The sequence below is a fragment of the Kytococcus sp. Marseille-QA3725 genome (assembly GCF_054950055.1).
Window position 1 is genome coordinate 565639 of record NZ_JBUCLA010000001.1, and the last position, 57671, is coordinate 623309.

A 57671-nucleotide genomic window follows, 5' to 3' on the forward strand; every position below is an offset into this window, starting at 1 on the left:
GCGGTGGGGTCGATGGCGGGACGTGCCGCGTCGAGGGCGGCCAGCGCGTCGTCGCGGTCGGCGGTGATCTGCTGCTCGACGGCTCGTGCGGCGCCGGTGGAGACGATGAGCTCCCGCATCCAGTCGGTGTCGGCCGGGGAGAGGTCGGGGGACCCGAGGAGCTCCTCGAAGCGCGCGGCGTCGGAGGGGGCTGCGGCGTCGAGCACGCCGACGACCAGGGCGGTGCGCTTGCCCTCCCGCAGGTCGTCCCCGGTGGGCTTCCCGGTGAGCGAGGGGTCGCCGAACACGCCGAGCTCGTCGTCGCGCAGCTGGAAGGCGAGGCCCAGGTGCAGCCCGTAGGTGCTCAGGTGCTCGCGGGTGGCGGGGTCCACCCCGGCGGAGTCGGCGCCGATGAGCAACGGGTGCTCGATGGAGTACTTGGCGCTCTTGTAGGTCATGACGCGGCGGACCCGGTCGGTGCGCGCCGCGGTGTCGTCGCTGTCCCAGGGGCGGGCCGCGTTGAGGATGTCCAGGAACTGGCCGCCCATCAGCTGGGTGCGCATCAGGTTCCAGGTGGGCAGGGCGCGCTGCATCCGGTCGGCCGACCAGCCGCAGCCGGTGAAGGCCGCGTCGGCCCAGACCAGGCAGAGGTCCCCGGCGAGGATCGCGCCGGCCACGCCGTGCTCGCGGGGTGAGCCCTCCCAGCCGTGCTCGCGGTGGCGCCGGGCCCAGGTGCGGTGGGCGGTCGGGACGCCGCGTCGGGTGTCGCTGTCGTCCATGACGTCGTCGTGCAGCAGGGCCGCGGCCTGGAAGAACTCCATCGCGGTGGCGGCACGGAGGGAGGCGTCGTCCGCGGAGCCGCCAGCGGCGAGGTGTCCCCAGTGGAGGAACCCGGCACGCAGGCGCTTGCCGCGCCGCATCAGCAGCTCGATGGCCTCGGCGAGCTCGTCGGCGGCGGGGTCGAGGGGGGTCAGGTGGGCGCGGTGGGTCGCGATCTGGTCGGTGATGCTCGCGGTGATCGCGGCCTGGAAGGCCTCGTCGAGGGGGTGTGGGGTCACGGGCACATCGTAGGCGTCGGGCGGTGGACGGGGGCTGCTGGGGCGGGCCCGGGGGAGGTTGTCGGTGTCGTATGGATGAATGACCTTTGACCGAAGATCTCGTACACGCATACGATGCGTGCGGGGTCGACGATACGGCATCCGGACGGCCCGTGGGGTGGCCCGGACCGACGGGAGGAGGGACGAGATGAGGCGGTGCGCCGAGTCGGTGGAGGTGCGGACCCTGCAGGACGGATGGGAGCCCGGCGGGCAGCCGGATGCCTTCGTCTGGCGGGGACGGCTCTACGTGGTGTGCGAGGTGCTGGACCGCTGGCGACGGCGCCACCCGTGGTGGCGCCACGTGACCGAGGCCGAGGGGCTGGCCCTGGAGGCCGGCACCGACCAGGAGGTGTGGCGGGTGGAGGCCCGGGCCGGGCGGCACCGTCCGGCCGGGGTGTTCGACCTCGTGGCCCCGCCGGTGGGTGTGGCCGCGGGGTGGCGGCTGGACCGGGTCCTGGACTGACCCGGTCGGGCACGCACGGCAGCAGGGGAACGCAGGCAGCGGGGAAACAGGGAGGACGGACATGACGACGATGACGGGTGCCCCGACGGCGACGATCGGGGTGGGCGCACCGGCCGGGACGGTGCTGGACCTGATGGAGCGGGCGCGGACGAGTCTGGCGGAGGCCTGTGCGAGTCCGGTGCCCGAGGAGCGGTACGAGGCAGCGCACCTGGCCGCTCTGCGGGCTGCGGCCGCCGTGGTGGCGGCCCGGTCGGTGCCGGGACGGGCCTCGCGGCCCCGCAGCGTCTGGGAGCTCCTCGGTGGGGTGGCCCCGGAGCTCCGGGAGTGGGCGGTCTTCTTCGACGGCTCGGCCCGGCGCCGGGCCGCTCTCGCCCGGGGACGGCAGTGCTCCCAGCGGGAGGCGGACGACCTGGTGCGGCAGGTGGACGAGTTCGAGCAGCGGATCCGGGGTGTGCTGGGGCTGCCCGTGCTCCCCTCTGCCACGGCACTGCTGGTGGCCGGCTGGCCGGTCGAGGGCCGGTGATGTCCGCGGGGTTCGCGCACCTGCACGTCGCCTCGAGCTTCTCGCTGCAGTACGGCACCTCCACCCCGCAGGACCTGGTGGACCGGGCGGCGGCCTGGGGGCAGTCCCACCTGGCGCTCACCGACCGGGACGGGTTGTATGGAGCGGTGCGCTTCGCCCGGGCCTGCACCGAGGCCGGGCTCGTCCCGGTGCTGGGGGTGGACCTCGCCGTGGCCCACGGGGACGGGGCCCGTCGGGAGGAGGTCCCGGCGCGCCGGTCACCGGTGCGGGGCGGGACCTGGGTCGACGAGAGCCACGACCGCGTGCGGGTGCTGGCCGCGGGCCGGGAGGCCGGCTCCGGCCACGGTGTCGGTTGGGCGGCCCTGTGCCGCCTGGTCTCGGCGACCCACGCGGCGGGGGAGCGGGGCGAGCCGCGCACCACCGGGGAGCTGGTGGCCGGTGCTGCCCCGGCGGTCCGGGTGCTCCTGGGGCCCGACTCCGACGTCGGCCGGGCGGTGCTGGGGCGTCGTCGCCAGGAGGCACGGCGGGCCCTGGAGCGGTGGGTGGACCGGGTGGCCGGGCAGGTCGGGGATCTTCGTGAGGCGCGACGGGTCGTGGTGGTGGAGTTGGTGTGCTCCGGTGCCCCGGCCGGGCAGCCGGGCTGTACCGACCAGGCGGTGGGCATGTGGCGGCTGGCCGAGGAGGCCGGCGTGCGGACGGTGCTCACCGCTGCGGTGCGGCACGCGGACCCCGCCGACGTGGTGGTGGCCGACGTGCTCGACGCAGCCCGCAGGCACGTCCTGCTGGACCCACGGCACCTGGAGCAGCGGACCTCGGCGGCGCACCTGGCCTCCTCGGCCGCCATGGAGCGGGTGGCGCGGTGGCTGGCCGACCGGGCCGGTGGGCCGGACGCGGCCGCCGACCGGCTGCTGGCCACCACCGGGCAGGTGGCGACCGAGTGCGGCCTCTCGGCCCGGGACGACCTGGGGATCGGGTCGGTGCACCTGCCGGAGCCGGAGGTGCTCGGGTACGCCGACGCCACAGACGCCCTGCGGGGGCTGACCGAGCGCTGTCGGAGCGCGGTGGACGGGCTGTACCGGCGGGCCGGTGAGCGGCGGCGGGCGGTCGACCGCCTTGGTGCGGAGCTGGCCACCATCGAGCAGCTGGGGTACGCCACCTACTTCCTGACCGTCGCGCAGGTGTGTGGCCTGGTGCGGGGGATGGGGGGACGCGTGGCGGCCCGGGGGTCCGGGGCAGGCTCGCTGGTGAACCGTCTGCTGGGCATCAGCGGGGTGGACCCGCTGCGGCACGACCTGCTCATGGAGCGCTTCTGCTCCCCGCTGCGGGCGGAGCTGCCCGACATCGACATCGACGTGGAGTCCGACCGGCGCACCGAGGTCTACGAGCGCGTCCTGGAGCACTTCGGCGCCGACCGGGTGACCTGCGTGTCGATGATGGAGACCTATCGGGTGCGCCACGCGGTGCGGGACGTCGGCGCGGTGCTCGGCATGCCCCCGGTGGAGGTGGACGCGATCGCGAAGGCGTTCCCGCACGTCCGGGCCCGGGACGCGCGATCGGCCATCCGCGACCTGCCCGAGCTGCGGGCCGCCGGGCTGGACGCCCCACGGCTGCAGCGGATGTTCGACCTGGTCGAGCGGCTCGACGGCCTGCCCCGCCACATCGCGCTGCACCCCTGCGGGGTGGTGCTCTCCCACGCTGGTCTGCGGGACCGCACCCCGGTGGAGGCCAGCTGGCTCGGGTTCCCCATGAGCCAGTTCGACAAGGGCGACGTGGAGGACATGGGACTGCTCAAGCTGGACGTGCTGGGCATCCGCATGCAGTCGGCCATGGCGCATGCGGTGGACCTCGTGGAGTCCACCGTCGGGGTGCGCATCGACCTCGACGACGAGGAGCAGGTGCCCCACGACGACGCCGAGACCTACGGGCTCATCGGCTCCACCCGCACCCTGGGGTGCTTCCAGATCGAGTCGCCGGGGCAGCGGGAGCTGGTCGGCAGGTTCGGGCCGCGCACCTTCGAGGACGTCATCATCGACATCTCGCTGTTCCGGCCCGGTCCCGTGAAGTCGGACATGATCACCCCCTTCCTGGCCGCCCGGCAGGGGTGGGCCGAGCCGCTGCTCATGCACCCGGCCCTCGCCGAGCACCTGGCCAGCACCGAGGGGGTGGTGGTCTTCCACGAGCAGGTGCTGCAGATCCTCACCGCCACCACCGGGGTGAGCCTGGCGCACTCCGACGAGGCCCGACGGGTCATGGGGACGACCGAGGGCCGGGAGGCCGTGGAGCGGTGGTGGCGGCCGGCGGCCGCGGCCCGCGGGTTCACCGGGGAGGTGGCCGACCGCATCTGGGAGGTGCTCGCCGCCTTCGCCTCCTTCGGCTTCTGCAAGGCGCACGCGGCGGCCTTCGCGCTGCCCACCTACCAGTCCGCCTGGCTGAAGACGCACTACCCGGCCCACTTCCTGGCCGGGGTGCTCACGCACGACCCGGGCATGTACCCCAAGCGGCTGATCCTGGACGACGCCCGGGAGCTGGGGGTCGCCGTGCTGGGGCTCGATGTGAACGCCTCCGGGGAGGGCTACCGGGTGGAGCCGCTGGCCGGCGCCGTCGGTCGGGGGACGGATGGTGACGGAGAGCCGAGCGGCCCGGAGGACCTGGACGTCCCCCTCACCGAGGTCGATCCGGACCTCGCGCTGGAGCGGGTCCGGCAGCGGGCCCGCCGCTGGGGGCTGCGCATCGCCCTGTCGGAGGTGAAGGGGATGGGCCGGGACGACGCCCGCCGCATCGTGGAGGGGCAGCCGTACACCTCGTTGGCGGACTTCTGGCAGCGCGCCCGGGTGGACCGCCCGCTGGTGGAGCGCATGGTCCTGGCCGGGGCCTTCGACGGCTTCACCTCGCCCGGTCGGCGGCGCGACCTGCTCGTGGAGCTGGTGGACCTCGAGCGGTGGCGCACCCCGCGCCCCCGGACCCGTCGGGCCCGTCTGGTCACGGAGCGGGCCGAGCAGGACCGGCGCCGGCAGGCCGAGCAGGGGGCCCAGCTGACCCTGGACCTGCCGGCCCCGGGGGCGGGACGGGATACGGGACTGCCCCCGATGGAGCCGGAGGAGCAGGTGGCTCACGAGCTCGACGTGCTGGGCATGGACGTCACCGCCCACGTGCTCGAACCCCACCTGCCGACCCTGCGGGCCCTGGGGGCCACTCCCGCACGGGACCTGCTGGGGCAGAGGTCAGGTGCCGAGGTGCTGGTGGCCGGGGTGAGGGTGGCCACGCAGACGCCGCCGGTGAGGTCGGGGCGCCGCGTGGTCTTCGTGACCCTGAACGACCCCACCGGGGCCAGTGATGCGACCTTCTTCGAGGACGTCCAGGGCCCGTACGCCACGGTGCTCTTCCAGTCGTGGTTCCTGCTGGTCCGGGGCGTCGTGCGCAGGACCGGCCCGCGCGGGGTCTCGCTGCGGGCGACCGGGGCGTGGGAGCTCTCCGGGCTCACCGAGGCCCACCGGGCCGGTGGGACGGACGGGCTGTTCGCGGCCTGGGAGGAGCGTGACCGCCTGCAGCACGAACGCCACCGGGCCGGCCAGGAGGCCGCGCGGGCCGCCGGACCGGTGGGGCGTCGGGTGCTCGTGCACGCCTCCGGCTACCGCCAGTCGCCGTACGCGGACATCGGCGTCGCCGGCCCCTCCCGCAAGCTCTGGCACAGCTCGCCCGGGAGCTCGGGATGGTGACCGTGGGGACGCCGGTGGACCCGGTCACGGCCCCGGCCGCCCCGCAGTCGACCGTCCTCCACGTGGACATGGACGCCTTCTACGCCTCGGTGGCCCTGGTCGACCGCCCCGAGCTGCGGGGGACCCCGGTCATCGTCGGGGGCGGCCACCGGTCGGTGGTCCTCTCGGCCACCTACGAGGCCCGGGCCCTCGGGGTGCACTCGGCCATGCCCATGGCCCGCGCCCGCCGGCTGTGCCCGCAGGCCACCGTCATCCGTCCGGACCACGACCGGTACGCGGCGGTGTCGGCGGCGGTCATGGAGGTCTTCCGGCAGGTGACCCACGCGGTGCAGCCGATCTCCGTGGACGAGGCCTGTCTCGACCTGGCCGGGACGGCCCGCAGGTGGGGCACCCCGCTCCAGGTGGCCCGGTGGATCCGGCGCACCGTGGCCGCCGAGCAGCAGATCACCTGCTCGGTGGGGATCGGTCCCAACCCCTTCGTGGCCAAGGTGGCCTCGGGCCGGGCCAAACCGGACGGCGTCCTGGAGGTCGCCCCGGCCGAGGTCGTCTCCTTCCTGCACCCGCTGGGCGTGGGCGCGCTCCGGGGGGTGGGGGAGCGGACCGAGGAGCAGCTGGCCCGCTTCGGGCTGACCACGGTGGCCCAGGTGGCCCACACGCCCGTGGCCACGCTGCAGCGGATCGTCGGCGTCCACGCCGGGGCCGTCCTGGCCGAACGGGCCTGGGGGCGTGACCCCCAGCGGGTGCAGCCGGTGGTCGCGGAGAGGACGATCGGCAACGGCCAGACCTTCGACCACGACGTCGACGACCCCCGGCAGGTGGAGACCCGGCTGCTGCTCCTCGCCGAGCGGGTGGCGGCCCGGGCCCGTGCGGCCTCGGTGATGGGGCGCACCGTCCAGGTGACCGTGCGCTTCGCGGACTTCACCACCGTGCAGCGGTCCCGGACCATGCGCCGCCCCAGCGACGTGAGCCGGGAGATCCACGAGACCGCCCGGTCGGTGTTCGCCTCGCTCGGTCTGCAGCGTGCCCGGGTCCGGATGGTGCGGATCACCCTCTCGGGACTCACCCCCACCGAGCGCACCCCGCGACAGGCGATGCTCGACGAGCCGGAGGTCGGGTGGCGGGAGGCCGATGCGGCGATCGACCGGGCCAGTGCCCGGTTCGGCGCCGGCATCGTGCGCCCGGCCAGCCTGCTCCCCGAGGGTCGTGGGCCGTGAGGAGGAACACCTCCGGGCGTAGACTGGCCGGAACCGGGCGTGCGACCACCGCCGCCGCAGATCGGTGTGCACCTGGAGGTGACCATGGCCCTGTCGGAGGAGGAGCAGAGCCGGCTGGACGCCCTCGAGCGTTCCCTGCTGTCCACGGGCTCCGACGACCACTCGCACATGCCCGAGGTCGAGCGCGTCGCGCGCACCGACGACTCGGACGGCCCGGAGTTCCTGGCGGTCTTCGTCGGGGGGCGTGCGAAGAGCGGGTCGGACCAGACCGCCGGGGCCCACCCCGTCGGTGGCGCCGACGGACCGGGGAGCCGTCGCCCTGCCGGGGCCGCTCAGCGTGTCACCCCGAGGCGCATCGGCCTCACCCTGCTGTTGGTGCTGCTCGGCATCGGCCTGTACGCCGTCGCGCTCTGGGCTCAGCAGCCCTGGGTGGGGGCCGGTGGGTTCGTCCTGCTCCTCCTGGCCGTCGGGGCCTGGCTGCGTCCCTCCTCCGGCCACAGCCGGTCCGGTGCCGCCGGTTCGCTCCGCGGCGGTCCGGCCGCCCCCGGCGGCACAGGACGCGGCAGGGTCGGCTCCGGTCCAATGGGACGCCGTGACGCCCCGGGCGGTGGCCGGAAGGCCGGTGGCCGCGGCACCACCCGGCCCGGGCGAGGTGGGCCGGCCGCCTCCGGTGGCTCCCGCAGCTCCTTCATGGAGCGCCTCGAGGGTCGGTGGGAGATCCGCCGCAACCAGCGGGGGCAGTGATTGCGCCCACGGCGAAACGTGGAACGCGCCGCCCGCCCCTGCTGTTGAGATGGTCACGGACCCCGGTGCCGGGGTCCGTGACGACGTACCCAGCACAGACCAGGAGGTCCCCCGTGGAGACTGCTGTCGCCCCCGTCCTCACCGCCGCCGACCGTTGCGACCGCTGCGGTGCCCGCGCCTACGTGCGCGCCCTCGTGGCCGGCTCCGCGCTGCACTTCTGCGCCCACCACGGCCAGGAGCACCTGCCCGCCCTGCGTGAGCGCGGAGACGTCGAGGTGCTCGACGAGACCCACCTGCTGCAGGGCTGACGCCGGTGGACTGGACCGTCCTAGTCGGGCTGCTCGTCGCGGCCCTCATGGTCACCGGCCTGGTCGGCAGCGCCCTGCTGGTGCTGCCCGGGCTCGTCCTCGTGTGGGGTTCCACCCTCGTGTGGGCCCTCGCGGTCCAGTCCGCTGCCGGCTGGTGGGTCTTCGGCATCGCCACCCTGCTGGCCGGTACCGCCGCAGTGGTGCAGTGGCTGATCCCGGGCCGCCGCATGAAGGCCGCCGGGATCAGCACCACCACCCTGCTGGCCGGCGTGGCCGCCGGCATCGTCGGCTTCTTCGTCATCCCCGTCGTGGGGCTCTTCGTCGGCTTCGTGGCCGGCATCTTCCTCGCCCAGACGCTGCAGGGGCCCGCCGGCTCCCTGACCCCCTGGCAGGCCACCGTCATGGCGCTCAAGGCCGTCGGCACCAACATCCTCATCGAACTGCTCGCCGGCATGCTCATCGTCGGCACCTGGGTCGGCAGCCTCGTGCTCACCGCCCTGCTCTGAGGGGGCCGCACGGGCATCGAGGGAACGCACCCGGTCGTCCACACCCCGAGCGACAGCGGCCGCCCGGCGTGCCCGACCGGAGGCCGTCGGTGGCGTCGCCTAGGTTTGGGCTCGTGAATCCCCGCAGTGCCCCGGCCTCCACCACGACCTCCTCCGACTACGACGCCCGTCACCTCCAGGTGCTCGAGGGCCTCGAGGCGGTCCGCAAGCGCCCGGGCATGTACATCGGCTCCACCGACTCCCGGGGCCTCATGCACTGCCTGTGGGAGATCATCGACAACTCCGTCGACGAGGCCCTCGGTGGCTACGCCAGCGGCGTCGACATCACCCTGCACGCCGACGGCTCGGTCGAGGTGGCCGACGACGGCCGCGGTGTTCCGGTGGACATCGAGCCCCGCAGCGGCCTGACCGGCGTGGAGCTCGTCTACACCAAGCTGCACGCGGGCGGGAAGTTCGGCGGTGGCTCGTACACCGCATCCGGTGGTCTGCACGGCGTCGGCGCCTCGGTGGTCAACGCGCTCTCGGCCCGCCTCGACGTGCAGGTCGACCGCGCCGGCACCACCTGGGGCATGAGCTTCCGCCGCGGGGAGCCCGGCGTCTTCGCCGACGACGCCGACGGACCGTCCCCCTCCAGCACCTTCGAGCCGTTCACCACCGGCAGCGAGCTGCAGAAGGTGGGCAAGGTCAAGCGAGGGGTCACCGGCACCCGGGTGCGCTACTGGGCCGACCCGCAGATCTTCCTGGCCGACGCCGAGTTCTCCTATACCCAGCTCACTGACCGGGCCCGCCAGACGTCCTTCCTGGTGCCCGGCCTGCGCCTGACGATCACCGACAAGCGCCGCCTGCCCGGCACGCCGGGGGAGCACGGCACCCACACCGAGACCTTCCTCCACGAGGGCGGCATCACCGAGTTCGTCGACTACCTGGCCCCCGACGAGGCGGTCACCGACGTGTGGCGCCTGCAGGGGAGCGGGACCTTCACCGAGACCGTCCCGGTCCTCGACGACAGCGGCCAGATGGTGCCCGCGGAGGTCGAGCGCGACTGCGAGGTCGACGTGGCCCTGCGCTGGGGCACGGGCTACGACACGACGCAGCGCTCGTTCGTCAACATCATCGCCACCCCCAAGGGCGGCACCCACGTCGCGGGCTTCGAGCAGGCGCTGCTCAAGGTGGTCCGCAAGCAGGTGGACGCGAACTCCCGCAAGCTCAAGCCGGGCAAGGACCGCGTCGAGAAGGACGACGCCCTGGCCGGGCTGGCCGCGGTGGTGACCGTCCGGCTGGCCGAGCCGCAGTTCGAGGGGCAGACCAAGGAGGTGCTGGGCACCTCGGCGGTCCGCAGCATCGTCTCCAAGGTGGTCGAGACCGAGTTGACCGCCCTGCTCACGAGCACCGCCCGGGGCCAGAAGCAGCAGTCGGCGGCGGTGCTGGAGAAGATCGTCGCGGAGATGAAGTCCCGCGTCTCGGCGCGCATGCACAAGGAGACGCAGCGCCGCAAGAACGCGTTGGAGACCTCCTCGCTGCCCACCAAGCTGGTGGACTGCCGCTCCACCGAGACCGAGGGGTCCGAGCTCTTCATCGTGGAGGGCGACTCGGCCCTGGGCACGGCCAAGCTGGCGCGCCAGAGCGACTTCCAGGCGCTGCTGCCCATCCGCGGCAAGATCCTCAACACGCAGAAGGCCTCGGTGGCCGACATGCTGAACAACGAGGAGTGCGCGGCGATCATCCAGAGCATCGGGGCCGGGTCGGGGCGCAGCTTCGACCCGGAGGCCTCGCGCTACGGCAAGATCATCATCATGACCGACGCGGACGTCGACGGCGCCCACATCCGCACCCTGCTGCTGACGCTGTTCTTCCGCTACATGCGGCCGCTGGTCGACGCCGGGCGGGTGTACGCCGCGGTGCCGCCGCTGCACCGCATCGAGGTGGTGAACCGCGGCAAGGCGAACGACTACGTCTACACCTACTCCGAGGCACAACTGCACTCCGAGCTGGCCCGGCTGCGGAAGAACGGCCGGACGCTCAAGGACCCGCTGCAGCGCTACAAGGGTCTGGGCGAGATGGACGCCGACCAGCTGGCCGAGACGACGATGGACCCGGCCCAGCGCACCCTGCGGCGGGTCACCATGGCCGACGTCGAGGCCGGCGAGCGGGTGTTCACCCTGCTCATGGGCTCCGAGGTCGCGCCCCGCAAGGACTTCATCATCAACAACGCCGCCGCGCTGGACAGCGAGCGCATCGACGCCTGACGGCCGGGAGGGGACGCCCTCCAGGGGTCGGAGCGGCCCGGTTCCGGCCGCGGGGTCTCGCTCCGGCAACGAAGTGCGTGTCCATCTGGCGATTCCGCGGTGACATGGCGCACTCTGTGCCCCATGAGTACTGCCACGTCACACACGGCTCCGAACCCGGACGGATCGGTGGCTCCCTCCGGGGAGGAGACCGAGCTGAAGCGGGTGATGGGGCCCAAGCTCCTGCTGCTGTTCATCATCGGCGACATCCTGGGCACCGGGATCTACGCCATCACCGGCAAGGTGGCCGGGGAGGTCGGCGGCGCCGTCTGGGTGCCCTTCCTCATCGCCTTCGCCATCGCCATCATCACCGCCTTCGCGTACCTGGAGCTCATCACCAAGTACCCGCACGCCGGTGGTGCGGCCAACTTCATCCACCAGGCCTTCGGCATCAACTTCCTCACCTTCCTGGTGACCTTCACGGTGATGGCCTCCGGCATCACCTCGGCCTCCACCTCGGCCAAGGCCTTCGCCTCCAACCTCGCCGCCGGCGTCGGCACCGACTGGGGGGCCGAGAGCCTGCCGGTGATGCTGCTGGCCGTGGCCTTCATGGTCGTCGTGGCCCTAGTCAACTTCCGCGGTGTGGCCGAGTCGGTCATGCTCAACGTGGTGCTCACCTGCATCGAGCTCACCGGTCTGCTGCTGGTGATCTTCGTCGGTCTGTGGGCGGTAACCGGCTTCTCCGACGCCCCGGTCGACTTCTCCCGGGCCATGATGTTCGAGACCGAGGGCGACAAGAGCGTCTTCCTGGCCGCGACGGCCGGCACCTCGCTGGCCTTCTTTGCGATGGTCGGCTTCGAGGACTCGGTGAACATGGCCGAGGAGACCAAGGACCCGATCAAGACCTTCCCCAAGATCATGCTCAGCGGCCTGTTCATCACCGCCGCGATCTACGTGCTGGTGTCCATCACCGCCGTCGCCCTGGTGCCGGTCGGCCAGCTGCAGGAGGGCGACACCCCGCTGCTGCAGGTGGTCCAGGCCGGTGCGCCGAACCTGCCCATCGACACGATCTACCCGTTCATCGCGATGTTCGCCGTGGCCAACACGGCCGTGATCAACATGCTCATGGCCTCGCGCCTGCTCTACGGCATGGCCAAGCAGGACGTCCTGCCGCGCCCACTGGCGCTGGTGCACAAGGGCCGCCAGTCGCCGTGGGTGGCCATCATCGTCACCTCGCTGCTGGCCATCGGCCTGATCACCTTCGTCGGCAAGATCGCGGACCTGGGCGGCACGACCGCGCTGCTGTTGCTGGCGGTGTTCGCCCTGGTGAACGTGGCCTGCATCGTGCTGCGTCGCCGGGACCACGAGATCGGGCACGACTACTTCAAGGCCCCCGGCTGGATCCCTTGGGTCGGTGCCCTGGCCTGCGCCTACATGGTGGGTCCGTGGACCGGGCGTGACGCCGAGCAGTACGTCATCGCCGGTTGGCTGATGCTGGTGGCGCTGGTCATGTGGGCCCTCACCTGGTTCCTGAACCGTGCGCTCTACGCCAAGCCGACGCGCGTGCGCCACCCGGAGGACCTGTACTGAGGAGGTGACCCGCCGGACGCAGCGTGTGTGACGTCCGGCGGCGTCACCCGGGGGTTCAGAGCGTGATGCCCCGTTCCATCCGGGCCACCGTCTCGGCCCGGTGGGTGGCCACCACCACCGTGCCCGGGTACTCCGCGAGGATGCGGGAGACTACCTCCTCGGTGGTCGGGTCCAGGCTCGCGGTCGGCTCGTCGGCCAGCAGCAGCCGGGGGCGACGCACGAGCGCGCGGGCCAGGCACAGCCGGGCCCGCTGACCGCCGGACAGGCGCAGTCCGCCCTGGCCGACCTCCTCGTCGAGGTCCGCCCAGTCGGCGGCGCCGACGCGGTCCAGCACCTCCCGTAGCTCGGGGTCGGGGACCGCCTCCGTCCCGCGCAGCAGGTTCTCCCGCACCGTGCCGCGGAAGAGGGTGGCCCGCTGGTCCACCAGGGCGACGACGGTGCTCTTCCCCGCGCCCGAGGGCCCCACGAGTGCGACGTGCTCACCGGGCCGGACCTCCACCGACCAGTCGTCGAGGGGGCCGGTCGCCGTCGTCGTAGGCGAAGGACACCCCCTCGAGGCGCAGGCCCAGCGGTCCGTCCGGCAGCCGCCTCGTCCTGCTCGGCGGCGCGACGACGGCCGGCCGCTCGGTGTCGGCGACCACGCGGGCCGCCGAGGCGGCCAGGGGGTGGAGCCGGGCCAGGGTGTTCGAGGCGTCCGTGGCCGCGGAGAGGCCCACGAGGGCCACGGCCAGCACCACGGGCAGCAGGGCGGGGGAGAGGGCTCCCGGTGAGCCGGCCGGCAGGGTGGCGGCCGGGGCGCTCGCCGCCAGCACCGCGATGACGGCCCCCGCGACCGTCAGCTCGCGCAGCCCCGTGACGAACTGCTCGGCCAGCTCGCGCCGGCGGGCGACGGCGGTGGCCCGGTCGGTCAGCTCCGTGGAGTCCTCGACCACCCGGGGCACCAGGCCGTAGGCGAGCACCTCGCGCAGGGAGCCCAGCGCGTCCACCACCCGCACCGACAGGTCGTCGTGCAGCTGCTGCTCCTGCACCCCGAGGCGGCGGACGGCCCGTCGCCCCACCCCTCCGGTCAGGGCGATCAGCAGGATGCCGACGACCATCGCCCAGGCGGCCGGCGGCAGCAGCATGCAGGCCGCCACCAGGCAGGTCCCGGCCACGACGACGGCGGTGACCAGCTGGCCCACGGTGTGGGCGTAGAAGAACTCGAGCCGCTCGGTGTCGTCCATCGCCACGGCGGCCACCTGCCCGGAGTGCTCGCGCCGCCGCGCCGGGATGCTGCGGGCGAAGCCGTCGAACAGGGCGCCTCGGAGCCGGGTGAGCACCCGGAAGGCCAGCCCGTGCGAGAGGTCCATCTCCTGCCAGGTGAGGGCGGCGCGCAGCAGCACCAGGAGCGACGTGCCCACCCACCAGGCGGCAGGCGGCGGGGCGTGCTCGACGACGGCCCGGCCGACGGCCCAGGCGGTGAGCACCTGCAGGGCACCGAGCGCCAGGGCGCTGGCGGTGCCGACGAGCACGCCCAGCCCCATGCGGTGCCACTGGGGGCGCAGCACCGGCAGGAGGGCGCGGAAGGAGCCTCGCGGGTCGGTGCTCATGCCACCTCCCGGTGCAGGCGGCCGTCCTGCAGTCGCAGCACCTGCGGCACGCCGGCCAGCGACTCGGGCCGGTGGCTGGCCATGAGCACCACGTGGTCGCGCGCCACCCTGTGCAGGGTGTCCAGCACCGATGCCGCGGACACGGCGTCCAGGGCACTGGTCGGTTCGTCGACGAGCAGCACCGGCCGCCGGGCGAGCAGGGCACGGGCCAGGGCGAGCCGCTGGGCCTGGCCGCCGGACAGGCTGGATCCGGCCTCGGTGACGGGGGTGTCCAGGCCCGCGGGGAGGGCCCGTAGCTCGGCCAGGATGCCCGCGTCCCGGCACGCCGCCACGACCTCCTCGTCGTCTCGCCGGGCGCCGGCGAGCAGGTTCTCGCGCCAGGTGGCGGTGAACAGCACGGGGTGCTGGGAGACGACGGCGACGTCCTCGGGCCGCAGCGGGGTGCCGTCCAGGCGCAGGGTGCCTGCCGCGGGCGGCAGCAGGCCCAGCAGGAGGTCGAAGAGGGTGGACTTGCCAGCCCCCGAGGCGCCGACGACCGCGGTGAGGCCGCCGGACGAGGCGGTCAGGTGCAGGTCGGTGAGCACGGGGGCCGGTGCCCCGGGGTAGGCGAACGAGAGGCCGGCGACCTCGAGCCGGTGGCCGGGGTGCGCCCCGCGCTCGGGGGCGGCCCGGTACGGGGTCTCAGCCCCCGCGCGGGAGGCGGTCGGGGCGACGCCGTCGGGGGCGTCCGCGCCCTCCTCGACCGTGAACGCGCGCAGGGCGGTCAGCCCCGGGACGGCCGTGAGCCCCAGGAAGCCGGCGTGCCAGTGGCGGGAGAGGTCCCGCAGCGGACGAAAGGCCTCCGAGGCCAGCAGCAGCACGAGGTAGAGCTCGAGCGCCGGTGGCCGGTCGGTGGCCGCGTGGAGCACGGCGGTCATGGTGGCCGCGACCACCCCGGCCTGCACCGCGAGGTCGAGCACACCGGTCTCGGCCAGGGAGACGCGCATGAACCGCTCGGTGGCCACCCGCAGTCCCTCGGAGCGCTCCCCGAGGCGGCGCCGGGTGGCCGCCACGTCACCGAGCAGACGCAGGGTCGCCATGCCGCGCAGGGACTCCAGCAGGTCGTCCGCCAGCGCCTCGTAGGAGTCCCAGTGCTCCAGCCCCCGGCGGGCCGAGACCCGCTTCCAGGCCAGGGGGCCGAGCAGGGCCGCCAGCACGGCCAGCCCCACGCAGAGCCCGGCCGGGGGATGGAGGACCACCAGGGCCAGGACGACCAGCGGGCTCACGAGGAACACCTGGGCGGCCGCCGGGACGTAGCGGACCACGTAGGCGTCGATGCCGTCCACGCCGTCGACCAGCGTGGCCGCGAGTGAGCCGTCCCGTGCCCCGGGGTCGTGCAGCCGGTCGGCCGTCAGGGCGGCCCGCATCGCACGCTCACGCACGCGGCGCCGGATGCTGCCCCCGAGTCGCGAGGCCGCCGCGGTCTGGGCCACCGAGAGCGCCAGCCGCACCAGCGCGATGCCCACGAGCGCGAGCAGCGAGTGCGTGACGGTGCCCGCGTGCTCCTGCAGCACGGCGGCGAAGCACACCGCCACAGCGACGGCCTGCGCGAGGTGCGTCAGGCCCACCAGCACCAGCAGCCCCACCGACGCGGCGAGCGCCGCGGGTTCGGCGAGGGCCTCGCGCCACAGGGCGCGGACGATCATCACGTGGTCCTCCCCGGGGCGACGGGCCGGTGCGGGCCCGGCGTGGCGGCTGTTTGAGAATCGTTCGCGCGTACCCTAACCTCAGGCCGCCTCGGGCGCTCCGCCCATCGGCCGACCGCGTGTTCCCGGTCGCCACCCCGTCGCACCTGCCGAGAGGACCCCTCATGATCCCTGCCCGTCCACGCGCCGGTGGGCCGGCGGCCACGGTGTCGCGGGGCCGCCGGCCGGGCGTGCTGGCCGCACGACTGCTGGTGCCCGGGCTGTCGGTGCTGCTCCTGCTCCTGGTCACCGTCTCCAGCGCGGTCGGCGCCATCGAGGTGGGCCCGGTGGACGCCGGCAGGATCATCCTCGGCCACCTGCTGCCGGGCATGCCCTGGATGTCCGACGGGTCGCTGAGCCCTGCGCAGGACAGCGCCGTGTGGCAGTTCCGGGTGCCCCGGGTGGTGCTCGCGGCGCTCGCGGGGGCCGGTCTCGCGCTCGCCGGTGCGCTGCTCCAGGCCGTCGTGCACAACGCGCTGGCCGAGCCGTACCTGCTCGGCGTCTCGGCCGGGGCGGGCATGGGCGCGGTGGGCTACATCGTGCTCGGCATCGGCATCAGCACCCTGGGCATGGGGGCCTCGGCCTTCCTCGGAGCCATGGTGGCCACGGCCGCGGTCTACCTGATGGCGCGCTCCGACGGGCACGTCGCCCCGCAGCGGCTCATCCTGGCCGGTGTCGCGCTGGGGTCGCTGTTCAGCGCCGTCACCAGCTACCTCACGATCTCCACCGACGCCCAGAACGTGTACAGCATCATGTTCTTCCTGCTGGGCTCGGTCTCGGCGGCCACCCTGCCGCAGCTCGCGCTCCCGGCGGTGGCCCTGATGCTGGTCCTCGGTTTCGCGATGCTGCGGGCCCGGGCCCTGAACGCCCTGCTGGTGGGCGACGACGCCGCCGGCTCGCTCGGCATCGACGTGCACCGCCTGCGCACCCAGGTCCTGGTGGCTGCCGCCCTGCTGACCGGTTCAGTGGTGTCGGTGGCCGGGGGCATCGGCTTCGTCGGGCTGGTGGTCCCGCACGTCGCCCGCATCGTGGTGGGGGCGGACCACCGGCGCATGCTGCCGGTGGCCGTGCTCGCCGGTGCGGTCCTCCTGGCCGGCTGCGACCTGTTGGCTCGCACGCTGGCCGCGCCGGAGGAGATCCCCCTCGGTGTGCTCACCGCCCTGGTCGGGGCGCCCTTCTTCCTCTGGCTCCTGCGACGTGACGTCGCCGAGGTGGCGGTGGGGGCGCGATGAGGGTCGAGCTGCGAGGACTCGAGGTGCGGCGGGGCGAGCGTGCCGTCGTCCGCGGCGTGGGCCTGCAGGTCCCCTCCGGCACGGTGACCGGGCTGCTGGGCCCCAACGGCAGCGGCAAGTCCACCCTGCTGCGGGCCGTCACCGGCATCCAGGCGGTGCACGCAGGGCAGGTCCTGCTCGACGACACCCCGGTGACCGCGCTGGGGCGCCGCGAGCTGGCCCGCCGGGTGGCCGTGATGGCCCAGGAGCACAGCGAGGAGTTCGACCTCCCGGTGCTGGAGATGGTGCTGCTCGGGCGCATCCCGCACGGCAGGGGCTTCGGGCGGGACTCTGCGGCGGACCTGGAGCTCGCGGGCAGTTGTCTGGAGCAGGTGGGGGCCTCCCACCTCGCCGACCGCATGTTCTCCCGGCTCTCCGGCGGGGAGCGGCAGCGGGTGCTCTTCGCCCGTGCACTCACGCAGGAGACACCGGTGCTCGTGCTGGACGAGCCGACCAACCACCTCGATGTCGCCCACCAGCTGGAGCTGCTGGACCTCGTGCGCGCCGCGGGGCGGACGGTGCTGGTGGCCCTGCACGACCTCAACCTGGCGGCCCGCAGCTGCGACGCGGTGGGCGTGCTCGTCGACGGGGTCCTCGTCGCCCACGGCCCACCGGACGACGTGCTGCGCCCCGACCTGGTGCGCACCGGGTTCGGCGTCGAGTCGACGCCCGTGGCCCACCCCCGCACCGGCCGTACCCACCTGCTGTTCGACGAGCGCGTCGAGCGGCCCACGAACCGCCCCACCACCCGTCGGAAGGACACACGATGACGCCTCGCCCCACCCACCGCCTGCACGTCGCCGCAGGAGCCCTCGCCATGGCCTCGGTCTGCCTGACCGCCTGCGGATCCGGCGTCTCCGCCGGGGAGTCCTCCGACGGCGGGAAGGACGAGGCGGTGACGATCGAGAACTGCGGCCGGGAGGTGACCGTGGAGCGCCCGCCCGAGCGGCTGGTGGGGCTGATGCCCTCCCAGACCGAGCTGCTGCTGCGGCTGGGGGCCGGTGACCGCCTCGTGGGGCAGGCCCAGACGAAGACCTCCGCGCTGCCGGAGGAGCTGGCCGCCGAGGCCGAGGACGTCCCGGTGGTGAGCACGGACTCCCCGCCCGGCCGGGAGGACCTGCTGGCCACCGAGCCGGACCTGGTGGTCTCGCCCACCGAGTACGAGTTCACCGCCGAGCAGGGGTACGCCAGCCGGAAGCAGCTGGACGAGCAGGGGGCCGCCTCCTACGTCGCGACCGGTGGGTGCGCCGACCGGCGCAACAGCGCCGAGGTGACCGACCTGGTCACCGACATCGAGAACCTCGGTGCGCTGGTGGGCGAGCAGCAACGCGCCGAGGAGCTCTCCGGTGACGTGACCAGCCGGCTCGAGGACGTGGAGAAGGCCCTCGGCGACCGGGAGCGGCTCTCGGTGGCACAGGTCTACGTGGAGGGCAGCACCCTGGGCGTCATCGGTGCGGGGGTCGAGGCCGACATCATCGCCCGCGCCGGTGGGGAGAACGTGTTCGACCCCGACGCGCCGGAGTTCAAGGACTTCTTCGCCTCCGAGGTCAGCCCCGAGGAGATCGTGGACCGCCGGCCCGACGCCATCGTGTTCGGCGTCGCCGACGCGAAGGACGAGAAGCGGGTGCGCAGCTACCTGCAGAAGACCTTCCCGCAGGTCCCGGCCGTCAAGGAGGACCGGCTCGTCGCGGTGCCGCAGAGCGACCTCTACCCGGGGGCCCTGGGCAACGTGGGGGCGGTGGAGCACATCGCCGCCGAGCTCTACCCCGACGCCTTCTGAGCAGCGCCGCGGCCCCGCACCCGAGGGGTGCGGGGCCGCGGCGTGCGCGGGGCGGGGCGGGGCGGTCAGACGCCGGTGCCCACCAACAGCATCGTGGCGATGAAGACCACGCCGGTGGCCAGCAGGATCATCGTCGTGTAGCCGAGGATGTCGCGGATCCTCAGCCCGGCGATGGCCAGCAGCGGCAGCGCCCAGAAGGGCTGGATCATGTTGGTCCACTGGTCTCCGTAGGAGACCGCCATGATCGCGACCGAGGGGTCCACGCCCATGCGCTCGGCGGCGTCCAGCAGGATCGGGCCCTGCACGGCGATCTGGCCGCCACCGGAGGGGACGAAGAAGTTCACGAGGCCCGCGGAGAGGAAGGCCAGCACCCCGAAGGTCTGCGGGGTGGAGGTGTTCACCACGGTGTCCGACAGCACGGTGATGAGCCCGGTGCCGGCCATGATGCCCATGATCCCGGCGTAGAGCGGGAACTGCAGCAGGATCTCGCCCACGTTGGAGGCGGCCTCCTGCACCAGCTCCACGAGCTCGAACGGGTTGCGCACCAGCAGCAGGATGAGGGCGAGGAAGCTCCAGTTCACGACGTCCAGGGTGAGCGTGCCGCCGTGGCCGAAGTGGAGCACCAGGTAGGCCACGAGGACCAGGCCGAGCACCAGGGTGGTGACGCGGGAGGCGTCCACCGCGTCGGCGGGCGTCTCGACCTCCCAGGTGGTGCGGGCCTCCTCGGCCTTCTGCTCGGGCATCTCGATCACGTGCTCACCGCCCTTGGGGGCCATGAGGGCCACCGTGACCAGGATGGCCAGCAGGGCGACCGCGGCGGCGGTCATGTTCCACCAGCTGAAGGTCGTCTCGGTGATCGGGATGGTGTGGCCCAGCTGCTTCGCCACGAACGAGTCGTCCGTGGCGGCGGTCAGGGGTGCCGAGCCGGAGTAGCCCATGTGCCAGATGGACATGCCGGTGTACCCGGTGGCCACCAGCAGCGGGTAGTGCAGCCGGTCACCGCGCAGGCGCGCCTGGGCCGCGACCTCCTTGCCGAGCAGGGCACCGACGACCAGGCCCAGCCCCCAGGTCAGGAGGGTGGCCAGACAGGTGATCAGGGCCACGAAGACGTACGGCATCACCCGGCCGCGGGGGATGCGCGCCAGGGCCCGCAGGCCCGCCTGCACCGGCCCGGTGTGGGCCAGGACGTGGCCCAGCATGAGCACCAGTGCCATCTGGGTGATGAAGGCCAGCAGATCGGCCAGCCCGTCACCCCAGGCGGTGACGACCTTCGCCGGGCCGGAGTCGGTGAGCAGCAGGGCGGCGAGCATCACCACGAATGTGAGGACGATCGCGAACACCAGCGACGAGGGGATGAAGCGCTCGACGAGGTGGTTCACCGGGCCCATGAGCCGGCCACCGGGGGAGCGGCGCGGTGCGGAAGTCTGTGGGGTGGCGGCAGGGCTGGACACGGAGCCTCCGGGCGGGGTCGGGATCACGGACCCGGACAGTATGAGTGGTGTGGCTCACATGCCAGTGGGGCGTGGCGGGGGCGTGACCGAGTCGTGACCCGGCGCGGGTGGGTGCGGCCGGCGGTGAGGAGGTTCAGGGCCCGAGGAGGCCCGGGCCCTGGGCCGCCCCCGGTCAGCCGACGGCGGCCACCGCCGAGGCCGTGGCGGTTCCGGACCCGTCGCGACGCTCGGTCGGCTCGGGCAGCTCCACCGCCGCGCCGGTGCCGTCGACGGCCCGCGGGTCCACGCCCACCCAGGCGAGCACGAGGGCGTCCTCGCCGCGCAGGAAGCGGTGGCAGCGCACGCCGCCGGTGGCGCGCCCCTTGGTCGGGTAGGCCGCCAGCGGGGTCACCTTCACCGAGCCGCCCGAGCCCGGCAGAGCGCCGGCGGACCCGGCGACCGTGACGACCACGGGCGCGGGGGCGTCGTCCAGCGCGCCGGCGTCACCGTCGTCCTCGCCCACGGCCGGCACCGCGGCGAACGCGAGCGCGCGCGTGCCCTCGGGCAGCTTCACACCGGCCACGCCACCGCCGCTGCGGCCCTGCGGGCGCACCAGGGAGGCCGAGTAGCGCAGCAGCGACCCGGCATCGGTGACGAACACGAGGTCCTCCTCGCCGGTGGCCAGCTCGCAGGCGCCCACCAGCTCGTCCCCGTCGGCCAGGCTGATGGCCTCCATCTCGTCCTTGCCGGAGGGATAGTCCGGCTTCACCCGCTTGACCACGCCGCCGGCCGTGCCCAGAGCGAGGCCGGCCGAGCCCTCGACATCGTCCACGCGCACCAGGGCCAGCGGGCGCTCGCCGGTGGCCAGGTCGGTGAACGCCGCCAGGGGAGCGCCCCCGGAGAGCCCGAGGGAGTCGCTGGCCGGCAGCCCGGGCAGGTCCACCACCGACAGCCGCACCAGTCGCCCGGCCGAGGTCACCAGGCCCACCGTGCCCCGGGCCGTCGTGGCCACCACGGACGCGACGGCGTCGTGCTGCGCCCGCGAGCCGCCGCTCGGGCGCAGGTCGGTGGGGGAGAGGACGGGGGTCTCGGCGCTCTCGGTGGTCCGCGGCATCCGGGCCACGAGCCCGGTGGACGAGAGCACCACGGTCACCGGGTCGTCGGCCACCTCCAGCGGGGCGGCCGGCGTCATGGCGGCCGCGGCCTCGCTCTCCAGCAGCACGGTGCGGCGCGGGGTGCCGTGCTCCTTGGCCACGGCCGCGAGCTCGTCGCCCACCACGCGGCGCAGCTTCGCCTCGTCGGCCAGGATCGCCTCCAGCTCGGCGATCGCGGCCTGCAGGTCGTCGCGCTCGGTCTCCAGCTCGATGCGGGAGAACTTCGTCAGTCGCCGCAGCTGCAGCTCCAGGATGTAGTTGGCCTGCGCCTCGGAGAGGTCGAAGACCTGCTGCAGCTTCTCGCGGGCCTCGGCGCTGTCGTCCGAGGAGCGGATGAGCTGGATGACCTCGTCGATGTCGAGGATCGCGATGAGCAGCCCCTCGACCAGGTGCAGCCGGTCGCGCCGCTTGCCCAGGCGGTGCTCGGTGCGGCGGCGCACCACGTCGCAGCGGAAGTCGACGTAGACCTGGAGGGCCTCCTTGAGCCCCAGCGTGCGCGGCTGCCCGTCCACCAGCGCCACGGTGTTGATGCCGAAGGACTCCTCCATCGGCGTCTGCTTGTACAGCTGGGCGAGCACGGCCTCGGGGTTGAAGCCGTTCTTGATCTCGATGACCAGCTGCAGGCCCTTGTGCCGGTCGGTGAGGTCCTTGACGTCGCTGATGCCCTGCAGCTTCTTGGCCTGCACCTGCGTCTTGAGCTTGGCGATGACCTTCTCCGGGCCCACCAGGTAGGGCAGCTCGGTGACGACGATGCCCTTGCGCCGCGGGGTGACGTTCTCGATGGAGACCTTTGCCCGCGTCCTGAACGAGCCGCGGCCGGTGCGGTAGGCGTCGCGGATGCCGTCCAGGCCGACGATGCGACCGCCACCGGGCAGGTCGGGTCCGGGGACGAAGCGCATGAGGTCCTCGACGCCTGCGTCCGGGTGCTCGAGGAGGTGCCGGGCGGCGGCGACGACCTCGCCGAGGTTGTGCGGGGCGATGTTCGTGGCCATGCCCACCGCGATGCCCGAGGCGCCGTTGACCAGCAGGTTCGGGTAGGCCGCCGGCAGCACGTCGGGCTGCAGCAGCTGGTCGTCGTAGTTGGGCACCATGTCGACGGTGTCCTCGTCGAGCGTCTGCGTCATGAGCAGCGCCGCGGGAGCCATGCGCGCCTCGGTGTAGCGGCTGGCGGCCGGCCCGTCGTCCAGGGAGCCGAAGTTGCCGTGCCCGTCCACCACCGGCACCCGCATCGTGAACGGCTGGGCCAGGCGCACCAGGGCGTCGTAGATGGCCGAGTCGCCGTGCGGGTGGTACTTGCCCATGACCTCGCCGACCACGCGCGAGGACTTCACGTACCCCTTGTCCGGGCGCAGCCCCAGCTCGTCCATCCCGTACAGGATGCGGCGCTGCACCGGCTTGAGGCCGTCGCGGGCGTCCGGGAGGGCCCGGGAGTAGATCACCGAGTAGGCGTACTCCAGGAACGCCGAGCTCATCTCCTCGGCGACGTCGATGTCGATGACCGTGTCGGCCACCTGCGTGGGCTCTGCGGGCTTCTCGGACTTCTTGGGCACGAGCCACATGATGCGTCATCGGCCCGGGGCGGCGGCGGACCGGCACGCACGCGCACGCGGTGGGGTCGTGCGACCAGACGCCCCGGGGTGAGGTGCGGCCCGACGCCCAGGCACGTGATCGGCCCGGGGCAGCCGCGCGACCCGACGCGGTGCGGCAGGTGCGGCGTTCGTGGTTCGGGGCCTCGTGGCGTGTCAGATGAGGGGCTCGTGTGTGGGGAGGCGGTCGAGCTGGGCGAGGGCTGATCCAGTTGGCCCGGGTGTGGTCCGGTTGGCCGGGGTGTGGTCCTGAAGCGTGGTGAGTGCACCCGGGCCAGAGGGCGCAAACCCGGGACAAGGTGCTCAACCCCGGGTGAGCGGCACCCCGCCGGTCGCACGCGAAGGGCTCACCGGTGCACCACGCACACGACCGAGGCGCGCCCGCGTGGCCGCGACACACCACCCGCACACGACGGCGCCCCGCCTGCCGCAGCAGACGGGGCGCCGGGAGACCGGGCGCGCGCCGGGCGCCTCAGCCCTTGAGGTTCGGGAAGTCGCTCTCCCAGAACTCCCACTCGCTCGCGCGCTCGGTCGGGTCGTCGCCGACCGGGTGGAACTCGTTCTCGCGGGCCTTGAGGTCCACGCGGCGGATCTTGCCCGAGACCGTCTTGGGCAGCTCGCCGAACTCCAGGCGCCGCACCCGCTTGTAGGGGGCCAGGTTGGCGCGGCAGTAGGCCAGGATCGACTCGGCGATCTCCTTGCTCGGCTCGGTGCCCTCCACCAGCACGACGTACGCCTTCGGCACCGACAGACGGGTCGGGTCCGGCGAGGGCACGACGGCCGCTTCGGCCACCAGCTCGTGCTCGATGAGCACCGACTCCACCTCGAACGGGCTGATGCGGTAGTCGCTCGCCTTGAACACGTCGTCCGCACGGCCCACGTAGGTGATGTAGCCGTCCTCGTCGCGCACGGCCACGTCACCGGTGCGGTAGGCGCCGTCGCGCATCGCGGTGGCGGTCTTCTCCTCGTCGCCGTGGTAGCCGACCATCAGCCCGATGGGGCGCCCCTTCGGCCCCTCCAGGCGCAGACACAGCTCGCCCTCCTCGCCGGGCTCGGTGAGCTCCGCGCCCGTGGCCTGGTCGAGCAGCACCACGTCGTAGCCCGGCAGCGGGCGCCCCATCGAGCCCGGCTTGAGCGGGCGTCCCGGCGCGTTGCCGATCTGGGCGGTCGTCTCGGTCTGGCCGAAGCCGTCGCGGATGGTGACGCCCAGCCCCTTCTCGACCGCGCGGATCACCTCCGGGTTCAGCGGCTCACCGGCGCCCACCATCTCGCGGATGCTGAGCTTCTCGCGCCAGGCGGCGAGGTCCTGCTGGATGAGCATGCGGTAGACGGTCGGCGGCGCGCAGAAGGTGGTCGCGCCCTCGTCGGCCAGCACCTGCAGCAGGGTCGCGGCGTCGAAGCGCGGCTGGTTGACCACCAGGATCGTGGCATCCGCGGACCACGGCGTGAACAGCGAGCTCCAGGCGTGCTTGGCCCAGCCGGGGGAGGAGATGTTGACGTGCACGTCGCCCGGGCGCAGGCCCACCCAGAACATCGTCGACAGCGCGCCGTAGGTGTAGCTGGTGTGGGTGTGCTCCACGAGCTTCGGCGCCGAGGTGGTGCCGGAGGTGAAGTAGAGCAGCATCGTCTCGTCGGCCCGGGTCGGTGCCTCGGGGGTGAAGTCGGCGCTCGCGGAGGCGAAGTCCTCCAGCCGCAGCCAGCCCTCGGGGGTCTCGCCCTCGCCGCAGACGGCGATCCTCGTGTAGTCGCCCTCGACGCGGGCGAAGGTCTTGTCCTCCACCGCGTTGGTGATGACGTGCTTGACCCTGCCGCGGGCGACGCGGTCGGTCAGGTCCTCCGGCGTCAGCAGCGTGGTGGCCGGGATGACCTGCGCGCCGAGCTTGATGGCGCCGACCATCACCTGCCACAGCTCGGTCTGGTTGCCGAGCATCACCAGCACGCGGTCGCCCCGCGCCACGCCCTGCTCGCGCAGCCAGTTGGCCATCTGCGAGGAGGTGCGGGAGATCTCCGCCCAGGTGAGCTGGTGGGTGCGGGTGCCGTCCTTGAGGACGTCGATGATGCGCAGGGCCGGCTCGTCGGCACGGGGACCGGCCCCGACGGCGTCGATGTGGTGCAGGCCCCAGTTGAACTCGGTCGGGCGGGGCATCACGAAGGCGTCGACTGTGGCGTCGTCCGCGTCGTGGAGTGCCAGCACGGCGTCACGGGCGGCCTGGAACTGGGCGGTGGGTGTCTCCATGAAGACAACCTAGCGGGTGGGTGACCGGCGTCACACGGCGGGTCGGTCGTGCGCCGCCTGGCCCGCTGGCGGGCGCCCTGCACTGCCATAGTGGAGGCATGGAAGACACCGCCCCCACCCGCGACCAGATCAGGGCCGAGCGGGCTGCGACCTGGGAGGCCGATGTCGTCCTCCGGGACGGCGCCGTGGCCCACGTGCGCCCCATCACCCCGGACGACCGGGAGAAGCTCGCGGCCTTCCACCGGGCCCAGTCCGAGCGCTCCCGGTACCTGCGCTTCTTCGCCACCATCCCCGAGCTCTCCTCGCGGGACCTGGACCGGTTCACGCAGGTGGACCAGGACCAGCGGGTGGCCCTGGTGGCGGAGATCGGTGGCGAGATCATCGCGATCGCCCGCTTCGATCGGATCGACCCCACCACCGCCGAGGTCGCCTTCAACGTCGCCGACGCCCACCAGGGGCGGGGCCTGGGGTCGGTGATGCTGGAGCACCTCGCGGCCATCGGTGACGAGCTCGGCCTGGGGCGCTTCACGGCCGACGTGCTGCCGGAGAACCGGCAGATGATGAACGTCTTCACCGAGGCCGGCTACGAGGTCGGGCACCGCTTCGAGGACGGCGTCATCGCGGTCTCCTTCGACATCGAGCCCAACGAGACCTCCCGGCAGGTGCGCGAGGCTCGCGAGCAGCGTGCCGAGGCGCGGTCGATGAGCCGCGTGCTCCGGCCGGAGTCGGTCGTGATGATCGGTGTCTCCCGCCGCCCGGAGACGATCGGCCACCGGGTGCTGGAGGAGATCGTCGCCGGTGACTTCCGGGGGCGGCTCGAGGTGGTGCACCCGGAGGTGCCGGAGCTGCTGGGCATCGCCACCACGCCCGACGTGCGCGAGGTCGAGGGGCCGGTGGACCTGGCGATCATCGCCCTGCCGGCGGAGAAGGTGCACGAGGTGGTGGCCGACTGCGCCGCGATCGGCGTGCGCTCGGTGCTGGTCGTCTCCGCGGGCTTCGCCGAGTCCGGCCCGGAGGGGGTGAGGCGCCAGCGCGAGCTGCTGCGCCTGGTGCACTTCCACGGCATGCGGCTCGTGGGCCCGAACTCCTACGGCCTGAGCAACTCCTCGCCGGAGGTGTCCCTCAACGCCACGATCGGCGCCCCCTCGGTGCGCGGCCACTTCGGCCTGTTCGCCCAGTCCGGGGCGCTGGGTGCCTCGGTGACGCAGATGGCGCGGCAGCGCGGTGTCGGGCTGTCCACCTTCGTCTCGGCGGGCAACCGCGCCGACGTGTCCGGCAACGACGTCATGCAGTACTGGACCGACGACGAGGAGACCACCGCCGTCGGCCTCTACCTGGAGACCCTCGGCAACGCGCGCAAGTTCTTCCGCATCGCCCAGAGCCTGTCGGCCAAGAAGCCGATCATCGCCATCAAGTCGGGCACCTCCGGCTACGGCGTGCCGCCGGGCCACCTGATCCGCCGCAGCCGGACGCGCCCCGAGGCGCTGGACGCGATGCTGCGCCAGAGCGGCATCATCCGCGTCTCCAACCTGCACCAGATGTTCAACATCGCCCAGCTGGTGTTGCACCAGCCGCTGCCGGCCGGGCGAGGGGTCGCCATCGTCGGCAACTCGAGCTCGCTGGCCGCCCTGGCTGCGGACGCGTGCGTGGGCTGGGGGCTGGAGATGGCCCGTGAGCCCGCCTCGCTGGCGCACGACGCGTCGATGGAGGAGATCGCCGAGGCACTCACGGTGGCCTTCGAGGACCCCGCGGTGCACTCGGTGCTCGCGGTGTTCATCCCGCCGCTGGTGGGGGACGGCAGCGACCTGGCCCGCACCGTCGGCCGGGTGGCGCTGGAGCACGAGAAGCCCTGCCTCACCACGATGACCGGGATGGACGGCCTGGACGAGACCCTCTCGGCCAGCAAGGACACCCCGGACGGGCCGGTCACCGAGGTGGTGCCCTCCTACATGACGCCGGAGGACGCGGTGCGCGCCCTGAACGCCGTCGAGCGCTACGCGGCCTGGCGCCGCAGCTCCCGCGGCGAGCTGGTGACGCCCGAGGGGATCACCTGGCAGACGATCGACGCCGCCAAGGAGATCGCGACCGACGCGCTGCTCTCGGCCCCCGCGGGGCGCGAGCTGCGTCCCGAGGAGCTCACGGACCTGCTCGAGCAGGTAGGCATCGAGTACACCGGTGACACCCGGGGCGAGCCGGAGACGGGGTGGCCGCAGGACATCGCGCCGGTGGTGGTCTCGGCGGTGGAGGACCCGCTCTTCGGCCCGGTCGTCTCGCTGCGCTTCCACGGCCGCACGGCCGACCTGCTGGGCACGCCGTCCTACCGGGTGCCGCCGCTCACCGACGCCGACGTCAGCGACCTGGTGGAGTCCCTTCAGGGCAGCCGCCTGTTCACCACCCGCGCGGTGGACCGGGGTGCGCTGGAGGACCTCGTCACCCGCGTCTCGGTGCTCGCCGACGCGGTGCCGGAGCTCGCCGAGCTGCGGCTGAGCCCGGTGGAGGTGCGCCAGAGCGGCCTGGTCGTGCACGGGGCCCGGGCGGTGGTGCGCCGTCCTGAGGCCCGGCAGGACGCCGGGCGGCGCAGCATCACGCGCTGAGCGGTACCGCACGCCGCGGAGGCGTCGGTGGTGGGTGGCAGGATGAGCCCATGCTTGGACGCCACCACGACGCGCACGTCCCCGCGGCGACGCTGCCGCGGGACCTGACCGACGACATCGAGTCCGCCGGGTACTACCCGGAGCTGGTCGCCGACGTGGTGGCCACGGCGGTGGCGGGTCAGGAGGTGCAGGCGCACCTGGTGCACCAGGAGGCGACCTTCGACACCGAGACGGTCCGCCGTCACCTCACCGTGCTGGTGCTCACCCCCGGCCGGCTGGTCATCGCGCACGCCGACGACCGCGAGGCCGAGCACGTGGAGTCCGCACCGCTGGCCATGGCCACCACGGAGACGGTGCCGCTCTCGCGCCTGCGCGGGGTCGTGCTCTCGCACGTCATGGCGAACCCGGAGGAGTACCGCCCCGGTAGCCTCGGCCGCGAGGTCACCCTGACGCTCGGGTGGGGTGCGATCAGCCGCCTGGACCTCGTGCCGGCCCAGTGCGCGGACCCGCAGTGCGAGGGCGACCACGGGTACGAGGGGACCGTGGCCAGCGACGACATCTCGCTGCGCGTCAGCGGTGAGGTCTCCGGGGCGCACGCGGTGGAGCGGGCGCTCGAGTTCGCACGGGCCGTCCAGGCCGGCCTCGGGCGCTGAGGCAGGTACCCGTGACACACCCGCTGCTGACCACCGACCGCCCCGACCCGGCCCTGGGCTACGGCCCGTCCGGCCTGGCCTCGCTCTTCGCCAGCCTCGGCGCCTCGCTGGGGGTGGACCTGCCCGGTGTCCCGGTACGCGAGCTCCCACCGGTCCACGGGGTGGTGAGCGTGCTGCTCGACGGCCTGGGCTGGACCGGGCTGGAGCGCTACGCCGGGCACGCGCCCTTCCTGCGCTCGCTGCTGCACGACCCGGAGCGCAGCGCCCCGGCCGTCTGCGGGTTCCCGAGCACGACGGCGGTCTCGCTGGCGACGCACGCCACCGGCCTGCCGCCGGCGGTGCACGGGCACGTCGGCTACGCGGTGCGCGACCCGCGGACCTCGACCGTGTTCAACCACCTGAGCTGGAAGGAGGGGCCGGACCCGCTCACCTGGCAGCAGCAGCCGACCCTGTTCGGGCGCCTAGCCGACGCCGGCGTCCGGGTGGTCCGGGTGGGGCAGAAGAAGTTCGCGACCTCGGCGCTCACCCGGGCAGCCCAGCGCGGTGGCACCTACCAGCCGGCCGACGGGCTGCAGAACTGGACCGCCGCGGGGTTGGACCTCGCCCGGCGGGCCAGCCGCTCCGAGCCGACGGCGGCCTACCTCTACTGGCCCGTGCTCGACCAGATCGGGCACGCGCAGGGCCCCGGGGCGGTGGACTGGACCAGTGCCCTGGAGCAGGTGGACGCCGCGCTGCGCGAGCTCGTCGAGGGCCTGCCGTCCGGGGTCCACTTCTCGCTGACCGCCGACCACGGGATGCTCGGCATCGACCCCGCCGGTGCGCTGCGCACCGACGAGCCGGAGCACGCCCACCTGGTGCAGGGCGTGGCCGCCGTGGCCGGTGACCCGCGGTGCCGCTTCCTGTACCTGCCGCGGGCCGACGAGTCGCCCGAGGGCAGGCAGGGTGAGCCGGACGCCGGACAGCTCGACGAGCTGTTGGCCGCCTGGCGCGAGGCCGCGGGGCCGGCCGCCGCGGTCGTCTCGCGCACCGAGGCCGTGGAGTCCGGCTGGTTCGGCGAGGGGATCAGCACGGAGAACCTCTCCCGCATCGGGGACATGCTCGTGGTGGCGCTGGACGCCGAGTTCCTGGCCTTCGTGCCCGGCCCGGACAGCACGGGGCAGATGTCCCTCAAGGGCTGGCACGGCGGGCTGCACCGCGAGGAGCTGCTGGTGCCCGACGTCCTCGTCCCGGCGCGCTGAGCATGGCCGAGCTCGCGTTCTTCACGGGCACGATGGACTGCGGCAAGTCCACGCTCGCCCTGCAGATGGACCACAACCACCGGGCGCGCGGTCGTCATGGGCTGGTGTTCACCTCGCACGATCGTGCTGGCGAGGCCACCGTCAGCTCCCGGCTGGGGCTGCAACGCGAGGCGCTGGAGGTGCACCCGGAGCTCGACTTCTTCGCGATGGTGGTGGCCGAGGCCAGCAAGGGGCGGGCCGTCCACTACCTGATCTGCGACGAGGCGCAGTTCTACACCGCCGAGCAGGTGGAGCAGTTGGCCCGCCTCGTCGACGAGTTGGACATCGACGTCTTCGCCTTCGGGATCACCGCGGACTTCCGGGCGCAGCTCTTCCCTGGCAGCAAGCGACTGCTCGAGCTCGCCGACCGCACGCACCTGCTGCAGGTGGAGGCGCTGTGCTGGTGCGGTCGGCGGGCCACGCACAACGCGCGCGTGGTGGACGGCCACATGGTGGTCGAGGGGGATCAGGTGGCCGTGGGCGACGTCGCCGGCGGGGAGGCCCCGGTACCGGTGGTCGAGTACGAGGTCCTGTGCCGACGTCACTTCATGCGGCGCATGACCTCGCACGTCGCGAAGGTCGCCTCGCCCGAGGGGGAGCTGCTGCCCTTCGACCTCGACGTCTGCGCCGTGCCACCGCGACGCTGAGACGTGAGCGGGGCCCAGTGGCCCGCCGCGCGGGGGAGCGCAGCGGGCCGGGCCGTCAGCCCTTCGAGCCCCCGAACATGATGTCGTCCCAGCTGGGCACCGAGGGACGTCCCTTGCGCCCGCGGCTGCTGCGCTGCCGCGGTGCGATCGGCGGCTCCGGCGCGGGCTCGGCCGGGGCCTCGTCGGCGCCCTGCGGCTCGGCGGCCCCGTCGGGCGCGCCCTCGGAGGAGTCCCGGGATCCGCTGTCGGCCACGGGCTGCTCGCCAGTGGTCCCCTCGGCCGGTCCACCGTCCTCGGGGCTGTCCTCGGCCAGGTGGTCGCCGGCGCGCAGGGGTCGGTCGTGACCGGCGCCGGTGCGCGTCGCGTGGCTCACCGGCTCGTGGCCACCGGCGGGCGATCCCGCCGACGGGCCGTTCGGCGCGGAGGAGCCCCGGGAGCCGTCGTCGAAGGCGTCGTCCTCCTCGGTGCTCAGCCACCGGGCCTCGTCGTCCTGCGGGGTCAGGGCGGAGGTGAGCGCGTCGAAGTGCCAGACCGCCTGTCGGGTGCGACCGCCGGCCTCGAAGGAGAGGCTCACCGTCCACGGGCCGCCGTCCGGGCGCCACGCGTCCCACCAGGCGTCGTCGGGGCGCAGGCCCCGCATCACCAGGCGCTCCTTCGCCCGCTTCTCCAGCGTGGGGGAGGGACCGCGCCCGAAGGCCGGCAGGTAGGCGCCCCGGGCCAGTGCGGCGACGTGCTCGCGCTCGGCCAGGATCGGCACCTCGTAGCGGGCGACCTTGTCCAGGTCCCAGCCGGACATGTCGGCCACCTGCTCGGCGCTCGCTCCGGCCCGGATCATCGCCTGCACCTCGCGCGGCGTCACCGCGGTGGGCGCCTCGGTGGTCGTGCGCTCGGGGCGCCGGTGCAGCGCCGCGGTCAGCGCGGAGGTCACGGCCACCCGGTACTGGGTGCCGTCCTCGGACCGCAGCAGCAGGTTGGCCCCGGAGTCGTCGACCCCGAGGAAGGTGAGCTCGTCCATCTCCACTCCTCGCCTTCGGCCCCGTCACCGCGACGCGGCCGAGGTGTGCCTTGTGCGCCTGCGCGTCCTTCACCGGGGACACGGGGTCACAGCGGCGGCGCAGGGCAGGTTCCATCGCACCATGCCACGCCCGGCGCCCTCGCACCGGGTACCACGCCGCCGGTGACCCTCCCGGGCCGTCGTGCGACCTACCATGTGGCGGTGTACCCCTTCGAACCGACGACGGCGCTGCTGATGGACCTGCTCGGTACCTTCGCGTTCGCCGTGTCCGGGGCGCTCGTCGGCGTGCGGCGGGGGCTGGACCTGGTGGGGATCCTCGTCCTGGCGTGGCTGACGGGCTTGGGCGGCGGCACCATCCGCGACGTGCTCATCGGCTCCGTCCCGCCGGTGGGGGTCTCCGACTGGCGCATGGTCTCCACCGCCCTGACCGCGGGGCTGCTCATCTTCGTGCTGCACGGGGCGATGGACCGCGTCCAGCGCCCGATCCGCGTGCTGGACGCGGTGGGGCTGGCCTTCTTCTGCGTGTCCGGCACCCTCAAGGCCACCAGCTTCGAGGTCTCCGCGGTCACGGCGGTCTTCGTGGGCACGCTCACCGCCGTCGGCGGGGGTGTGATGCGCGACGTCGTGGCCGGGCAGGTCCCCGAGCTCCTGCGTCGCGAGCTGTACGCCCTGCCGGCCCTGCTGGGGTCGGTCCTGACCGTCCTGGCCCACGAGTCCCACCTGACCACGCCGCTGGTGGTCTGGGCCGTCGTGGCCCTGGTGTTCGGAATCCGGATGGCGGCCATCCGGTTCGACTGGCACGCACCCCGAGCCCTCTCGACAGGAGATCCTCGATGACGCAATCGTCCCTGGCCCCCTACGACGCGATCCTGCTGACCTCGTTCGGCGGACCCGAGGCGCCCGAGGAGGTGCTGCCCTTCCTGCGGCGTGTGACGGCCGGTCGTGACATCCCCGATGAGCGGCTCGAGGAGGTGGGCGCCCACTACCACCACTTCGGCGGGCGCAGCCCGATCAACGACCAGAACCGTGCGCTGCGGGCCGAGCTCGAGGCCGAGCTGGCGCGCCGCGGGCTGGACCTGCCGGTGCTCTGGGGGAACCGCAACAGCCCGCCCTTCCTGGCGGACACGGTCGCGGAGGCTGCCGGAGCCGGTCGGCGTCGGCTGCTGGCCCTGACCACGAGCGCCTACGCCAGCTACTCGAGCTGTCGGCAGTACCGGGAGAACCTCGCGCAGGCGGTCATCGAGAACCACGAGGCCGGCGGGGAGCCGGTGCTCGTGGACAAGGTTCGTCCCTACGCCCACGCGCCGGGCTTCTCGGCGACGAACTCCCACCTGGTGACCGAGGCCGTGCGGGGACTGCTCGCGGACCACGACGCCGGGGAGGTCGCGGTGGTGATGGTGACCCATTCCATCCCCGTGTCGATGGACGAGACCTCCGGCCCCGGGGACAGCGACGGCGAGGTCTACCAGCGCCAGCACGAGCAGCTGACCGGGGCGATCGAGGACGAGCTGGAGGCCACCTTCGGGGTGTCGCTGCGCACCGACCTGACCTATTGCTCGCGCTCGGGAGCGCCCCACCACCCCTGGCTGGAGCCGGACGTCAACGACCACCTGCGCACGCTGGCGGCCGAGGGCTTCCGGGCCATCGCGGTGGCCCCCGTCGGCTTCGTGAGCGACCACATGGAGGTGGTCTACGACCTGGACGTGGAGGCGACGCAGACGGCCAGCGAGCTCGGGCTGGCCATGGTGCGGGTGCCCACCGTCGGGGTGGACCGGCAGTTCGTCAGCGGTCTCGTCGACCTGCTGGAGGAGCGGGCCGCCGAGGAGCGCGGCGAGGCCGTGCAGCACCGGCAGTGGCCGCCGTCGCCGGCCATGCCCTCGCGGTGCGCCCCCGGCTGCTGTCCCAACCTGCGTCGGGCCCTGCCGGCCCTGTGCGGCGACCCCGCCGAGCAGCCGGACTGGTACCGGGAGCAGGCCGACGCCTCCTGAGGTGCACGAGGAGAGGACGGTGCAGTACATGGACACGGACACGAGCCGGCAGGGGCCCGAGCTGCCCGGCCCCGACGAGGTCGACGCGCTCCGCGGGATCGCGGCGCGACTGGCCCGGGAGGCCGGGAGCCGGCTGCTGCGCTCACGCCCCGAGCGGGTGCGCGTGGAGGCCACCAAGTCCACCGCCACGGACGTGGTCACCGCGGCCGACCGGGAGAGCGAGCAGTGGCTGCGGCAGGAGCTCGCCCGACTGCGGCCGGGGGACGCGGTGCTGGGGGAGGAATACGGCGACGCCCCGGACGCCACCGGGGTCGGTGACGCGGCTCCTGCCCCGACCGGCCTGACCTGGGTGCTCGACCCGATCGACGGCACGGTCAACTATCTCTACGACCTGCCGGCCTGGGGCGTCTCGGTCGCCTGCGTCGTGGGCGACCCGGATCGGCCGGGCGCCTGGCGTCCCGTCGCGGGTGCCGTCAGTGCCCCGGTCTGGGGTGAGCTCTTCCACGCCGGGCTCGGACGGGGCGCCGTGGCCGAGCTGGCCGACGGCACGACCGCGGACCTGGCGGTCAGCACCTGCCCGGATCCGGGGCAGGCCCTGGTGGGCACCGGCTTCGGCTACGCGCAGGAGCGCCGTTGGGAGCAGGGCAGGGTGGCCGCGGCGCTCCTGCCGCAGGTCCGCGACCTGCGGCGCATGGGATCGGCGGCCATCGACCTGTGCTGCGTGGCGGCCGGGCGCCTGGACGCCTACTACGAAGCCGGTACCCAGGTGTGGGACCACGCGGCCGGGCTGCTCGTGGTCACCGAGGCCGGCGGGAGCGTCAGCGGTCTCGGCGAGACCGCGCCGGGTGATCCGATGGTGGTCGCCGGCGGGCCGACGACGGCCGGCTGGCTGCACGGCGAGCTGCTGCGGCTGGAGGCCTGAGGGACACGGGGAATTCCGCTGGCTGGTGCGGTGTTGCAAATTGTCCGCGGATGGTGCACAGTCCGCGTGCCGCGCCGGCCCGGTGCGGCGTCCCGTGACCCGAGGAGATCGCTGTGGCGACCGATTACGACGCTCCGCGCAAGAACGATGACGACATCGAGGCAGACTCGATCGAGGAGTTGAAGAATCGTCGCGGTGACACGACCTCCGGCAACGTCGACGTCGACGAGACCGAGCAGGCCGAGGGCTTCGAGCTCCCGGGTGCGGACCTCTCCAGCGAGGAGTTGTCGGTCCGCGTGCTGCCCACGCAGACCGACGAGTTCACCTGCGGCTCCTGCTTCCTGGTGCACCACCGCAGCCAGCTGGCCGAGGAGAAGAACGGCCAGCTGATCTGCACCGAGTGCGTCTGACCCGATGACGACGACCCCGGCGTCCTCCGCACCCCTGCGCGTCGCCCGCCTGACCCCGGCGGCGACGCTGCCCACCCGGGCGCACGCGGACGACGCCGGGGTCGACCTGTACGCGGCCGAGGAGCTGGTGCTGGGCCCGGGGGAGCGGGCGCTGGTGGGCACCGGGATCGCGGTCGCCCTGCCGACCGGGACGGTCGGCCTTGTGCACCCGCGCTCCGGGCTCGCCGCGCGCCACGGAATCACCGTCCTGAACGCCCCCGGCACCGTGGATGCGGGGTACCGCGGTGAGGTCCGGGTGTGCCTGCTCAACACCGACCCGGCCGCAGCGTTTACGGTGAGGGTCGGGGACCGCGTCGCCCAGCTGCTCGTGCAGCAGGTGGAGCTGCCCCCCATCGAAGAGGTCGGGGACGTGAACCGGCTGGGCGCCACCGACAGGGGCACCGGCGGCCACGGCTCCACCGGGCGCTGAGCCCGGCCACCTGCAGCACCGACGAGGAGACACCGAGGTCATGGCACTGTTCAAGCGGTCCCGCAACGAGCGCGACGAGGCGCCCGCGTCCTCGACCCCCGGGGTGCGGGGCGCGGACCTCTCCGACGACGAGCTCCACGAGCTCGGTCTCTCCGCCGACGAGGTCGACCGCATGGGCGGTCTGGAGGCGCTCCTGGACACCCCGGAGGAGCAGCCCGCCGTGGCCGAGGAGCTGCCGCGGGAGGCCGAGCAGATGGAGCCCGCCCAGCGGGACATGCTCCGGGCGGAGTCCGAGGAGGCCGCCGCGCTGGGGCTGCCGCGTCCGACGGGGCTGCGCTCGACGGGGCCGTACGACTCCACCGAGGTCCCCTCGCCGCGCAACCGCGTGGAGATGGGCTCCATCTGGGTCCCGGGCATCGCCGGTATGCAGATGCGTCTGGAGACCGACCGCGCCACCGGGGCCGTGACGGCCGTGAACGTGCTGCTGGGCGACTCCAACCTGCAGCTGCAGGCCTACGCCGCCCCGATCAGCGGTGGCCTGTGGGACGAGATCCGCACCGGGCTGGTGGAGGGGCTGGAGAAGTCCGGCAGCCATGGCGCGGTCGTCGAGGGCCCGCTGGGCTCGGAGATCCACGCCCGCATGCCGCGCACCGGCCAGCTCGGCGACGGACAGGGCAAGGCCAGGACCGCACCGGTTCGCTTCGTGGGGGTGGACGGGCCGCGCTGGTTCCTGCGCGCCGTCATCTCGGGCCCCGCCGCCGTGGACCGCGAGAAGGCCGGGCTCATGTACGCACTCATCAAGGCCACGGTCGTCCACCGCGACGACGTCCCGCGCGAGCCCCGCTCGCTGCTTCCCCTGCACCTGCCCTCGGAGTCCCCCGAGGACGGGTCGATGGGCGCCCGCAGCCAGCCGCGCGGTGGGTCCGCGTCCGCCGGATGACGACGCATACCCCGGAGGCGGTGGAGGACACCGTCGAGGCGGTCATCCGCCACCGGCTGGCCGACGCCCTGGGCGGCTGGCGCGGCTCGCTGGAGAGCGCGCTGCCGACGGTCGCCTTCGTCGTCTGGTGGCTGGTCCGGGAGGACCTCCGGGGTGCCGTGATCGCCTCGGTCGTCGTGCTCGCTGTCCTCGCCGTCGCCCGGCTCGTCGCCGGCGGCTCGATGCGCTACCTGGGCGCCTCGGTCTTCGCCACCGCGCTGGCCGCCTTCTTCGCGCTGCGCTCGGGCGAAGCCCAGGACGCCTTCCTGCCCGGCATCCTCATGTCGGCCGGCTGGGGTCTGGTGACGCTGCTGTCGATCCTCCTGCGTTGGCCCGTCATCGGGTTCCTCGTCGCACTGGGCGACCCCGGGTTCGAGGCGGACCCCGCCGGCTGGCGTCGTTCCCGGGCGATGGTGCGCGTCTGCTCCCGCCTCACGTGGGTGCTGGTGGCGCTCTACGCGGTGCGGGTGGTCGTCATGCTGCCGCTCTACCTGGCGGAGAACGTCGCGGCCCTCGGAGTGGCCAAGATCGTCATGGGCTGGCCGCTCTACCTCGTGGCGGTGGCCGTCATGGTGCTGCTGCTGGTGGCCGGGCGCACCGCCGTCGACGGGGCGGTGGGGGCTGCTCCCGCCGACCCCGCGGCGGACCGCCCGGGGGCCGCGCGCCCCTAGACTCCCGGCCATGTCGCGCCGAGGGAACCGTCCGTCGCCCGAGCAGCAGGACCTGGTCGGCACGCGCGTCGTGCTGGACGTGGGGGAGATCGCCCACGGCGGACACTGCGTCGCCCGCACCGAGCAGGGGCAGGTCGTCTTCGTCCGGCACGCACTGCCGGGGGAGCAGGTCGAGGCGGTCGTCACCGAGGGGGGCTCCACCAGTCGCTTCCTCCGCGCCGACGCCGTCGAGGTGCACCGGGCCTCCCCGGACCGCCGGCGGGCCCCCTGCCGGTACGCCGGCCCGGGCGGGTGCGGTGGGTGCGACCTGCAGCACGCGACCCCCGAGGCGCAGCTCGAGCTCAAGCGCGACGTGCTGGTGGGTCAGCTGCGCCGGCTGGCGCACCTCGAGCCGCCGGTCGAGATGCGCGCGCTGCCCGACGGGGACGGGCCGGCCGGTCTGCGCTGGCGCACCCGGGTGGAGTTCACCACGGACCGCTCCGGGGTGCCCGGCCTGCGGCGCCACCGCAGCCACGAGGTCGTGCCGGTGCAGGACTGCCTCATCGCCACCGAGGCCGTGGTGGAGGCCGTGGCCCCGGGCACCCCGCGGGAGCACGGGGTGCGGGGTGTCGACGTGGTCGATCCCGCCGGGTCGCCCGCGGTCGCCGTGGAGCTGGGGGAGCGGGGCCGGGTCCTCGGTCAGGAGCCCACCGTGGAGGAGCGCACCGCCTCCCCGGAGGGGGACCCGCTGCCCGTGCGGCTCGGGGCGCGAGGCTTCTGGCAGGTGCACCCGGCCGCGGTGCCCACCTACGTGCAGCACGTGCTGGCCGAGACGGCCCCACGGCCGGGGGAGCGTGTGTGGGACCTGTTCAGCGGCTCCGGCGCGTTCACCGTCCCGCTGGCGCTGGCCGTCGGCCCCACCGGCGAGGTCCTCGCCGTCGAGGGGCACGAGCCCGCCGTCGACGCCTGCGCGGCGGCGCTGGAGGAGCACGCCCCCGGGACGCCGGCCGACCTGCTGGTCGGCGACGTCGCGGAGTCGCTGGCGCAGTGGGACGGCGGGGTGCCGGACCTGGTGGTGCTCGACCCGCCCCGGGCCGGTGCCGGCCGGGCGGTGATGCAGGCCGTGCACGACAGCGGCGCCTCCCGGGTCGCCTACGTGGCCTGCGACCCGGCCGCTCTGGCACGCGACCTGGGGACTGCCGTGGAGATCGGCTGGGATGTGGTGCGGGTCGTCGGCTTCGACGCCTTCCCGAACACCCACCACGTCGAGGCCATCGCGACGCTGCGCCGCCCGGGAGCCCCCGGTGACGGGGCCGCGGTCTGATAGTCTCTTGACGTCAAGATAAAACTTCGAAGTCATCCACGCCCGCCGTCCCCCCAAGGGCGGCCTCGGTGGACCCGCTGCGGGTCCCCGTCACAGAATGGATGGCGAAGGCAGTGCCTCCTCCCTGCGTGACGGGGGTGCTGGACCACCACCGTCGCCGGGTCGCACACCACCTGTGCGGGCTGCGGGCGGCACGACGAAGGGATTGGTTGTGAGCGACAGCTTCGGAGCCAAGTCGACCCTGAAGGTCGGCAGCAACGAGTACCAGATCCACCGCATCAAGGACGTCGAGGGCCTCGAGGGTGCCTCGAACCTGCCCTACAGCCTCAAGGTGCTGCTCGAGAACCTCGTGCGCACCGAGGACGGCGAGAACATCACCGCCGAGCACATCAAGGCCGTCGCCGACTGGGACGAGAACGCCGACCCGAGCGTCGAGATCCAGTACACGCCGGCCCGCGTGATCATGCAGGACTTCACCGGTGTGCCCTGCATCGTGGACCTGGCCACCATGCGCGAGGCGATGGCCGACCTGGGCGGTGACGCCACCCGGATCAACCCGCTCGCACCGGCCGAGCTGGTCATCGACCACTCCGTCGTGATCGACGTCTTCGGCAACGCCCAGGCGTTCGAGAAGAACGTCGAGATCGAGTACCAGCGCAACGAGGAGCGCTACCAGTTCCTGCGCTGGGGCCAGACCGCCTTCGAGGACTTCAAGGTCGTTCCCCCGGGCACCGGCATCGTCCATCAGGTGAACATCGAGCACCTGGCCCGCACCGTCATGACCCGTGAGATCGACGGCCAGCAGGTCGCCTACCCGGACACCTGCGTGGGCACCGACTCGCACACCACCATGGTCAACGGCCTGGGCGTGCTCGGCTGGGGCGTCGGCGGCATCGAGGCCGAGGCCGCGATGCTCGGCCAGCCGGTCTCCATGCTCATCCCGCGCGTCGTCGGCTTCAAGCTCTCCGGCCAGATCCCGACCGGCGCCACCGCCACCGACGTGGTGCTCACGATCACCGAGATGCTCCGCGAGCACGGCGTGGTCGGCAAGTTCGTTGAGTTCTACGGCGAGGGCGTCGGTGCCGTGCCGCTGGCCAACCGCGCCACGATCGGCAACATGTCGCCGGAGTTCGGCTCCACCGCGGCGATGTTCCCGATCGACGAGGTCACCCTGGACTACCTGCGCCTGACCGGTCGCTCCGAGGACCAGGTGGCCCTCGTCGAGGCCTACGCCAAGGAGCAGGGCATGTGGCACGACCCGGCCAACGAGGCCCGCTACTCCGAGTACCTGGAGCTGGACCTGTCCACCGTGGTGCCCTCGATCGCCGGCCCGAAGCGCCCGCAGGACCGCATCGCGCTGTCCGACGCGAAGGCCGCCTTCCGCGAGGAGCTGCCGAACTACGTCGCCTCCGACGAGGTCACCCCGGCCGACCAGATGGCCAGCGAGGCGGACGTCGCCTCCGCGCTGTCCTTCCCGGCCAGTGATGCCCCGGCCATCGACGGCCAGTCCGACCAGGACGCCGAGGCCGAGCGCCCTGCCGCCCCGGGCAAGGACGCCGACCCGGCCGCGGGCCGTCCGTCCAAGAAGGTCGAGGTCACCCTGGCCGACGGCACGACCACCGAGCTGGACCACGGTCACGTGGCGATCGCCTCGATCACCTCCTGCACCAACACCTCGAACCCTTCGGTGATGATGGCCGCCGCCATGCTGGCCAAGAACGCCCACGAGAAGGGCCTGCAGCGCAAGCCGTGGGTCAAGACCTCGATGGCGCCGGGCTCGCAGGTCGTCACCGGCTACTACGACAAGACCGGCATGTGGCCGCACCTGGAGGCCCTGGGCTTCTACCTGGTCGGCTACGGCTGCACCACCTGCATCGGCAACTCCGGTCCGCTGCCGGAGGAGGTCAGCCAGGCGGTCAACGACAACGACCTGAGCGTCGTCTCGGTCCTCTCGGGCAACCGCAACTTCGAGGGCCGCATCAACCCCGACGTGAAGATGAACTACCTGGCCTCCCCGCCGCTGGTGGTCGCCTACGCGCTGGCCGGCACCATGGACTTCGACTTCGAGAACGAGGCGCTGGGCCAGGACCAGGACGGCAACGACGTCTTCCTGAAGGACATCTGGCCGGACGCCGACGAGGTGGAGAAGGTCATCTCCGAGGCGATCACCACCGAGATGTTCACCCAGGACTACTCGGACGTCTTCGAGGGCGACGAGCGCTGGAAGTCGCTGGAGACCCCCGAGGGCGACACCTTCGAGTGGGACGACGAGTCGACCTACGTCCGCAAGCCCACCTTCTTCGACGGCATGGAGAAGGACCCGGAGCCGGTGGCCGACATCTCCGGTGCCCGCGTGCTGGCGCTCCTGGGCGACTCGGTCACGACCGACCACATCAGCCCCGCCGGTGCGATCAAGGCCGACAGCCCGGCCGGGAAGTACCTGCAGGAGCACGGCGTCGACCGCAAGGACTTCAACTCCTACGGCTCGCGTCGCGGCAACCACGAGGTCATGGTCCGCGGCACCTTCGGCAACATCCGCCTGAAGAACCTGCTGCTGGACGACGTCTCCGGCGGCTTCACCCGGAACTTCCTGGCCGGTGGCGAGCAGACCACCATCTTCGAGGCCTCCGAGGCCTACGCCGAGGCCGGTGTGCCGCTGGTGATCCTGGCCGGCAAGGAGTACGGCACCGGTTCCTCGCGCGACTGGGCCGCCAAGGGCACCCGCATGCTGGGCGTCAAGGCCGTCATCGCCGAGAGCTTCGAGCGCATCCACCGCTCCAACCTCATCGGCATGGGCGTGCTGCCGCTGCAGTTCCCGGAGGGCGAGTCCGCCGGGTCGCTGGGGCTGGACGGCACCGAGACCTTCGAGGTGGAGGGCATCACCGCGTTCAACGACGGCGAGACCCCGAAGACCCTGAAGGTCACCGCCCGCAAGGACGGCGGCGAGGAGACCACCTTCGACGCCGTGGTCCGCATCGACACCCCCGGTGAGATGCAGTACTTCCGCAACGACGGCATCCTGCAGTACGTGCTGCGCTCGCTGGCAGCCTGACCGGCCGGCACCGGGTGGGTCCGTCCCGCCCGGTGCCGCCGTCACGTCGACGCCCGTCCACCGCACCCGGTGGGCGGGCGTCGTGCGTGCGTCGTTCGGCGAGGTCGTCGGTTCCGGGCGATATCGTGACGCGGTCACACCCGCACGGGGTGGGGCAGCCCGGGGCCCGGTGGGGGTCTGCGGTCCGGGCGCAGGACGACGGAAGGTCAGGTGTGGGTCCGCAGCGTGGTGAGCAGGGTCGGCTCCGCACCGCCGCGTCGCGCGGTCCGGTCGCCGGGTTCGGCTCCGGTCCCGCCGACTCCGGCCGCATCCAGGGGCTCGACGGCCTGCGTGCCATCGCCGTGGGCCTGGTCGTCCTCTTCCACCTGCTGCCTGACCACCTGCCCGGGGGCTTCCTCGGGGTCGACGTCTTCTTCGTCATCTCCGGGTTCCTGATCACCACGCTGCTGCTGCGCGAGGTCCGCCGCAACGGGTACATGAACATGCCCACCTTCTGGATGCGGCGCATCCGCCGGCTGGTGCCGGCCCTGGTGGTGCTGCTGCTGGTCTGCACCGCCGCCGTGCTGGTGGTCGACCTGACGCGGGGCGGCGACCTGCGCGTGGGCCTGGCCCGGCAGATCCTCGGAGGCCTGACCTTCACCACCAACTGGGTGGAGATCGTCCACGGCACCTCGTACTTCGACCAGAACCAGCCGGTGCTCTACAAGCCGCTGTGGTCGCTCTCGGTGGAGGAGCAGTTCTACCTCTTCTGGCCGCCGGTGCTCGCCCTGCTGCTGGCCGTGTTCACGCGCTGGCGCGGGCGCATGCTCACCGTGGCCGGCCTCGCGGTCGGCTCGGCGCTGTGGATGGCGGTGCTGTACTTCGTCGCCGACGACGTCACCCGGCCCTACTACGGCACCGACTCCCACCTCTTCGGCCTCATGGCCGGGGTGCTCGTGGCCTTCGTGTGGATGTCCCGGACCAGCTGGTTGCGGGGGGAGCAGTGGCTGCGTCTGCGCGGACCGATCGGCGTGGCGGCGCTGGTGGGCGTGGTGGCGCTGTCGTTCGTGATGCCCGAGGACCGGGCGGTCACCTACGTCGGTGGCCTCTTCCTGGCCTCGCTGCTGACGGCCGTCGTGATCGCCTCCCTGCTGCCCGGGCGCACGGCCCTGCACACCCTGCTGGAGCTCCGCCCGCTGGAGTGGGTGGGGGAGCGCTCCTACGGGCTGTACCTGTGGCACTGGCCGGTGCTGCTGCTGTTCTCGGCGGCGCTGCCGCCCCAGTCCGAGGGGTCGGCCGGCTCCTGGCTGCTGCGTCTGGTGGCGCTGGCGGTGGCGGTCGCCATGACCGAGGCCAGCTACCGCTGGGTGGAGACCCCGATCCGGCGACAGGGCATCCGGGCCTGGGTGCTCGGGGCGGTGGACGCCGTGCGCGGTCGGGGCGACGGACGGTCGGAGGCGGCGGACGACCTCTCGGACGGTGCGGCCGCCGGTGGCCCGGACCGGCGCCGTGCGGCGCTGCCGGCGCGCGTGGCGGCCGGCGGGGCGGGCCTCGCGCTGCTCATGTCGGGGATGGCCGTCGCGACGGCCCCGGAGCGGACCGAGACCCAGCAGGCCATCGAGGAGAACGAGAAGGCGCTGGAGGAGATGGCCTCCGACCCGGCACCGACCGACCAGCAGTCGTCCTCGCCGGGCGCAGGTGCCCCGTCCTCCGGTGCCGACGCCTCCCCGGACCCGGGCGACGACGGGTCGGTGCCCGCCTCCCCGGACGAGTCGTCGTCGGCCGAGCCTACCGACGACTCGGGGAAGTCCGCCGAGGGCTGGTACGTGCCGGCGGGGGACCAGCTGTCGGTCTTCGGTGACTCCCTGGTGGTCACGAGCCTCTACGGCTTCAAGGACCAGTTCCCCGGGGTGGCGATCGACGCGAAGTCGAACCGCCAGTGGACCGAGGGCAAGGGCATCATCAAGGCGCACCTGGACGATGGGGACGTGCGGGACTCGGTGGTCATCTCCTTCGGCACGAATGCCGGTGTGCGCGACCCGCAGGTGGTGCGCGAGGCGCTGGACCTGCTCGGGCCGGACCGTCAGGTGGTGCTGGTGAACCTCTACGGCAAGTCGTCCTGGATCGAGGAGTCCAACGACAACCTGGAGGCCGTGGCCGAGGACTACTCCAACGTCGTGGTGGCCGACTGGCACTCGCTGGCCAAGGAGCGCCCGGAGCTGCTGCAGAGCGATGGGGTGCACCCGGGTGTCGAGGGCGGCAACGCCTACGCCTCGCTGGTGAAGGAGGCGTTCGCCGCGCAGGCGGAGTGACTGGTGTACGACAGTCGATCGCTGGACTGTCGTACACAAGTTCCATATACTGCCGTCCATGAGCTCGCTTCCGCCCGGCTGGCCGGCCGCGGTGCGTCCGGTGGACGCGCCGGGCTGGCAGGAGGACGCCGTCGCCTGGCTGCTGGACCTGTGTCCCGCCGACTTCCGTGCCTACCGGGGGTGGCGGCGCCATCCGGTGATGCTGGCGTGGATCGCGGAGCGCCACGTCGCGGGTCAGGTGGAGGTGCTGCGGCAGGCCTGGCGGGACGTGCGGCTGCAGGTCGGTGTGCACGTGCCGCCGGAGGCGCTTCCCTCGCTGCTGGAGCACCTGGCGGCCGAGGGGAGACGGCTGGCCGAGGCCCGTCGCGGCGCGGAGCTGATCAGCGAGGCGTTGCAGGGCGGACGCTGGGTGCCCCGCCTCTAGAATGGTGCCTTCCCACGACGGAACGGACTTTGTGTGAGCACGTTGGACCCCAGCACCCTGGACGGGATCGGCAGCCCGGACGACCTCAAGGCCCTGGCGGCGGAGCAGCTGCCCGGTCTGGCGGCGGAGATCCGGACCCGCCTCATCGAGAGCGTCTCGCGCACAGGTGGCCACCTGGGGCCGAATCTCGGCGTGGTCGAGCTGACCATCGGGCTGCACCGGGTGTTCGACTCGCCGGCCGAGCCGATCGTGTTCGACACCGGGCACCAGAGCTACGTGCACAAGATGCTCACCGGCCGCACCGATCTCAGCACGCTGCGCCAGTCCGGTGGCCTGAGCGGCTACCCGAGCCGGGCGGAGTCCGACCACGACGTGGTGGAGAACTCCCACGCCTCCACCTCCCTGAGCTGGGCGCACGGCATCGCCGTGGCGCGGCGCCTGCAGGGGGACCTGCGCCCCACCGTCGCCGTCATCGGTGACGGGGCCCTCACCGGCGGCATGGCCTGGGAGGCCCTGAACAACATCGCCGCCGACAAGACCCTGCCGCTGGTGGTCGTGGTGAACGACAACGAGCGCTCCTACGCCCCCACCCTCGGTGGCATGGCCGAGCACCTGGCGCACCTGCGCACCCAGCGTCGCTACGAGCAGGCGCTCAGCTGGACCAAGCGGAGCGTCCAGAGCGCCCCGGTGGTCGGGCGTCCGGTGTTCGAGGCGCTGCACGGCCTCAAGAAGGGGGTCAAGGACGTCCTGGCCCCGCAGGGCCTGTTCGAGGACCTGGGCATCAAGTACATCGGCCCGGTGGACGGTCACGACCTGCCCGACGTGGAGAACGCGCTCGGGCTCGCCAAGCGCTACGGCGGGCCGGTGATCGTGCACGTCATCACCCAGAAGGGGCGCGGGTACGACCCGGCCACCAGCGACGAGGCCGACCGCTTCCACGCCGTCGGCAAGATCAACCCCGAGACCGGGCTGCCGCTGGAGATCGCCGGTCGTGCCTGGACCGAGGAGTTCTCCGAGGAGCTCGTCGAGATCGCGGGGGAGCGGTCCGACGTCGTGGCGCTGACGGCCGCGATGCTCATCCCCGTGGGGCTGGAGGCGATGCAGAAGGCCCACCCGGACCGGGTGTTCGACGTCGGCATCGCCGAGCAGCACGCGGTGACGATGGCCGCGGGACTCTCACACGCGGGGATGCACCCGGTGGTGGCGATCTACTCGACCTTCCTCAACCGGGCCTTCGACCAGCTGCTCATGGACTGCGCGCTGCACCGGCAGGGCGTGACCCTGGTGCTCGACCGGGCCGGGATCACCGGGTCCGACGGCGCCTCGCACAACGGCATGTGGGACCTCGCGCTGCTGGCCATCGTCCCCGGGCTGCACCTGGCGGCACCGCGCGACGGGGTGCGGGTGCGCGAGGCGCTGCGGGCGTCGGTGGAGATGGACGACGCCCCCAGCGTGCTGCGCTTCCCCAAGGGCAGCGTCCCGGAGCCGGTCGAGGCCGAGGTGCGGCGCGACGGCGTCGACGTGCTGACCGAGGACGGTGACGGCGCGGTGGACGAGCTCCTCGTGGCGATCGGGTCCATGGTGCCGGTCGCCCTCGAGGTCGCGGCGCGGCTCCGCGGCGAGGGCCGCACGGTGCGTGTGGTCGACCCGCTGTGGGTGCTGCCGATCCGCGACGGGCTGCGCCGCGAGGTCGAGCGGGCCGGGGGACGGGTCAGCGTCGTCGAGGACGGCCTGGTCGTCGGCGGACTCGGCTCCCGGGTGGCCGCGGAGTTTCCCGAGCGGACCGTGCGCTGCTTCGGCGTCCCGCAGCGCTTCCTGGACCACGCCTCGCGCGGGCAGCTGCTCGGCGAGCTCGGTCTGAACAGCGACACCATCACCGCCGCCCTGCTGGACTGAGGCCCCGGCCCGACACCACGGGAAGGGGGCCGGCCCCTCCTTGCGCCGGCCCCCTTCCTCGTGACGTCGCTCAGCCGTGCTCGGGCAGTCCGCGCACGTTCCACCCCGAGTCGGCGAAGGCCTTGTTCGGCACGACGGCCCGGGTGGTCTGGTCCACCTGCTTCCAGGCGCCCTCCGACCAGACCGAGGTGGTCACGGTCTCGCGGAAGTCCCCTCCCTGTCGCGGGGCATGACCCGTGTAGTGGGTCAGCTTCACCCGGCCGTTGGACAGCCCCTGGCGCTCGTAGCCCACGATGCTCGTGGCCGACTGGTCGGTGGTCCAGCGGATGCTGCCGTGCGGGTCGCGCAGCGAGGTCAGCCGGCCGTCGCGGTAGGTGATGACGCGGTCCTGGACGGTGTGCGCACCGGCGGAGGTGTGCAGGACGAGCTCCTTGCCCCGCACGCCGTCGATGTGCGCTGCGCCGTACCAGTGCGACTCCCCGGGGACCGTGCGGTCGTTCACGTGGCCCGTGCTGACCGTTCGGCCCCCTCGACCGGACGTCCACACTGTGACCCACCGCGCAGCCGATGTGGCGCACAGCACCTTCACAGTCGGGGCACAGTCACCGCACAACCCCTCCGTCAGGGGTGGTCGGGCAGATGACCGCGCTCCCGCAGGACGGCCACCAGCCGGTCGGCCCGGTCGGTCACCAGACCGTCGACACCGAGGTCGAGCAGGCGCTCCATGTCCTCGACCTCGTTGACCGTCCACACGTGCACGTGCGCACCGGCCGCGTGCGCCGCGTCCAGGAAGGCGTCGTCCACCACCCGCAGCCCGCGGAAGCGCTCCGGCACCTGGTAGGCGTCGATGCCGCGCGCCACCCAACGCGCCAACCGGTGGGCCGTGCCCTCGGCCCCGGTCGCGACGCGCAGGCCCGGGACGGAGGCCCGACCTCCCCAGGCCTCGGCGGAGGTGACCCCGATGGCCGCCGAGACCACCAGCAGGCGGCTGGCCGCCCAGAGCAGGGCGGTGCGCGTCTGCCCCGCCGAGGTGGCCACCGGTGCGCTCAGCAGGCCCAGTGCCCGCTCCCGGCGGGTGTCGTCGAAGGAGGTGAGCAGCACCCGGTCGTGCACACCCAGGCGCTCCACGAGCCGCACGGTGGGCTCCACGGCGGCGTCCGACTTCAGGTCGATGTTCACCCGCAGCCCCGGGTGCCGCAGCAGCAGCTCCTCGAGGGTCGGGATCGGGTGCCCACCGGTGATGCGGGCCCGTCGCACCACCTCCCACGGGAGGTCGGCGACCGCGCCGACGGCATCGGTCACGCGGTCCAGGGTCTCGTCGTGGAAGGCGACCACCACGCCGTCGCTCGTGGCGTGCACGTCGGTCTCGACGTACTCGCACCCCAGCGCGACTGCGGCGTCGAAGGCGGCCAGGGAGTTCTCCCCGCCGTCGGGGGCGAAGCCGCGGTGGGCCAGGGCGACCGGGCGGTCCTCGGTCAGGTAGGCGGTGCGGTGCGAGGGAGCGGGGGTCTCGTGTCCTGTGGCGGCCATGTGCCCACTGTCACGCACCGTGATGAACGGCAGGTGGCCGGTCCCCCCGGGGGGCCCGGCCACCTGCCGTGACGGTGTCGTCGATCAGATGTCGCGGAAGACCGTGATGCTGGCGCCGAGCTCGTTGAGCCGGTCGGCCAGGGCCTCGTAACCGCGGTTGATCACGTAGACGTTGCGCAGCACCGAGGTGCCCGGCGCGGCGAGCATGCCCAGCAGGATGACCACGCCGGGGCGCAGTGCCGGCGGGCACATGACCTCGGCCGCGCGCCAGCGGGTCGGGCCCTCCACCTGGATGCGGTGGGGGTCCATGAGCTGCACGCGGGCGCCCAGGGTGGACAGCTCGGTCAGGTGGATGGCGCGGTTCTCGTACACCCAGTCGTGCACCAGCGTCTTGCCCTCGGCCATCGCGCCGATGATCACGAAGAAGGGCAGGTTGTCGATGTTGAGGCCCGGGTAGGGCATCGAGTGCACCTTGTCCTGCGGCGCCACCAGCGGACCGGGCTTGTACGTGATGTCCGCCAGGCGGGTGCGCCCGTTGGCCGAGCAGTACTCCTCGCTGGTCTCGTACTTCATGCCCATGTGCTCGAGCGTCGCGAGCTCGATCTCGAGGAACTCGATCGGGGCGCGCTTGATGGTGATCTCGGACTGGGTGACGATCCCCGCCGCGAGCAGGCTCATCGCCTCGATCGGGTCCTCGCTGGGGTGGTACTCGACGTCCGTGTTGATGTCCTCCACACCGGTGATCTCCAGCGTGGTGGTGCCGATCCCCTTGATCTCGACGCCCAGCTTCTCCAGGAAGAAGCACAGGTCCTGGACCATGTAGTTCGAGGACGCGTTGCGGATGACGGTGGTGGAGGGCTCCATCGCCGCGGCCATGATCGCGTTCTCGGTGACCGTGTCGCCGCGCTCGGTGAGCACGATCGGGCGGCCGGGGGCCTTCTTGTTGACCGTGGCGTTGTACTGGCCCTCGGTGGCCAGGATCTCCAGGCCGAAGGGCTTGAGGGAGTTCAGGTGCGGGCCCACGGTGCGGGTGCCCAGGTCGCAGCCACCGGCGTAGGGCAGCTGGAATTCCGGGTAGCGGTGCAGCAGCGGGCCCATGAACATGATGATCGAGCGGGTGCGGCGGGCGGCGGCCTCGTCGATGTCCTCCAGGCGCAGGCGCTCCGGCGGGGTGATGCGCAGGTCGTTGCTGTCGCCCAGCCACTTGGTCTCGATGCCGATGGAGTTCAGCACCTCGATGATGCGGTTGACCTCCTCGATGCGCGCGAGATTGCGCAGGGTGGTCGTGCCGCGGTTCAGCAGGGAGGCGCACAGGAGGGCCACGGCCGCGTTCTTGGACGTGCGCACCTCGATCGAGCCGGAAAGCTTCCTGCCACCCTCGATGCGCAGGTGCTGCGGCATCGAGGCGGGCACGACGATGTCGTGGTCCAGGGCCTCGCTGACGCGGGCGATGGTCTCCAGGGACAGGTTCTGCTTTCCCTGCTCCATGCGTGCCACCGCGCTCTGGCTGGTGTTCAGGATCTCCGCCACCTGCGCCTGCGTCATGCCTCGGTGCAGTCGCGCGTCGCGGATGAGATCGCCGATCCGTGCCAAGTACTCATCAGTCATGGAGATGACGCTATCTCAGAGAAGAGATACTGCAAGGGGAGCCACGGGGTCGAGGCGTGTTGTGGGACGTCTCACCGGTGGGCGTCCGGGCCGGTGGCCCGGGCCCGTCCAGCGGTGCCTCTCAGGCGTGTCCCGGTGCGGTGCTCGCCACCGCGCGTTCCACCACGGGGACCGCCAGCTCCCGCTGCCACGGCCGCGCCCCGCCCTCGGTCAGGGCGTGGTCGACCGCCTGCGGGTCGACGGAGTCCTGCCCCGCGCTGTCCCAGATGACCCGGCGCAGGAGCGAGGGGGTGAGCAGGTTCTCCACCGGCACGCCGAGCTCCTCGGCGTGTTCGGTGAGCTCGGAGCGCGCCGAGGACAGGCGCTCGGCGGCCCGCGGGTCCTTGTCCGCCCAGGCCTTCGCCGGAGGAGGTCCCTCGGCGGGCAGGCGGGCTGCGGGCAGGTCGGCCTCGGGCAGGTCGGCGGCCCGCCGGACGGCCTGCCACCACAGCTCCTGGTGCCCCTGGAGGGTGGCCAGGGCACGCCGCACACGCCGTTCGGTGGAGCCGGCGGAGCGCGACGGCCGTCCGTTCCGTCCCTTCGAGCCGCGTCCGGCCAGCGCGAACTTCACGACCGGTGCCATGTCCTGCGGGTCGACCATGGGGGCGGTGGCCAGGGCCACCAGGGCCTCGTCGCGCATCACCTTCGACGGCGGCACGTCGCGCTCACGGGCCATCTCGTCACGGACGGTCCAGAGCTCGCGCAGTGCCGCGGCCTGTCGGGGGCGGCGGACCCGGTGCGCACCGGACGTGCGCCGCCAGGGCTCCGCCCCGTGGTCCTTGCCGCGGAAGTGCGTCAGTGCCTCGAACTCCTGCCGGGCCCACTCGGCGCGCCCGAGGCGCTCGAGATCGGCGGCCATCGCGTCGCGGACCTCGACGAGCACCTCGACGTCCAGCGCGGCGTACACGAGCCAGTCCGTGGGCAGGGGGCGGACGGACCAGTCCACGGCCGAGTGCTCCTTGGCCAGCGTGAGGTCCAGGTAGTGCTCGACCACCGCGGCCAGCCCGACGCGGGGCAGCCCGGCCAGGCGGGCCCCGAGCTCGGTGTCGAACAGGCGCGCCGGGTGCAGCCCGAGCTCGGCCAGGCAGGGCAGGTCCTGCGTGGCGGCGTGCAGCACCCACTCGGGTCCGTCGAGCGCCCGCACCAGGGGAGTGAAGTCGGTGATGTCGACCGGGTCGAGCAGCACCGTGCCGGAACCGGCTCGCCGCAGCTGCACCAGGTAGGCCGCGTTGCCGTAGCGGTGGCCCGACGCGCGCTCGGCGTCGACCGCGACCGGTCCCGTCCCCTCGGCCAGCCGGGCAGCGGCCCGGGCCAGACCCGCGTCGTCGGCGACGACCTCGGGCAGCGGCTCGGTGGGCTCGTTCAGGGGGGTGGGCATCAGCGCCCCCCGTGCAGCGGGACGACGCCCTGCGGCAGCGGCGGCACGCCGGCCAGGGTGAGGAGCAGGTCCCGCCACGCCTCGAGGTGGCGCAGGAGGTCGAGGTCCAGCGGTGTCCAGGAGGCGCGGATCTCCAGGGTGACGTCCTGCCCCAGGTGCTCCCGGTCGCCGAAGGACTCGGAGGTCACGCGCGTCGCCGTGCCGCTGAGCGCCTCGACGCGGCAGCCCTGGTGGGCCAGGCAGTCCTGCAGCCACTGGCGCCCCACGTCGCCGAAGAGGGGGTCATGGGCGAGCTCCGGCTCGACGGCGCTGCTGGCGAAGCTGACCATGCGCCACTCCCCGCCCCACTCCTGCGGGGCGGACGGGTCGTGCAGCACGACCAGTCGCCCGGTGGCCAGGGCCCCGTCCTCGGGCTCCTCCGCCTCCTCCGGCAGCACCTCGGCTGTGAAGGCCAGGGAGAGAGGGGCCAGGCGCGAGGGGGAGGGGACCTCCTCGGTGTGCATGCCGGGCCGGGGCGTCGCGGATCGGAGCACGTCCAGGGCAGCCTGCGGATCCGCCGTCAGGCGCCCGGTCAGCAGTCGTGGGGTCACGTCTCGGACGATATGGGGGGGCACCGACAACCTGCCGCAGGCGCGCCGCGACGGCCGGTCGCGCGTGGGATCATGCGGCCATGACCAACGCCGCTGACGCTTCCGCGCCCGTCCCGACCCTGGTCGCCGCCGCCCAGGGCCAGCCGGTCCCGCACACCCCCGTGTGGTTCATGCGACAGGCCGGTCGCTCGCTGCCGGAGTACCGGAGGCTCCGGGAGGGCAAGGCGATGCTCGAGGCGTGCCGTGACACCGCGCTGTGCAGCGAGATCACGCTCCAGCCGGTGAGGCGGCACGACGTGGACGCCGCCATCTTCTTCAGCGACATCGTCGTCCCGCTGCAGGCCGTGGGCGTGGACCTGGACATCGTCCCGGGCACCGGGCCGGTCGTCGAGCAGCCCTTCCGCACCCGCGCGGACCTGGACCGCCTGCCCGAGCTGACGCCCGACATGGTCACCGACATCACCGCCTCCGTCGGCGAGGTGCGTCGCGCCCTGCGACCGGAACAGGCCCTCATCGGCTTCGCCGGGGCGCCGTTCACGCTCGCGAGCTACCTCGTCGAGGGCGGACCGAGCAAGAACCACGAGAACACCAAGGCCCTCATGCACGGCGACCCCGAGCTGTGGAACGCCCTCTGTGAGCGCCTCGCCGCCATCGCCGGGGCCTTCCTGCAGGTGCAGGTGGACGCCGGGGCCGATGCCGTGCAGCTCTTCGACTCCTGGGTCGGCTACCTGAACCGGGCCGACTACTCCCGCTTCGTCGCGCCGCACTCCGCGGCGGCGCTGGCGTCCGTCGAGGGCCGGGTGCCGCGCATCCACTTCGGCGTGGGCACGGGCGAGCTGCTGGACCTCATGGGCGAGGCCGGTGCCGAGGTCGTCGGCGTGGACTACCGCGTGGACCTCGCCGACGCCCTGCAGCGGACCGGCGGCCGGTACGCCCTCCAGGGGAACCTGGACCCCGCGCTGCTGTTCGCCCCCGACGAGCCGCTCATGGCGCGTGTCGACGAGATCGTCGAGGCGGGCCGCAGGGCTCCCGGGCACCTGTTCAACCTCGGCCACGGGGTGCTGCCGTCCACCGACCCCGACGTGATCACCCGCGTCACCGCCCGCGTCCACGAGGTCTCCGCACGGTGAGCGGCCGTCCGGCCGACCGGCAGAGGGCCGTCGTCGTCGGCGGCGGTCTCAGCGGGCTCGTCGCCGCCTGGCAGCTCGTCGCCCACCAAGGGGTACCGGCGGAGTCGGTGACCGTCCTGGAGGCCGGGGACCGCTGCGGCGGTGTCCTGCGCCGCCGGGCGGTCGCCGGGCAGGTCATGGACGTCGGGGCGGAGTCCGTGCTGACGACCCGTCCCGAGGCGGTGGAGCTCGTGGAGGAGCTCGGCCTGCAGGGCGACGTGCGACATCCCAGCGGGGTGCCCGCCTCGGTCTGGTCGCGCGGCGGCTTCCACCGTGTGCCGCGCGGCACGCTCATGGGTGTGCCCGGTGACGCCGGGGCGGCTGCCGGTCTGCTCACGGAGCAGGAGGTCGGGCTGGCCGACGACCGGGAGGCCGAGCACGTCCCGGTCACCGAGGACCTGTCCGTGGGCGACCTGGTCGCCGAACGTCTCGGCCCGGCCGTGGTCGACCGCATCGTCGAGCCGCTGCTGGGTGGCGTCTACGCGGGGGACGCCCGGCGGCTGTCGGCCGCGGCGTGCATCCCGGCGCTCGCCGAGGCCGCGGCGCAGGGGCGCTCGCTCACCGAGGCGGTGCGGGAGCGCGTCCCGGCCGGTACCGGCACCCAGGCCCGCCCCGCGCCGCCCTTCGCGACCCTCGAGGGCGGACTCGCCCGCCTGGTCGAGAAGCTGGCCGAGCGACTCGCGGAGCGCGGCGTGAAGATCCGCACAGGGGCCCGGGTCACAGGGCTGGCACGACACGACGCCGAGCCCTCCTCACCGTGGCAGCTCACGCTCGAGGACGGTGGGATCCTCGCGACCGACACCGTGCTGCTGGCCCTCCCGGCCCCCGCGGCCACCCGGCTGCTGCACGACGTCGTGCCCGCCGCGGCCGACGAGCTCGACGGTGTGCGCACGGCCTCGATGGCCGTGGTGGCCTTCGCCTTCCCGCGGCAGGAGGTGCCCGGGCTCGAGTGGTCCGGCTTCCTGGTGCCCCCGGTCGACAGCCGTGCGATCAAGGCCGCGACCTTCAGCTCGGCCAAGTGGCCGCACGTGGGCGACGAGGAGGTGACCCTGGTGCGCACCTCCCTGGGCCGTGCCGGGGACGACGCGGTGCTGCAGCAGGACGACGACTCCCTCGCCCGCCTGGCGCTGGCCGACCTGCGCACCGCCGTCGCCGAGGCGACCGGTCGGCAGCTGCCCGAGCCGCTCGGCCACCTCGTGCAGCGCTGGGACGACGCCCTGCCGCAGTACGACGTGGGGCACCTCGACCGCGTGGCCGCCGTGGCCGCCGCGGTGGAGCGTGTCGACGGGCTGGAGCTCGCCGGGTCCACCTACGACGGGGTGGGCATCCCGGCCTGCATCGGCACGGCCCGGGCGGCTGCCTCGCGGCTGGTGGCCGGTGGGACAATCGACGCATGAGCGATCGCGATCGAGTCAGTCCGAGCAAGGTCCGGGAGATCAACGAGTCCATCCGCTACACGATGTGGGCGGTCTTCGAGGTGCCGCAGGCCCTGCCGGCCGACCGCATCGAGGAGATGGCGACCGAGGCCGAGGCCTTCATCGAGGGCCTGGCCGAGCAGGGCGTCGAGGTCCGCGGTGTCTACGACCTGGCCGGCATGCGCTCGGGCGCGGACTACCTCATCTGGTGGCACGCGGAGAGCAACGACCAGCTGCAGGCCGCCTTCAAGGCCTTCCGTCGCACCGAGCTCGGTGCTCGTTCGCGCTGCTCCTGGTCGATCGACGCGCTCCACCGTCCGGCCGAGTTCAACAAGAGCCACGTCCCGGCCTTCCTCGCCGGTGGCCGCGTGCGCGACTACCTGTGCCTGTACCCCTTCGTGCGAACGCCGGAGTGGTACCTCATGGACCCCGACGAGCGTCGTCGCATGCTCGTGGACCACGGCGTCGTCGCCCGTGACTTCAAGGAGGTGCGCGCGAACACGATCCCGGCCTTCGGTCTGGGCGACTACGAGTGGGCGCTGGCCTTCGAGTCCGACGACCTCGCGGTGATCGTGGACATGATGCGTGCGATGCGGGAGACCGAGGCCCGTCGGTACGTCACCGAGGAGACCCCGTTCCACACGGGCAAGCGCACGCCCATCGGGCAGATCGTCCGCGAGCTGCCGCACCACCCGGCCGTCTGAGGGCTGCCCGCAGGGCCGTCTGGACGATTCCGGTGCGCAGGAGCCCCACCCGACGCGTTGAACTGTCCCCCTGAAGTTGGACTGGTTTGAGCGTACGGGGTCTCACGCGGCAGCGAGGGTCTGGTTCCGGTACTGCACCGGGGCCAGGCCCTCGTTGCTGCTGTGGGGGCGGTCGTGGTTGAACCAGGCCAGGTAGTCCCGCAGGGCCGTCGTGAGCTGGGTGGGTGTGGTGAAGGACGTGTCGCAGTACAACTCGTCCTTGAGGTGACCGAAGAAGCTCTCGATGACGGCGTTGTCCAGGCAGTTGCCCTTGCGGGACATCGACGCGGTCGCACCGACCCGTGCGAGTAATTCCTGTCAGGTGGCGTGCTGGTACTGGAATCCCTGGTCGGAGTGCACGATCGGGTGCTGGCCCGGTTCCAAGGTGGTCAGGGCCTGCTGCAGGGAGGAGTTCGTCAGCGTCAGGGTCGGGGAAGGGCCGATGGTGGCGCCGATGACCTGTCGGTCGAACAGGTCCATCACCGCTGAGAGGAACACCTTGTCCGGGCCGATGTGGAACTCGGTGACGTCGGTGATCCACTTCTGGTTCGGCCCGGTGACGGTGAAGTCACGGTCCAGCACGTTGGGCGCGGTGCGACTGGTGGTACCCCGGTAGGACCGGAACCGGCGCCTGCGGATCGGGCAGCGCAGATCGAGCTCGCGCATCAGCTTCCACACCGTCTTGCGGGAAACGACCCACCCGTCGGCGCGTAGTTGCGCCCAGACCCGGCGGTGCCCGAAACGCTTGCGACTGGCCGTGAACACCTCGGTGATCGCGGTCTTCAGCTCGGCCTGCGGGTCCGGCTCCAAGAGGCGTGCCTGGTGGTAGAAGAACGTCGAGCGCGCCAGACCGGCCGCGGCCAGCAGGTCACCCAGACGGTGCTGCGCCTTGAGGGAAACGACGGCCTTCACCTTGGCCGACGTTGCTGCTCCATCAAGGCCTGCAATTTTCCCAGGTAGGCGTTCTGCGCCCGCAAGCGCTGGTTCTCCCGGCGCAACGCCTCGAGCTCCGAGACCGGCTCCGAAGGCCTGGCCGGGCGGCCCCTGGGTCTGGGGCGCAGCCCGTCAGGCCCCTCGGCTTTCAGGACTCTGGCCCAGGTCGCGATCAGGGGCGGTGAGGGCACCCCGAACTCGCCGGCCAGTGCCACCTTGGATTCACCGGCCAGGTAGCGCTGGGCGGCCTCAAGCTTGACCTCGAACGGGTAGGACTTCTTCGGTGGCTCCACCAACGCTCCTCGGCCTGACAGTTTCCAGCGTCGGTAGAGACTTCGCACCGCCCAGCGGCTCTTGCCCAGCCGCGTGGCCACGGCGCGAGAGCCCCAACCAGACTCGAAGAACTCTACGGCCGTCAACCGCTCCTGCGATGACAACGAACTCTTGGCCTCCATCACGAACTCCCCGGGAGTCGGAACTGATTTCTCAGTCCAACTCCCGGGGAGCAGTTCAAGGACGGGTGGGGCTCCTGCGTCGTACCGGGCGTCACGCGCGCAGGTCACCGGCCGGCGTGCGGGGGGGTCGTGACGGGGCCCGGCCGGGGCGTCCTCAGTCGCGACCGCCGTTGACCGTCTCCCCGCCGTCGGCCGGGGTGAAGGTCATGCACACGGAGTTGATGCAGTAGCGCGTGTCGGTGGGCGTGTCGAAGCCCTCGCCGGTGAACACGTGGCCCAGGTGGGAGCCGCAGGCGGAGCAGCGGGCCTCGATGCGCGGACGCCCCGGCAGCGACTCGTCCTTCAGGTACTCGACGCGGTCGTCGGCGAGTGGGGCGTAGAAGGCCGGCCAGCCGCAGTGGGCGTCGAACTTGGTGGAGGAGCGGAACAGCTCGGTGCCGCAGCCGCGGCAGGAGTAGACCCCCTCGCCCTCGAAGGAGTCGAACTTGCCGGTGTGCGGCATCTCGGTTCCGGCCTGCCGCAGCACGGCGTACTCCTCGGGGGAGAGCTCCTCGCGCCACGCGGCGTCGTCGCGGCCCTTGGCGTAGCTGGCGGAGTTCAGCAGCGGGATGTCCATGGACCCATCGTCCCACCTCGTTCCGTCCGACGGCTCCACCGGGAGGGCTGTCAGGGGCCCGGAGCAATCCGAGGCGTCCCGCGGCCGAGCACACGCGGCCGGCACCCCCCGTGGGGCACCGGCCGCGGCGGAGCGGGGTGGATCAGCGCAGTGCGTGGTCCGGTCAGCGCAGGGCGCGCCGGTCGATGCTCACCACCTGCGGGTCGTGGTCGCTCAGCTGGTCGTGGAAGTCGGCGTTCGTGTGCACGACGTCGTGCCGGTAGGGGGTCACCGGCTTCTTGCCCTGCCGTGCCGTGGTCAGGCCCGGCGAGAGCAGCACGTGGTCCAGCACCTGGCTGTTGCCCTGGTAGTTGTACGTGTACCGGTCGGCCGGGTCGAGCTCACGGGGCAGGTCGCGCATCGCCGTGGCACCGGAGCCCACCAGCGTGTCGGCCACCGGCGAGAACTCGAAGTCGTTCACGTCACCGGCCACGATCACGTTGGCCTGGGCGTCCTTGGCGAGCAGCGAGTCCACGAAGCCGCGGACCTCACGGGCCTGGGCCTGGCGCTGCACCTCCGAGGAGCGCTCCGGCTGCTGCCAGCGACCGAACAGCGGGTCGTCCCCGCCCTTGGACCCGAAGTGCACGCCGACGACGAAAACCGGTCGGCCCTCGTACTTGTACTCCACCACGAGGGGCTTGCGGGAGTTCTCCCACGCGGTGCTCATCGGGTTGATGCGACCGGGGCTCACGGACAGGGCCGCCCACCGGCCGCGGGACTCGACCGTGGTCGGGGTCGTGGCGTCACCACCGGGGCGCTCCACGAGCTCCAGCCCGTCGACGTCCGTGCGGTGCAGCATCACGTTGCGGATGTTGCCGCCGGGCTGGCCGCCGTCCTGGCCGTCCTCGGGGTTCACCCAGGTGGCCTCGTAGCGGGGGCCGCCGGCGGCCTCGATGGCCTCGATCAGCTTGGTGACGGTCGTGGTGGAGTCGACCGTGCCGTCGTTCTGTGCCCCGTTGTCGTCCTGGATCTCCTCCAGCGCCACGATGTCGGGCGACTGCAGGTTGGTCACCAGCTGCTCGGCCAGGCCGGCGTACTTCTCCGAGTCGTCGGTCGGGTCGAGGTTCTCCACGTTGAAGGTGGCCACCTCCAGGGCGTCGTCGCGGTTCTCCGCGGCCACGTCCCGGGCGAACGGGCTGGCCTGCACCTCGCCGAGGTCGGTCACCTGCAGCTTGTAGTTGGCGAACGAGTAGTCCAGGACGCCGGCGGTCAGCCCCTCCAGCCGGGCGCCGGTGTTCACCTCGGGCAGGGCATCCTTGCCCAGGATGCCGTCGTCCAGGTGCACGCGGCGGGCGTTCGGCTGGTCGTAGCCGCCGTACACGACGCCGCCGAAGACGCTGCGCTGCGCACCGGCGTCGGACGGCACGACGGGGATCTCCCCGAACGAGGCGGTCGGGCCGACCGCGGTCGCGTCGCGGACACCCACGCGC

At 73.0% G+C, this 57671-nt stretch carries 46 protein-coding genes and 1 pseudogene (2 of these 47 only partly in view); 31 read left to right on the forward strand and 16 right to left on the reverse strand.

All coding sequences use genetic code 11. The annotated features are described in order from the left end of the window. On the reverse strand, positions 1-1037 hold the 5' portion of the coding sequence (locus tag ACY8FT_RS02565; RefSeq protein WP_462417381.1) for a polyprenyl synthetase family protein. 52 nt of this gene lie to the left of the window's left edge; only the first 1037 of its 1089 coding nucleotides appear in the window; it begins with the start codon at positions 1035-1037; its stop codon lies off the left edge, out of view. Between the two features lie 187 nt (positions 1038-1224). Between ACY8FT_RS02565 and ACY8FT_RS02570 the strand changes: the two genes are divergently transcribed. The 9 genes from ACY8FT_RS02570 (at position 1225) to ACY8FT_RS02610 (ending at position 12365) form a co-directional block, all read left to right on the forward strand. Beyond that, positions 1225-1539, forward strand: a complete 315-nt coding sequence (locus ACY8FT_RS02570) for a DUF6504 family protein (RefSeq protein ID WP_462417382.1) — start codon at positions 1225-1227, stop codon at positions 1537-1539. A gap of 61 nt (positions 1540-1600) precedes the next feature. After that, the gene (locus ACY8FT_RS02575) at positions 1601-2062 is read left to right on the forward strand and encodes an SAV_6107 family HEPN domain-containing protein (RefSeq protein WP_462417383.1); all 462 of its coding nucleotides are present in this window, start codon (positions 1601-1603) and stop codon (positions 2060-2062) included. Then, on the forward strand, positions 2062-5778 hold the full coding sequence (locus tag ACY8FT_RS02580) for a DNA polymerase III subunit alpha (RefSeq protein ID WP_462417384.1): 3717 nt from the start codon (positions 2062-2064) through the stop codon (positions 5776-5778). Before ACY8FT_RS02575 ends, ACY8FT_RS02580 begins: the two co-directional genes overlap by 1 nt. Further along, the gene (dinB, locus tag ACY8FT_RS02585) at positions 5772-6992 is read left to right on the forward strand and encodes a DNA polymerase IV (RefSeq protein ID WP_462417385.1); all 1221 of its coding nucleotides are present in this window, start codon (positions 5772-5774) and stop codon (positions 6990-6992) included. Before ACY8FT_RS02580 ends, dinB begins: the two co-directional genes overlap by 7 nt. A 39-nt stretch (positions 6993-7031) precedes the next feature. Continuing rightward, positions 7032-7736, forward strand: coding sequence for a hypothetical protein (locus ACY8FT_RS02590; protein ID WP_462417386.1), 705 nt, complete (start codon positions 7032-7034; stop codon positions 7734-7736). Positions 7737-7849: 113 nt separating this feature from the next. Beyond that, positions 7850-8044 carry a DUF7455 domain-containing protein gene (locus ACY8FT_RS02595; protein ID WP_462417387.1) on the forward strand — a complete coding sequence of 65 codons (195 nt, stop codon included), beginning with the start codon at positions 7850-7852 and terminating at the stop codon, positions 8042-8044. A 5-nt stretch (positions 8045-8049) separates the two neighbouring features. Next, a complete protein-coding gene (locus ACY8FT_RS02600) occupies positions 8050-8550 on the forward strand; it encodes a DUF456 domain-containing protein (RefSeq protein WP_462417388.1) in 501 nt (166 codons plus the stop codon). Positions 8551-8663: 113 nt separating this feature from the next. Continuing rightward, entirely contained in the window at positions 8664-10796 is a 2133-nt protein-coding gene (locus tag ACY8FT_RS02605; protein WP_462417389.1) for a DNA gyrase/topoisomerase IV subunit B, read from the forward strand. Positions 10797-10919: 123 nt separating this feature from the next. Beyond that, entirely contained in the window at positions 10920-12365 is a 1446-nt protein-coding gene (locus ACY8FT_RS02610) for an APC family permease (RefSeq protein ID WP_462417390.1), read from the forward strand. 55 nt (positions 12366-12420) lie between these two features. On the opposite strand, the gene ACY8FT_RS02615 is transcribed toward ACY8FT_RS02610, so the two are convergent. Genes ACY8FT_RS02615 through ACY8FT_RS02625 form a run of 3 tightly spaced genes read right to left on the reverse strand, consistent with a single transcriptional unit; the run spans position 12421 to position 15639 of the window. Next, the gene (locus tag ACY8FT_RS02615) at positions 12421-12864 is read right to left on the reverse strand and encodes an ATP-binding cassette domain-containing protein (protein ID WP_462417391.1); all 444 of its coding nucleotides are present in this window, start codon (positions 12862-12864) and stop codon (positions 12421-12423) included. Further along, the gene (locus ACY8FT_RS02620) at positions 12845-13954 is read right to left on the reverse strand and encodes an ABC transporter transmembrane domain-containing protein (protein ID WP_462417392.1); all 1110 of its coding nucleotides are present in this window, start codon (positions 13952-13954) and stop codon (positions 12845-12847) included. The genes ACY8FT_RS02615 and ACY8FT_RS02620 overlap by 20 nt, the downstream gene beginning before the upstream one ends. Further along, positions 13951-15639: an ATP-binding cassette domain-containing protein gene (locus ACY8FT_RS02625; protein ID WP_462417393.1), complete on the reverse strand. Its 1689-nt coding sequence runs from the start codon at positions 15637-15639 to the stop codon at positions 13951-13953. The genes ACY8FT_RS02620 and ACY8FT_RS02625 overlap by 4 nt, the downstream gene beginning before the upstream one ends. 164 nt (positions 15640-15803) lie before the next feature. Between ACY8FT_RS02625 and ACY8FT_RS02630 the strand changes: the two genes are divergently transcribed. From ACY8FT_RS02630 to ACY8FT_RS02640, 3 genes are read left to right on the forward strand one after another with little or no spacing between them, the layout of a single operon-like run. After that, a complete protein-coding gene (locus ACY8FT_RS02630; protein ID WP_462417394.1) occupies positions 15804-16910 on the forward strand; it encodes a FecCD family ABC transporter permease in 1107 nt (368 codons plus the stop codon). Further along, complete coding sequence (locus ACY8FT_RS02635) at positions 16907-17719, forward strand: ABC transporter ATP-binding protein (protein WP_462417395.1); 813 nt, start codon at positions 16907-16909, stop codon at positions 17717-17719. The genes ACY8FT_RS02630 and ACY8FT_RS02635 overlap by 4 nt, the downstream gene beginning before the upstream one ends. Further along, the gene (locus ACY8FT_RS02640; RefSeq protein ID WP_462417396.1) at positions 17716-18729 is read left to right on the forward strand and encodes an ABC transporter substrate-binding protein; all 1014 of its coding nucleotides are present in this window, start codon (positions 17716-17718) and stop codon (positions 18727-18729) included. The genes ACY8FT_RS02635 and ACY8FT_RS02640 overlap by 4 nt, the downstream gene beginning before the upstream one ends. Positions 18730-18794: 65 nt before the next feature. On the opposite strand, the gene ACY8FT_RS02645 is transcribed toward ACY8FT_RS02640, so the two are convergent. From ACY8FT_RS02645 to ACY8FT_RS02655, 3 genes are all read right to left on the reverse strand, one after another. Then, positions 18795-20117 carry a short-chain fatty acid transporter gene (locus ACY8FT_RS02645; protein ID WP_462418383.1) on the reverse strand — a complete coding sequence of 441 codons (1323 nt, stop codon included), beginning with the start codon at positions 20115-20117 and terminating at the stop codon, positions 18795-18797. A gap of 235 nt (positions 20118-20352) precedes the next feature. Then, positions 20353-22785 (reverse strand): DNA gyrase/topoisomerase IV subunit A, encoded by a 2433-nt coding sequence (locus tag ACY8FT_RS02650; RefSeq protein ID WP_462418384.1) that lies wholly within the window; start codon positions 22783-22785, stop codon positions 20353-20355. 586 nt (positions 22786-23371) lie between these two features. Next, positions 23372-25135: an AMP-binding protein gene (locus tag ACY8FT_RS02655; RefSeq protein ID WP_462417397.1), complete on the reverse strand. Its 1764-nt coding sequence runs from the start codon at positions 25133-25135 to the stop codon at positions 23372-23374. Between the two features lie 98 nt (positions 25136-25233). On the opposite strand from ACY8FT_RS02655, the gene ACY8FT_RS02660 reads away from it, so the two are divergent. From ACY8FT_RS02660 to ACY8FT_RS02675, 4 genes are read left to right on the forward strand one after another with little or no spacing between them, the layout of a single operon-like run. Further along, positions 25234-27729 carry a bifunctional acetate--CoA ligase family protein/GNAT family N-acetyltransferase gene (locus ACY8FT_RS02660; protein ID WP_462417398.1) on the forward strand — a complete coding sequence of 832 codons (2496 nt, stop codon included), beginning with the start codon at positions 25234-25236 and terminating at the stop codon, positions 27727-27729. Positions 27730-27779: 50 nt separating this feature from the next. Further along, the gene (locus ACY8FT_RS02665; RefSeq protein ID WP_462417399.1) at positions 27780-28382 is read left to right on the forward strand and encodes a DUF5998 family protein; all 603 of its coding nucleotides are present in this window, start codon (positions 27780-27782) and stop codon (positions 28380-28382) included. A gap of 11 nt (positions 28383-28393) precedes the next feature. Further along, the gene (locus ACY8FT_RS02670; RefSeq protein WP_462417400.1) at positions 28394-29620 is read left to right on the forward strand and encodes an alkaline phosphatase family protein; all 1227 of its coding nucleotides are present in this window, start codon (positions 28394-28396) and stop codon (positions 29618-29620) included. Between the two features lie 2 nt (positions 29621-29622). Further along, the gene (locus ACY8FT_RS02675; protein WP_462417401.1) at positions 29623-30306 is read left to right on the forward strand and encodes a thymidine kinase; all 684 of its coding nucleotides are present in this window, start codon (positions 29623-29625) and stop codon (positions 30304-30306) included. Positions 30307-30361: 55 nt separating this feature from the next. Here the strand turns inward: ACY8FT_RS02675 and sepH are convergent, their stop codons facing one another. Further along, positions 30362-31321, reverse strand: coding sequence for a septation protein SepH (gene sepH / locus ACY8FT_RS02680; RefSeq protein ID WP_462417402.1), 960 nt, complete (start codon positions 31319-31321; stop codon positions 30362-30364). 201 nt (positions 31322-31522) lie between these two features. Between sepH and ACY8FT_RS02685 the strand changes: the two genes are divergently transcribed. The 12 genes from ACY8FT_RS02685 (at position 31523) to dxs (ending at position 45726) form a co-directional block, all read left to right on the forward strand. Continuing rightward, positions 31523-32158 (forward strand): trimeric intracellular cation channel family protein, encoded by a 636-nt coding sequence (locus ACY8FT_RS02685; protein ID WP_462417403.1) that lies wholly within the window; start codon positions 31523-31525, stop codon positions 32156-32158. Next, on the forward strand, positions 32155-33309 hold the full coding sequence (locus ACY8FT_RS02690; RefSeq protein WP_462417404.1) for a ferrochelatase: 1155 nt from the start codon (positions 32155-32157) through the stop codon (positions 33307-33309). The genes ACY8FT_RS02685 and ACY8FT_RS02690 overlap by 4 nt, the downstream gene beginning before the upstream one ends. Before the next feature lie 28 nt (positions 33310-33337). Next, a complete protein-coding gene (locus tag ACY8FT_RS02695) occupies positions 33338-34231 on the forward strand; it encodes an inositol monophosphatase family protein (protein WP_462418385.1) in 894 nt (297 codons plus the stop codon). Positions 34232-34344: 113 nt separating this feature from the next. Continuing rightward, positions 34345-34641 (forward strand): DUF4193 domain-containing protein, encoded by a 297-nt coding sequence (locus ACY8FT_RS02700; protein WP_462417405.1) that lies wholly within the window; start codon positions 34345-34347, stop codon positions 34639-34641. Between the two features lie 4 nt (positions 34642-34645). After that, complete coding sequence (gene dut, locus ACY8FT_RS02705; protein WP_462417406.1) at positions 34646-35110, forward strand: dUTP diphosphatase; 465 nt, start codon at positions 34646-34648, stop codon at positions 35108-35110. Between the two features lie 40 nt (positions 35111-35150). Then, positions 35151-36050: a DUF3710 domain-containing protein gene (locus ACY8FT_RS02710; protein ID WP_462417407.1), complete on the forward strand. Its 900-nt coding sequence runs from the start codon at positions 35151-35153 to the stop codon at positions 36048-36050. After that, positions 36047-36760 (forward strand): DUF3159 domain-containing protein, encoded by a 714-nt coding sequence (locus tag ACY8FT_RS02715; RefSeq protein WP_462417408.1) that lies wholly within the window; start codon positions 36047-36049, stop codon positions 36758-36760. The genes ACY8FT_RS02710 and ACY8FT_RS02715 overlap by 4 nt, the downstream gene beginning before the upstream one ends. A 10-nt stretch (positions 36761-36770) precedes the next feature. Next, complete coding sequence (locus ACY8FT_RS02720; protein ID WP_462417409.1) at positions 36771-38063, forward strand: class I SAM-dependent RNA methyltransferase; 1293 nt, start codon at positions 36771-36773, stop codon at positions 38061-38063. A gap of 211 nt (positions 38064-38274) precedes the next feature. Next, a complete protein-coding gene (locus tag ACY8FT_RS02725; RefSeq protein WP_462417410.1) occupies positions 38275-41115 on the forward strand; it encodes an aconitate hydratase in 2841 nt (946 codons plus the stop codon). Positions 41116-41327: 212 nt separating this feature from the next. Then, positions 41328-43406 carry an acyltransferase family protein gene (locus tag ACY8FT_RS02730; protein ID WP_462417411.1) on the forward strand — a complete coding sequence of 693 codons (2079 nt, stop codon included), beginning with the start codon at positions 41328-41330 and terminating at the stop codon, positions 43404-43406. Positions 43407-43464: 58 nt separating this feature from the next. Beyond that, a complete protein-coding gene (locus tag ACY8FT_RS02735; RefSeq protein WP_462417412.1) occupies positions 43465-43830 on the forward strand; it encodes a hypothetical protein in 366 nt (121 codons plus the stop codon). Between the two features lie 33 nt (positions 43831-43863). Further along, positions 43864-45726, forward strand: coding sequence for a 1-deoxy-D-xylulose-5-phosphate synthase (dxs, locus tag ACY8FT_RS02740; RefSeq protein WP_462417413.1), 1863 nt, complete (start codon positions 43864-43866; stop codon positions 45724-45726). A gap of 70 nt (positions 45727-45796) precedes the next feature. Here the strand turns inward: dxs and ACY8FT_RS02745 are convergent, their stop codons facing one another. The 5 genes from ACY8FT_RS02745 to ACY8FT_RS02765 all read right to left on the reverse strand — a co-directional run bounded on the left by ACY8FT_RS02745 (position 45797) and on the right by ACY8FT_RS02765 (position 50871). Next, positions 45797-46228 (reverse strand): hypothetical protein, encoded by a 432-nt coding sequence (locus ACY8FT_RS02745; protein WP_462417414.1) that lies wholly within the window; start codon positions 46226-46228, stop codon positions 45797-45799. A gap of 119 nt (positions 46229-46347) precedes the next feature. Then, a complete protein-coding gene (locus tag ACY8FT_RS02750) occupies positions 46348-47256 on the reverse strand; it encodes a glycerophosphodiester phosphodiesterase family protein (protein WP_462417415.1) in 909 nt (302 codons plus the stop codon). A gap of 84 nt (positions 47257-47340) precedes the next feature. Next, positions 47341-48864, reverse strand: a complete 1524-nt coding sequence (locus ACY8FT_RS02755; RefSeq protein WP_462417416.1) for a helix-turn-helix domain-containing protein — start codon at positions 48862-48864, stop codon at positions 47341-47343. Between the two features lie 121 nt (positions 48865-48985). Further along, positions 48986-50281 carry an HRDC domain-containing protein gene (locus ACY8FT_RS02760; RefSeq protein ID WP_462417417.1) on the reverse strand — a complete coding sequence of 432 codons (1296 nt, stop codon included), beginning with the start codon at positions 50279-50281 and terminating at the stop codon, positions 48986-48988. Continuing rightward, a complete protein-coding gene (locus tag ACY8FT_RS02765) occupies positions 50281-50871 on the reverse strand; it encodes a DUF3000 domain-containing protein (protein WP_462417418.1) in 591 nt (196 codons plus the stop codon). Before ACY8FT_RS02765 ends, ACY8FT_RS02760 begins: the two co-directional genes overlap by 1 nt. 80 nt (positions 50872-50951) lie before the next feature. Here ACY8FT_RS02765 and hemE point away from each other — a divergent pair, with 80 nt between their 5' ends. The 3 genes from hemE to hemQ are packed head-to-tail and all read left to right on the forward strand — an operon-like array spanning position 50952 to position 54159. Next, the gene (gene hemE / locus ACY8FT_RS02770; RefSeq protein WP_462417419.1) at positions 50952-52001 is read left to right on the forward strand and encodes a uroporphyrinogen decarboxylase; all 1050 of its coding nucleotides are present in this window, start codon (positions 50952-50954) and stop codon (positions 51999-52001) included. Then, positions 51998-53437, forward strand: a complete 1440-nt coding sequence (gene hemG, locus ACY8FT_RS02775; protein ID WP_462417420.1) for a protoporphyrinogen oxidase — start codon at positions 51998-52000, stop codon at positions 53435-53437. Before hemE ends, hemG begins: the two co-directional genes overlap by 4 nt. Next, a complete protein-coding gene (gene hemQ, locus ACY8FT_RS02780) occupies positions 53434-54159 on the forward strand; it encodes a hydrogen peroxide-dependent heme synthase (RefSeq protein ID WP_462417421.1) in 726 nt (241 codons plus the stop codon). Before hemG ends, hemQ begins: the two co-directional genes overlap by 4 nt. A gap of 102 nt (positions 54160-54261) precedes the next feature. Here the strand turns inward: hemQ and ACY8FT_RS02785 are convergent. The 3 genes and pseudogenes from ACY8FT_RS02785 to ACY8FT_RS02795 all read right to left on the reverse strand — a co-directional run. Continuing rightward, positions 54262-55525: pseudogene (locus ACY8FT_RS02785) on the reverse strand (IS3 family transposase). 215 nt (positions 55526-55740) lie between these two features. Further along, positions 55741-56202, reverse strand: a complete 462-nt coding sequence (gene msrB / locus ACY8FT_RS02790; RefSeq protein WP_462417422.1) for a peptide-methionine (R)-S-oxide reductase MsrB — start codon at positions 56200-56202, stop codon at positions 55741-55743. 163 nt (positions 56203-56365) lie between these two features. Continuing rightward, on the reverse strand, positions 56366-57671 hold the 3' portion of the coding sequence (locus ACY8FT_RS02795) for a lamin tail domain-containing protein (protein ID WP_462417423.1). It continues 1106 nt past the right edge of the window; only the last 1306 of its 2412 coding nucleotides appear in the window; its start codon lies beyond the right edge, outside the window; it ends in the stop codon at positions 56366-56368.

Excerpts from the sequence above, each read along its gene's own strand:
- ACY8FT_RS02760 (WP_462417417.1), bottom strand. The coding sequence starts at position 50,281 with ATGCCCACCCCCCTGAACGAGCCCACCGAGCCGCTGCCCGAGGTCGTC.
- ACY8FT_RS02660 (WP_462417398.1), top strand. The coding sequence starts at position 25,234 with ATGGAAGACACCGCCCCCACCCGCGACCAGATCAGGGCCGAGCGGGCT.
- dut (WP_462417406.1), top strand. The coding sequence starts at position 34,646 with ATGACGACGACCCCGGCGTCCTCCGCACCCCTGCGCGTCGCCCGCCTG.
- ACY8FT_RS02690 (WP_462417404.1), top strand. The coding sequence starts at position 32,155 with ATGACGCAATCGTCCCTGGCCCCCTACGACGCGATCCTGCTGACCTCG.
- ACY8FT_RS02710 (WP_462417407.1), top strand. The coding sequence starts at position 35,151 with ATGGCACTGTTCAAGCGGTCCCGCAACGAGCGCGACGAGGCGCCCGCG.
- sepH (WP_462417402.1), bottom strand. The coding sequence starts at position 31,321 with ATGGACGAGCTCACCTTCCTCGGGGTCGACGACTCCGGGGCCAACCTG.
- msrB (WP_462417422.1), bottom strand. The coding sequence starts at position 56,202 with ATGGACATCCCGCTGCTGAACTCCGCCAGCTACGCCAAGGGCCGCGAC.
- dinB (WP_462417385.1), top strand. The coding sequence starts at position 5,772 with ATGGTGACCGTGGGGACGCCGGTGGACCCGGTCACGGCCCCGGCCGCC.
- ACY8FT_RS02570 (WP_462417382.1), top strand. The coding sequence starts at position 1,225 with ATGAGGCGGTGCGCCGAGTCGGTGGAGGTGCGGACCCTGCAGGACGGA.
- ACY8FT_RS02610 (WP_462417390.1), top strand. The coding sequence starts at position 10,920 with ATGAGTACTGCCACGTCACACACGGCTCCGAACCCGGACGGATCGGTG.
- ACY8FT_RS02675 (WP_462417401.1), top strand. The coding sequence starts at position 29,623 with ATGGCCGAGCTCGCGTTCTTCACGGGCACGATGGACTGCGGCAAGTCC.
- ACY8FT_RS02750 (WP_462417415.1), bottom strand. The coding sequence starts at position 47,256 with ATGGCCGCCACAGGACACGAGACCCCCGCTCCCTCGCACCGCACCGCC.
- ACY8FT_RS02575 (WP_462417383.1), top strand. The coding sequence starts at position 1,601 with ATGACGACGATGACGGGTGCCCCGACGGCGACGATCGGGGTGGGCGCA.
- ACY8FT_RS02640 (WP_462417396.1), top strand. The coding sequence starts at position 17,716 with ATGACGCCTCGCCCCACCCACCGCCTGCACGTCGCCGCAGGAGCCCTC.
- ACY8FT_RS02620 (WP_462417392.1), bottom strand. The coding sequence starts at position 13,954 with ATGAGCACCGACCCGCGAGGCTCCTTCCGCGCCCTCCTGCCGGTGCTG.
- ACY8FT_RS02625 (WP_462417393.1), bottom strand. The coding sequence starts at position 15,639 with ATGATCGTCCGCGCCCTGTGGCGCGAGGCCCTCGCCGAACCCGCGGCG.
- ACY8FT_RS02635 (WP_462417395.1), top strand. The coding sequence starts at position 16,907 with ATGAGGGTCGAGCTGCGAGGACTCGAGGTGCGGCGGGGCGAGCGTGCC.
- ACY8FT_RS02735 (WP_462417412.1), top strand. The coding sequence starts at position 43,465 with ATGAGCTCGCTTCCGCCCGGCTGGCCGGCCGCGGTGCGTCCGGTGGAC.
- ACY8FT_RS02650 (WP_462418384.1), bottom strand. The coding sequence starts at position 22,785 with ATGAGCTCGGCGTTCCTGGAGTACGCCTACTCGGTGATCTACTCCCGG.
- ACY8FT_RS02695 (WP_462418385.1), top strand. The coding sequence starts at position 33,338 with ATGGACACGGACACGAGCCGGCAGGGGCCCGAGCTGCCCGGCCCCGAC.
- ACY8FT_RS02715 (WP_462417408.1), top strand. The coding sequence starts at position 36,047 with ATGACGACGCATACCCCGGAGGCGGTGGAGGACACCGTCGAGGCGGTC.
- ACY8FT_RS02655 (WP_462417397.1), bottom strand. The coding sequence starts at position 25,135 with ATGGAGACACCCACCGCCCAGTTCCAGGCCGCCCGTGACGCCGTGCTG.
- hemQ (WP_462417421.1), top strand. The coding sequence starts at position 53,434 with ATGAGCGATCGCGATCGAGTCAGTCCGAGCAAGGTCCGGGAGATCAAC.
- ACY8FT_RS02720 (WP_462417409.1), top strand. The coding sequence starts at position 36,771 with ATGTCGCGCCGAGGGAACCGTCCGTCGCCCGAGCAGCAGGACCTGGTC.
- ACY8FT_RS02645 (WP_462418383.1), bottom strand. The coding sequence starts at position 20,117 with ATGGGCCCGGTGAACCACCTCGTCGAGCGCTTCATCCCCTCGTCGCTG.
- ACY8FT_RS02665 (WP_462417399.1), top strand. The coding sequence starts at position 27,780 with ATGCTTGGACGCCACCACGACGCGCACGTCCCCGCGGCGACGCTGCCG.
- ACY8FT_RS02580 (WP_462417384.1), top strand. The coding sequence starts at position 2,062 with ATGTCCGCGGGGTTCGCGCACCTGCACGTCGCCTCGAGCTTCTCGCTG.
- ACY8FT_RS02630 (WP_462417394.1), top strand. The coding sequence starts at position 15,804 with ATGATCCCTGCCCGTCCACGCGCCGGTGGGCCGGCGGCCACGGTGTCG.
- ACY8FT_RS02755 (WP_462417416.1), bottom strand. The coding sequence starts at position 48,864 with ATGACTGATGAGTACTTGGCACGGATCGGCGATCTCATCCGCGACGCG.
- hemE (WP_462417419.1), top strand. The coding sequence starts at position 50,952 with ATGACCAACGCCGCTGACGCTTCCGCGCCCGTCCCGACCCTGGTCGCC.